The 57,671-nt window shown below is 58.0% G+C and carries 50 protein-coding genes and 5 pseudogenes (2 of these 55 cut by a window edge); 36 read left to right on the top strand and 19 right to left on the bottom strand.

Features of this window, described 5'->3' with window-relative positions; genetic code table 11:
* Positions 1-109: 109 nt before the first annotated feature.
* From IVA95_RS28450 to IVA95_RS28415, 9 genes are all read left to right on the top strand, one after another.
* Positions 110-1,705: an ABC transporter substrate-binding protein gene (locus IVA95_RS28450; protein WP_247513498.1), complete on the top strand. Its 1,596-nt coding sequence runs from the start codon at positions 110-112 to the stop codon at positions 1,703-1,705.
* On the top strand, positions 1,705-2,646 hold the full coding sequence (locus IVA95_RS28445; protein WP_247513497.1) for an ABC transporter permease: 942 nt from the start codon (positions 1,705-1,707) through the stop codon (positions 2,644-2,646). Before IVA95_RS28450 ends, IVA95_RS28445 begins: the two co-directional genes overlap by 1 nt.
* 1 nt (position 2,647) lies before the next feature.
* Positions 2,648-3,529, top strand: coding sequence for an ABC transporter permease (locus tag IVA95_RS28440; protein WP_247513496.1), 882 nt, complete (start codon positions 2,648-2,650; stop codon positions 3,527-3,529).
* A 1-nt stretch (position 3,530) separates the two neighbouring features.
* Entirely contained in the window at positions 3,531-4,538 is a 1,008-nt protein-coding gene (locus IVA95_RS28435; protein WP_247513495.1) for an ABC transporter ATP-binding protein, read from the top strand.
* Positions 4,535-5,509, top strand: a complete 975-nt coding sequence (locus IVA95_RS28430) for a dipeptide ABC transporter ATP-binding protein (protein WP_247513494.1) — start codon at positions 4,535-4,537, stop codon at positions 5,507-5,509. Before IVA95_RS28435 ends, IVA95_RS28430 begins: the two co-directional genes overlap by 4 nt.
* A gap of 177 nt (positions 5,510-5,686) precedes the next feature.
* On the top strand, positions 5,687-6,241 hold the full coding sequence (locus IVA95_RS28425; RefSeq protein ID WP_253075376.1) for an amidase family protein: 555 nt from the start codon (positions 5,687-5,689) through the stop codon (positions 6,239-6,241).
* The gene (locus IVA95_RS38685) at positions 6,130-6,489 is read left to right on the top strand and encodes an amidase family protein (protein WP_346658073.1); all 360 of its coding nucleotides are present in this window, start codon (positions 6,130-6,132) and stop codon (positions 6,487-6,489) included. Before IVA95_RS28425 ends, IVA95_RS38685 begins: the two co-directional genes overlap by 112 nt.
* Complete coding sequence (locus IVA95_RS28420) at positions 6,471-6,890, top strand: amidase family protein (RefSeq protein WP_247513693.1); 420 nt, start codon at positions 6,471-6,473, stop codon at positions 6,888-6,890. Before IVA95_RS38685 ends, IVA95_RS28420 begins: the two co-directional genes overlap by 19 nt.
* Positions 6,891-6,898: 8 nt before the next feature.
* Positions 6,899-7,123 (top strand): amidase family protein, encoded by a 225-nt coding sequence (locus tag IVA95_RS28415; protein WP_346658072.1) that lies wholly within the window; start codon positions 6,899-6,901, stop codon positions 7,121-7,123.
* A 258-nt stretch (positions 7,124-7,381) separates the two neighbouring features.
* Here the strand turns inward: IVA95_RS28415 and IVA95_RS28410 are convergent, their stop codons facing one another.
* Complete coding sequence (locus IVA95_RS28410; RefSeq protein ID WP_247513677.1) at positions 7,382-8,953, bottom strand: IS66 family transposase; 1,572 nt, start codon at positions 8,951-8,953, stop codon at positions 7,382-7,384.
* 73 nt (positions 8,954-9,026) lie between these two features.
* The gene (gene tnpB, locus IVA95_RS28405) at positions 9,027-9,164 is read right to left on the bottom strand and encodes a transposase (protein WP_249810482.1); all 138 of its coding nucleotides are present in this window, start codon (positions 9,162-9,164) and stop codon (positions 9,027-9,029) included.
* 156 nt (positions 9,165-9,320) lie between these two features.
* On the opposite strand from tnpB (IVA95_RS28405), the gene IVA95_RS28400 reads away from it, so the two are divergent.
* From IVA95_RS28400 to IVA95_RS28385, 4 genes are all read left to right on the top strand, one after another.
* A complete protein-coding gene (locus IVA95_RS28400; protein ID WP_247513492.1) occupies positions 9,321-9,728 on the top strand; it encodes a transposase in 408 nt (135 codons plus the stop codon).
* Positions 9,725-10,072 (top strand): IS66 family insertion sequence element accessory protein TnpB, encoded by a 348-nt coding sequence (gene tnpB, locus IVA95_RS28395; protein ID WP_040425361.1) that lies wholly within the window; start codon positions 9,725-9,727, stop codon positions 10,070-10,072. Before IVA95_RS28400 ends, tnpB (IVA95_RS28395) begins: the two co-directional genes overlap by 4 nt.
* 96 nt (positions 10,073-10,168) lie before the next feature.
* Positions 10,169-11,769, top strand: a protein-coding gene (locus IVA95_RS28390) for an IS66 family transposase (protein WP_247513676.1) whose coding sequence is annotated in 2 segments (ribosomal slippage) — positions 10,169-11,102 and positions 11,102-11,769 — 1,602 coding nt in all. Because the reading frame shifts where the segments join, the coding sequence is not laid out codon by codon here.
* Between the two features lie 2 nt (positions 11,770-11,771).
* The gene (locus tag IVA95_RS28385; RefSeq protein ID WP_019200259.1) at positions 11,772-12,005 is read left to right on the top strand and encodes a hypothetical protein; all 234 of its coding nucleotides are present in this window, start codon (positions 11,772-11,774) and stop codon (positions 12,003-12,005) included.
* On the opposite strand, the gene IVA95_RS28380 is transcribed toward IVA95_RS28385, so the two are convergent.
* The 3 genes from IVA95_RS28380 to IVA95_RS28370 all read right to left on the bottom strand — a co-directional run bounded on the left by IVA95_RS28380 (position 11,995) and on the right by IVA95_RS28370 (position 14,400).
* Positions 11,995-12,396 (bottom strand): transposase, encoded by a 402-nt coding sequence (locus IVA95_RS28380; protein ID WP_247513491.1) that lies wholly within the window; start codon positions 12,394-12,396, stop codon positions 11,995-11,997. The genes IVA95_RS28385 and IVA95_RS28380 overlap by 11 nt on opposite strands.
* 347 nt (positions 12,397-12,743) lie before the next feature.
* Positions 12,744-13,358: a hypothetical protein gene (locus tag IVA95_RS28375; protein WP_346658061.1), complete on the bottom strand. Its 615-nt coding sequence runs from the start codon at positions 13,356-13,358 to the stop codon at positions 12,744-12,746.
* Between the two features lie 283 nt (positions 13,359-13,641).
* Positions 13,642-14,400, bottom strand: coding sequence for a hypothetical protein (locus tag IVA95_RS28370; protein ID WP_247513489.1), 759 nt, complete (start codon positions 14,398-14,400; stop codon positions 13,642-13,644).
* Between the two features lie 620 nt (positions 14,401-15,020).
* Between IVA95_RS28370 and IVA95_RS38860 the strand changes: the two genes are divergently transcribed.
* Positions 15,021-15,152: a hypothetical protein gene (locus IVA95_RS38860; RefSeq protein WP_256470303.1), complete on the top strand. Its 132-nt coding sequence runs from the start codon at positions 15,021-15,023 to the stop codon at positions 15,150-15,152.
* A 228-nt stretch (positions 15,153-15,380) separates the two neighbouring features.
* Here the strand turns inward: IVA95_RS38860 and IVA95_RS28365 are convergent, their stop codons facing one another.
* Entirely contained in the window at positions 15,381-16,334 is a 954-nt protein-coding gene (locus IVA95_RS28365; protein ID WP_247513488.1) for a serine hydrolase, read from the bottom strand.
* Positions 16,335-16,527: 193 nt separating this feature from the next.
* Here IVA95_RS28365 and IVA95_RS28360 point away from each other — a divergent pair, with 193 nt between their 5' ends.
* On the top strand, positions 16,528-16,941 hold the full coding sequence (locus IVA95_RS28360) for a hypothetical protein (RefSeq protein WP_247513487.1): 414 nt from the start codon (positions 16,528-16,530) through the stop codon (positions 16,939-16,941).
* 263 nt (positions 16,942-17,204) lie between these two features.
* Here IVA95_RS28360 and IVA95_RS28355 read toward each other — a convergent pair whose 3' ends face one another.
* The gene (locus IVA95_RS28355; protein ID WP_247513486.1) at positions 17,205-17,687 is read right to left on the bottom strand and encodes a MarR family transcriptional regulator; all 483 of its coding nucleotides are present in this window, start codon (positions 17,685-17,687) and stop codon (positions 17,205-17,207) included.
* A 504-nt stretch (positions 17,688-18,191) separates the two neighbouring features.
* Here IVA95_RS28355 and IVA95_RS28350 point away from each other — a divergent pair.
* From IVA95_RS28350 to IVA95_RS28335, 4 genes are all read left to right on the top strand, one after another.
* Positions 18,192-19,709 (top strand): porin, encoded by a 1,518-nt coding sequence (locus tag IVA95_RS28350; RefSeq protein ID WP_247513485.1) that lies wholly within the window; start codon positions 18,192-18,194, stop codon positions 19,707-19,709.
* 944 nt (positions 19,710-20,653) lie between these two features.
* Complete coding sequence (locus IVA95_RS28345; RefSeq protein ID WP_247513484.1) at positions 20,654-21,823, top strand: Xaa-Pro peptidase family protein; 1,170 nt, start codon at positions 20,654-20,656, stop codon at positions 21,821-21,823.
* A gap of 404 nt (positions 21,824-22,227) precedes the next feature.
* Entirely contained in the window at positions 22,228-23,094 is an 867-nt protein-coding gene (locus tag IVA95_RS28340) for a CmcJ/NvfI family oxidoreductase (protein ID WP_247513483.1), read from the top strand.
* A 90-nt stretch (positions 23,095-23,184) separates the two neighbouring features.
* Entirely contained in the window at positions 23,185-23,871 is a 687-nt protein-coding gene (locus IVA95_RS28335; protein WP_247513482.1) for an SDR family oxidoreductase, read from the top strand.
* An 856-nt stretch (positions 23,872-24,727) separates the two neighbouring features.
* Here IVA95_RS28335 and IVA95_RS28330 read toward each other — a convergent pair.
* Positions 24,728-25,486: an SDR family oxidoreductase gene (locus tag IVA95_RS28330; RefSeq protein WP_247513481.1), complete on the bottom strand. Its 759-nt coding sequence runs from the start codon at positions 25,484-25,486 to the stop codon at positions 24,728-24,730.
* Between the two features lie 194 nt (positions 25,487-25,680).
* Between IVA95_RS28330 and IVA95_RS28325 the strand changes: the two genes are divergently transcribed.
* The 7 genes and pseudogenes from IVA95_RS28325 to IVA95_RS28295 all read left to right on the top strand — a co-directional run bounded on the left by IVA95_RS28325 (position 25,681) and on the right by IVA95_RS28295 (position 30,447).
* Entirely contained in the window at positions 25,681-27,402 is a 1,722-nt protein-coding gene (locus tag IVA95_RS28325) for a thiamine pyrophosphate-binding protein (RefSeq protein ID WP_247513480.1), read from the top strand.
* Between the two features lie 143 nt (positions 27,403-27,545).
* Positions 27,546-28,331, top strand: a complete 786-nt coding sequence (locus IVA95_RS28320; protein WP_247513479.1) for a GntR family transcriptional regulator — start codon at positions 27,546-27,548, stop codon at positions 28,329-28,331.
* Between the two features lie 743 nt (positions 28,332-29,074).
* A complete protein-coding gene (locus IVA95_RS28315) occupies positions 29,075-29,398 on the top strand; it encodes a hypothetical protein (protein ID WP_256470302.1) in 324 nt (107 codons plus the stop codon).
* The gene (locus tag IVA95_RS28310) at positions 29,395-29,595 is read left to right on the top strand and encodes a hypothetical protein (protein WP_247513477.1); all 201 of its coding nucleotides are present in this window, start codon (positions 29,395-29,397) and stop codon (positions 29,593-29,595) included. Before IVA95_RS28315 ends, IVA95_RS28310 begins: the two co-directional genes overlap by 4 nt.
* Positions 29,595-30,065 (top strand): zinc-binding dehydrogenase, encoded by a 471-nt coding sequence (locus IVA95_RS28305; protein ID WP_346658071.1) that lies wholly within the window; start codon positions 29,595-29,597, stop codon positions 30,063-30,065. The genes IVA95_RS28310 and IVA95_RS28305 overlap by 1 nt, the downstream gene beginning before the upstream one ends.
* A gap of 17 nt (positions 30,066-30,082) precedes the next feature.
* A pseudogene (locus IVA95_RS28300) lies at positions 30,083-30,226 on the top strand (transposase domain-containing protein); the annotation flags it as partial.
* Positions 30,223-30,447: pseudogene (locus IVA95_RS28295) on the top strand (hypothetical protein). The pseudogenes IVA95_RS28300 and IVA95_RS28295, both read left to right, overlap by 4 nt.
* Before the next feature lie 469 nt (positions 30,448-30,916).
* Here the strand turns inward: IVA95_RS28295 and IVA95_RS28290 are convergent.
* Positions 30,917-31,864, bottom strand: coding sequence for an aldolase/citrate lyase family protein (locus tag IVA95_RS28290; protein ID WP_247513476.1), 948 nt, complete (start codon positions 31,862-31,864; stop codon positions 30,917-30,919).
* A gap of 210 nt (positions 31,865-32,074) precedes the next feature.
* Here IVA95_RS28290 and IVA95_RS28285 point away from each other — a divergent pair.
* A pseudogene (locus IVA95_RS28285) lies at positions 32,075-32,333 on the top strand (transposase); the annotation flags it as partial.
* A 704-nt stretch (positions 32,334-33,037) separates the two neighbouring features.
* A complete protein-coding gene (locus IVA95_RS28280; RefSeq protein ID WP_247513475.1) occupies positions 33,038-33,865 on the top strand; it encodes a 3-keto-5-aminohexanoate cleavage protein in 828 nt (275 codons plus the stop codon).
* A 2,030-nt stretch (positions 33,866-35,895) separates the two neighbouring features.
* Here IVA95_RS28280 and IVA95_RS28275 read toward each other — a convergent pair.
* From IVA95_RS28275 to IVA95_RS28235, 9 genes are all read right to left on the bottom strand, one after another.
* Entirely contained in the window at positions 35,896-36,387 is a 492-nt protein-coding gene (locus tag IVA95_RS28275; protein WP_247513474.1) for a lipocalin-like domain-containing protein, read from the bottom strand.
* A 1,060-nt stretch (positions 36,388-37,447) separates the two neighbouring features.
* Positions 37,448-37,630, bottom strand: a complete 183-nt coding sequence (locus IVA95_RS28270) for a hypothetical protein (protein WP_247513473.1) — start codon at positions 37,628-37,630, stop codon at positions 37,448-37,450.
* A gap of 1,111 nt (positions 37,631-38,741) precedes the next feature.
* Positions 38,742-38,966: a hypothetical protein gene (locus IVA95_RS28265; protein WP_247513472.1), complete on the bottom strand. Its 225-nt coding sequence runs from the start codon at positions 38,964-38,966 to the stop codon at positions 38,742-38,744.
* 389 nt (positions 38,967-39,355) lie between these two features.
* Positions 39,356-39,613 (bottom strand): hypothetical protein, encoded by a 258-nt coding sequence (locus IVA95_RS28260; protein ID WP_247513471.1) that lies wholly within the window; start codon positions 39,611-39,613, stop codon positions 39,356-39,358.
* A gap of 313 nt (positions 39,614-39,926) precedes the next feature.
* Positions 39,927-40,172 carry a hypothetical protein gene (locus IVA95_RS28255; protein ID WP_247513470.1) on the bottom strand — a complete coding sequence of 82 codons (246 nt, stop codon included), beginning with the start codon at positions 40,170-40,172 and terminating at the stop codon, positions 39,927-39,929.
* Positions 40,173-40,291: 119 nt separating this feature from the next.
* Positions 40,292-40,555 (bottom strand): hypothetical protein, encoded by a 264-nt coding sequence (locus IVA95_RS28250; protein WP_247513469.1) that lies wholly within the window; start codon positions 40,553-40,555, stop codon positions 40,292-40,294.
* Between the two features lie 584 nt (positions 40,556-41,139).
* Positions 41,140-42,249, bottom strand: a complete 1,110-nt coding sequence (locus IVA95_RS28245; protein ID WP_247513468.1) for a M14 family metallopeptidase — start codon at positions 42,247-42,249, stop codon at positions 41,140-41,142.
* Between the two features lie 92 nt (positions 42,250-42,341).
* Positions 42,342-43,499, bottom strand: coding sequence for a Xaa-Pro peptidase family protein (locus IVA95_RS28240; RefSeq protein WP_247513467.1), 1,158 nt, complete (start codon positions 43,497-43,499; stop codon positions 42,342-42,344).
* A gap of 117 nt (positions 43,500-43,616) precedes the next feature.
* Complete coding sequence (locus tag IVA95_RS28235) at positions 43,617-44,276, bottom strand: hypothetical protein (RefSeq protein ID WP_247513466.1); 660 nt, start codon at positions 44,274-44,276, stop codon at positions 43,617-43,619.
* Between the two features lie 2,670 nt (positions 44,277-46,946).
* Here IVA95_RS28235 and IVA95_RS28230 point away from each other — a divergent pair.
* The 4 genes from IVA95_RS28230 (at position 46,947) to IVA95_RS28215 (ending at position 53,853) form a co-directional block, all read left to right on the top strand.
* A complete protein-coding gene (locus IVA95_RS28230; RefSeq protein WP_346658060.1) occupies positions 46,947-49,397 on the top strand; it encodes a CoA transferase in 2,451 nt (816 codons plus the stop codon).
* A gap of 541 nt (positions 49,398-49,938) precedes the next feature.
* On the top strand, positions 49,939-51,201 hold the full coding sequence (ectB, locus tag IVA95_RS28225) for a diaminobutyrate--2-oxoglutarate transaminase (RefSeq protein ID WP_247513674.1): 1,263 nt from the start codon (positions 49,939-49,941) through the stop codon (positions 51,199-51,201).
* Positions 51,202-51,236: 35 nt separating this feature from the next.
* Positions 51,237-52,127, top strand: a complete 891-nt coding sequence (locus tag IVA95_RS28220) for a crotonase/enoyl-CoA hydratase family protein (protein WP_247513673.1) — start codon at positions 51,237-51,239, stop codon at positions 52,125-52,127.
* A 1,015-nt stretch (positions 52,128-53,142) separates the two neighbouring features.
* The gene (locus IVA95_RS28215; RefSeq protein ID WP_247513464.1) at positions 53,143-53,853 is read left to right on the top strand and encodes a hypothetical protein; all 711 of its coding nucleotides are present in this window, start codon (positions 53,143-53,145) and stop codon (positions 53,851-53,853) included.
* Between the two features lie 75 nt (positions 53,854-53,928).
* On the opposite strand, the gene IVA95_RS28210 is transcribed toward IVA95_RS28215, so the two are convergent.
* Positions 53,929-54,087, bottom strand: a complete 159-nt coding sequence (locus tag IVA95_RS28210; RefSeq protein ID WP_247513463.1) for a hypothetical protein — start codon at positions 54,085-54,087, stop codon at positions 53,929-53,931.
* Positions 54,088-55,188: 1,101 nt separating this feature from the next.
* Between IVA95_RS28210 and IVA95_RS28205 the strand changes: the two genes are divergently transcribed.
* Positions 55,189-56,547 carry an LLM class flavin-dependent oxidoreductase gene (locus IVA95_RS28205; protein ID WP_247513462.1) on the top strand — a complete coding sequence of 453 codons (1,359 nt, stop codon included), beginning with the start codon at positions 55,189-55,191 and terminating at the stop codon, positions 56,545-56,547.
* A 292-nt stretch (positions 56,548-56,839) separates the two neighbouring features.
* Positions 56,840-57,368, top strand: a pseudogene (locus tag IVA95_RS28200) (transposase); the annotation flags it as partial.
* A gap of 108 nt (positions 57,369-57,476) precedes the next feature.
* A protein-coding gene (locus tag IVA95_RS28195; RefSeq protein WP_346658059.1) for a hypothetical protein crosses the window boundary here: on the top strand, positions 57,477-57,671 show its 5' portion. 36 nt of this gene lie beyond the right edge of the window; 195 of the gene's 231 nt are visible here — the first part of the coding sequence; its start codon is at positions 57,477-57,479; the stop codon falls past the right edge of the window.
* Positions 57,595-57,671 (top strand): annotated as a pseudogene (locus IVA95_RS39135) (group II intron maturase-specific domain-containing protein) (its annotated part continues 160 nt past the right edge of the window); the annotation flags it as partial. The gene IVA95_RS28195 and the pseudogene IVA95_RS39135, both read left to right, overlap by 113 nt.

Raw genomic sequence — 57,671 nt, 5'->3', positions numbered from 1 at the left:
TTGTCGACATGCTACCGTCGTCCGACGTTCAACGTGGATATGCGCCTCTTGAACCTTCCACAAGGGCGTGGATGTGCCGGGCGCCTAATCCTTCGCGAGGGGGCGAAACATGACGATTTCTCGGCGCAGTCTTTTTAAAGCGGGCATGCTCACGGGAGCAGCCCTCTCAGTTCCGTCCATCCTGCGGGCGCAAACAGTGCCGTCTGCTGCGCGGACAGTAAAAATGCAGAATGGCCAGATTACCAACTTCGACCCATATTCCAACTCCACTTATAAAACTGTCGACCATGGCTTGGCAATTTACGACATGTTGTTTGCTCTCGACTCTAAATTCTCGCCTCAGCCGCAAATGGTCGGAAAGTGGGGCGTTTCCGACGACAAGAAGACCTATACGTTCGAGCTCCGGGATGGCTTGGGATTCCACGATGGAACTCCTGTCACTGCTGCGGATTGCGTGGCCTCGATTCGCCGCTGGGGTCAGACTGCCGGCGGAAGGTTGGTGATGGATCGCACGAAGGATGTCTCCAAAAAAGATGAGAAGACATTGGCGATAACCCTCAGAGAACCGCTGGAGCTATTGCTCGATCAAATGGCGCGTTCGACAGCTGCTGCGCTGTTCGTCATGCGCGAGAAGGATGCGGACAACCCCGCGACGCGGCCGGTGACTACCCATATCGGATCGGGGCCGTTCAAGTTCAACGAGGCGCTTTTCCGGCCGGGCGTGAGGTACGTCTACGATCGGAATGAAAAGTACGTCCCGCGTCAGGAGCCGCCCAGCGGATTGGCCGGCGGTAAGATCGTCAAGGTAGATCGCGCCAGCTGGGAATCTGTCGATGTCCAGACGGCCTTGGCCGCCTTGCAGGCGGGCGAGCTCGATTATGTGAGCGACCCGCTGGCCGATTTTTATCCCATGATCGAAAACGATCCCAATCTCGTGCTTGAAGATCTACACCGTTCAGGCGATAACTATTATCTCTACATAAACTTTTTGCAGAGGCCCTTCGACAACGTGAAGGCGCGCCAAGCGTTGCTTCATCTTGTCGATCAGGACGCGTACATGCGCGTTCTTAATCGAAATCCAAAGTACAATCGTCCCATAACATCGTTGTTTGGAACCGACACGCCGTATGTCAATGATGACAACACCGGATGGTACAAAAAAGGCGGTGATCCTGAAAAGGCCAAGCAGCTCCTCAAAGAGGCCGGATATGCTGGCGAGAAGGTGATAATTCTCCAACCGACAAACTGGGCTGCGGGTAGTAATACTGCGCAGCTTCTAGCGCTCACGCTGCGCAAAATTGGGGTTAATGCCGAGCTTGCGCCGAGTGACTGGGCTGCGCTTATACAGCGCGCGACGAACCAGGGGCCCGTCGAGAATGGCGGCTGGAACATCTACCCGACGAGCAGTATCGATTTCAGTTTCGGTGCTCCGCTCTCCTCGGCGCACATGCTTCTGGATGGCAAAGGCAATGGCTGGCGGAAGAATGACCAATACGAGGCTCTTCGGGTCCAGTGGGCTGATAGCACGCTCGAAGAGCGGAAGCTGCTGGCTCGCAAGATGCAGCAAATCTGGTGGGACGACGTCGGCTTCGTTTTCTTGGGGCAAACTATTACGCCCATTGCGCGCCGGAAGACGCTCACGGGCCTTATAAGCTATCCGGCACTTCTCCCGATGTGGAATATGCAGACAGGGTCTAAGGCGTGATGGGCGCTTATGTCCTGCGCAGATTGATCGCGGCCATCGCTGTCATGGCGATCGTCGGGATTTTCATCTTCTTGCTTCTGAGGTTGGTGCCCGGTGATGCCGCAGCCATGCTCGCTGGCGATCGTGCGACGCCAGACATGGTTGCCGGTATCCGCGAACAATTGGGACTGAACGCACCACTGTCGGTTCAGTTCATCTATTGGGCGCTGGGTATCCTTCGCGGCAATTTCGGCAATTCGACTTTTGCCGGGCTGCCAGTTCTCACCTTGATCTCGCAGCGCCTCGAACCAACTTTATCGCTCGCAATCCTGACGATGATCCTTTCAGCCACGGCGGGGGTGTCCTTCGGCATTTTCGCCGCGTGGCGCGCCGGCGGCTTTGTCGATCGGACGCTAACCGCGTTCTCCGCCTTTGGTTATTCTGTTCCGGTATTTGTCATTGGCTATTTCCTCTCATATGTTTTCGCCCTCAAAGCAAGCTGGCTGCCGGTCCAGGGATATGTGTCTATAGACCATGGGCTCGCGCCGTGGTTCATGCATTTGATTCTGCCGACTGCGGCCTTGAGTTTGTCCTACATTGCCTTTATCGCGCGGATTACTAGGACAAGCATGCTGGAAGTCCTGTCGGAAGACTACATGCGGACAGCGGCGGCCAAGGGCGCCTCAACTTATGCCATGCTTTTCCACCATGCTCTGAAGAATGCGGGCGCCCCGATCCTCACGGTTATCGGCCTAAGCTTCGCCTACCTGATCGGTGGCGTGGTGATTACAGAAACGGTGTTCAATTTGCCTGGTATTGGGCGTTTGGTCGTCGATGCAATCAATAACCGTGACTATCCAGTTATTCAGGGCGTGCTGATCCTTGCTTCTGGACTTTACGTCCTCATTAATCTCGCAGTCGATCTTGCTTACACACTGGTCGATCCTCGTATCCGGTATTGATATGACCTTGCTTTCTGTATCGATTGACGCTCCGCCGCAGGCTTGGCCGCGAGTATCCGATCTTCCCCGTTTCGCAAAGCGACACCCTTCTGTGCTTGCCGGCGGCGGCGTGTTGACATTGGTAATCATCATGGCGCTTTTTGCTCCGGTTTACGCCGGAAGCCCAATGAACATGGACCCGTTTGAAACGCTCAAACCTCCTTCGTCGGCAATGTGGTTCGGGACTGATGGTTTGGGCCGCGATGTCTTTGCCCGAACGGTGTTTGGCGCCAGAGTATCGCTCATGGTGGGATCGATGGTGGTGGCGTGCGCGGCTCTGAGCGGACTTTTGATCGGTGTGATCGCCGGCTACAGCCGCCGCTTCGATAGTATTATTATGCGGGTCATGGATGGCTTGATGTCGATCCCGACCATTCTCTTGGCCATGGCGCTCGTTTCTCTCGCAGGCTCCGGGCTTGGTATCCTCATCGTCGCTATCACGATTCCCCAGATCCCAAGCACTGCGCGGTTGGTTCGTTCCGTAGTCCTGAGTGTTCGGGAGCGTCCCTACGTGGAGGCAGCGCTCTGCGGCGGTGCGCGCGTACCGAAGGTGCTGTGGCGGCATGTGCTCCCGAGCACTATTCCGGCGCTCATGGTCCAAAGCGCCAATATCTGCGCGGCCGCGATCTTGACAGAGGCTGGGCTGAGCTTCCTCGGCGCAGGCGTGTCGCCGGAGATCCCTAGTTTGGGCAATATGATCTCAAGTTCCCGCTTGTATCTCGGCATTGCCCCATTGACGGTCTTCGCCCCTGGCATCTGGCTTGCAATCATGGTCCTTGCCGTCAATCTGCTCGGCGATGGCCTGCGCGACTTGTTCGACCCACGTTTGAAGCGCAGACGCTGACATGCAAATGCAAAACACCAGTGGCGATAACTTGCTTCTCGATGTTCGGGACCTCGAGACACATTTTTACGGCGAAGAAAGTGTTACTCGCGCCTTGGGTGGTATCAGCTTCCAAGTGAAGAGGGGCGAAACGTTGGGCGTTGTTGGCGAATCCGGATGCGGAAAGAGCGTCACTGCGCTCTCAATTCTTCGCCTCTTGCCGAAGCTGACAGCGAAGACCGTTGGCGGCGAGATACGCTTTCACGGACGTGACCTCCTAAAACTCTCCGAACGCGAGATACGAAAAATCCGCGGTGACCGAATCGCCATGATCTTCCAGGAACCTATGACGAGCCTGAGCCCGGTTCACACCGTCGGCCACCAAATCGCCGAGGCCGTGCAGATCCACACGAAGGCCTCCCGCTCCGATGCGATGGCAAAGTCGCTGAAGATGCTCCATCTCGTCCGCATCGCAGACCCCGAGCGGCGCCTTGATAGCTATCCCCATGAAATGTCAGGTGGCATGCGCCAGCGTGTCATGATCGCTATGGCTCTTGCCTGCTCACCCGAGCTGCTGATTGCAGACGAGCCAACGACAGCGCTTGACGTTACCATGCAAGCGCAGATCCTGCGGCTGATCATCGATCTGAAAAAGCGTATGGGAACGGCCGTGATGTTCATCACGCATGATTTGGGCGTTGTGGCGGAGACGTGCCAACGCGTGATTGTCATGTATGCTGGCCGGATTGTGGAGCAAGCGAGCGTATTGGACTTGTTCGCGCGCCCTGCGCATCCCTACACCCAGGGCCTGATGCGCTCGGTCCCTGACCCACGGCATGGCCGGCGGCAACGCCTTCCCGAGATTCCCGGAATTGTGCCAAGCCTGCGTGAGCCGATCATTGGCTGCAGCTTCGCTCCCCGCTGCCCCTTCGCCATGGACATTTGCCGCGAAAAGACGCCCACCATGCGTGACGTCAGACCGAGCCATGCCGCGGCCTGCTGGCGTTCCGAAGAGGTCCTGGGAGCATGAGCGGTCCGCTGTTGAAAGTCGAGAACCTGACCAAGCATTACGGGCGCGCTACAGGGATCCTAAAGAAGCGCGAGCCGGCAGTGCGGGCTGTGGAGGATGTCTCCTTTGCGGTGGACCAAGGAGAGACGCTCTGCGTCGTCGGTGAGTCCGGCTGCGGCAAGTCCACGGTCGCGCGCCTCTTGATGCGGATCGTCGAGCCGACAGCCGGGCGCGTGATCATCGACGGGGTTGACATTGCCGGCCTCAAGACGCACGCGCTTCGGTCATGGCGCCGCCGAATGCAAATGGTCTTTCAGGATCCTTACTCGTCACTAAACCCGCGCCTCACGGCCGGGCAGATCATCACCGAACCCGTAGAGAATTTCGAGCGACTCAGCCGGAGGCAACGGCAAGCACTTGCGGCGGAGCTTCTGCTAAAGGTGGGAATGGCGGCCGATATGATGCACAGGCTGCCATCCGAGTTCTCGGGCGGGCAGCGGCAGCGGCTCGGCATCGCGCGGGCGCTGGCCCTCCAGCCCTCACTCATCATCGCAGATGAGGCAGTGTCGGCGCTTGACGTTTCCGTGCAGGCACAGGTCTTGAACCTGCTCATGGACCTCCAGCGGCAGCTGGGTATCGCTTTCGTCTTCATCTCGCATGATCTGAGCGTCGTGCAGCATATCGGTCATCGCGTCGCCGTCATGTATCTCGGCCGGATCGTCGAACTCGCCTCGAGCGAGGCCCTCTTTGGCATGCCTATCCATCCCTACACCGAGTCACTAATCGCGGCAGCTCCAGTGCCGGATCCCACGCGGGTTCGACACGAGGTGCGGGTGGAGGGCGAGGTGCCAAGTGCTATCAATCCGCCAAGTGGGTGCGCGTTCCACCCGCGCTGCCCGCTCGCGATCGAGCGCTGCCGCATTGAGAGACCCCCTTTGGTGCCGATGGCAGACGGCCGCGAAGTGGCCTGTCATGTGCGCGCTCCGCGCTAGAAAAAAAGACCGATCGACCTGAGGCGGTAAATCCTGAATTGCCGCTTTCGGCCGGGCGGAGCGATTCACGGTTCGGCCATCCCCTGGCGAACTCGATCATTCCTTCGGTCGCCGATCTAATCAAGGCGAACAAGAGCTGTTTCGGCAAGAAAGCGGAAGCGTTAGAAAGGGGTTCTAATGAAATTAAGCGAATATATTGATTATGATGCGAGGGAGTTAGCCTCGCTTGTGCGGGTAGGAGACGTTACGCCCTTGGAATTGACGCAGCTAGCCCGCAGTGCGCATGATCAGGTCAGTTCTCGCATCAATGCCATCATCGAGTTCTACGAAGACGCCGAAACTTTGGTGGCCGTGAATGGCGGGGCCTTCCATGGCGTGCCTTTTCTTCGCAAGGATCTTGGCGCACCCGAAGCGGGTCGTCTCCAGGAATGCGGGAGCCGACTGTTCAAAGGCCATCGTCCTCAAACGGATAGCTACTTCATACGCCGGGCGCGTGAATCGGGACTTCGTATTGTTGGGAGAACAACCGTGCCGGAATTCGGCATGTCTGGGATGAGCGAGTCCATCATCCATGGAATTACCGGCAATCCATGGAATTTGGAGCGCTCCGCGCGCGGTTCATCTTCTGGAGCGGCGGCGGCCGCGGCTTCGGGCATTACTCCTATGGCGCATGGGATGATGGTGGCGGATCGATTCGCATTCCCGCCGCTTGGTGTGGTCTTGTCGGATTAAACCCATCGCGCGGGCGCGTCTCCGGTGGCCCAAACAAACAGGACAGATCGTTCGGCCTTTCGCGCGACTTTGTTCTATGTCGGATAGTGCGCGACATGGCCGCCGCGCTCGACACCTTTTCGGGCCCTCATCCGGGCGATCCTTTCATCATCATCCAGCCACATCGAACATACATGGAGGAACTTTCGCAGCCGACCGGAACTCTCAAGGTGGGAGTCGCCACGACTGGATGGGCGCGGCCAACTTAGAGCCTGAGGTGCAACAAGCGGTCGAGGCGACCGCTGCATTGCTTGAGGAAATGGGGCACACTCTGATCGAGATTCCAACCCCATACGATCTCAATGAATACTATAAAGGGTTTGCTGGCCGATCAAAATTCAGCGCCGACTCGCTTGAACACGAGGTTCGAGCACTGGGACGACCTATCGATTCGAGCACCTTAGAGCCGCTTAGCCTTAAGCTCTATGAATTTGGCAGGACCGCTCAATCGGCTTCCCTGGGAGACAAGTTTGAAGCTTGGCGGATTACGCGATTCCGCGTGGGTGAGGCGATCGATCCCTTCGATATTCTGCTGACTCCGACTATGCGCGTTGTGGCGCCGCCAAACGATTCTATATATTGCGCGCCACAAGCGAGACCCTCTCCATAGATGAATACATGGAAGGGGCGCGTGCCCTCTTTCCGTATATGGGTGTCTTCAATGTAACTGGTCATCCATCGGTTTCGCTGCCTTTAGCGCAGAGCGCTGGTGGGCTCCCGATAGGTATTCAGATCGTTGGTCGCTTTGGCGACGAGGCCACGTTGGTCCATGTCGCACGCGATTTGGAGCAAGCCAGGCCGTGGCGTCACCGGCGGCCACCGGTTAGAGCAGGAGCGATCTGAAATTGTTGGTGGCGCAGCCCCGGGGGCGGGAAGCAATGGAGAAGTCGCGAGGAAGCAAGGCAATGGAGAGATGACCCGGTTCGATACGGCCGACGATGGATTCACCGATCGCAGCGGTATCGCCTTTTCGTGACCATGCATCAGCGTTCGCAGCCAAACGGAAAAGGCGGTCAAATCTTACGGCGGATGCAACAGTCCTCAGTACGCATCCGGTGACGGCCCCTGGTCAGGTCATCTTGAGTGGATGGCTGACCGCGCTTATGCGGCGTGAGCAACGTTCTGAGGTCGCCAATTCCAGGGCAGGAGTTCGTGGATGCGCTTGGCGGGATGATCCGGCAGGCGGGCCAGCACGTCGGCGAGCCAAGGCTGTGGATCGATGTCGTTGAGCTTGGCGGTGGCGATGAGGGTGTAGATCGCAGCCGCACGCCGGCCGCCTTCATCGGAGCCGGCGAAGGTCCAGTTTCTTCTGCCCACGGCGACAGCCCGTAGCTCGCGCTCGGCTGCATTGTTCGACATGCACAGCCGCCCGTCATCAAGGAAGCGGGTAAATGCGTCCCAGCGGCTGAGGCAGTAGTTGATTGCCTTGGTTGTATCGTTGTTCCTGGAGAGCTTGGCGCGCTGTTCGCGCAACCACGCCTGCAGCTCGACGATCAGAGGATAGCTACGCTCCTGGCGCACGCGCCGGCGCTCCTGTGGAGCAAGACCGTTGATCTCACGTTCGATGGCGAACAGGACATCGATGCGCTTGACGCCCTCGGCCGCGATCGGCGCCTTGCTGAGCCGTGCCAGATCAAAGAACTTGCTCCTGCCGTGCGCCCAGCATGCGGCCTCGATGATTGGACCTCCTTTGCGGTTGGCCTCGTAGAGCTTGCCGAACCCGGCGTAGGCGTCGGCCTGCATCAGTCCGGCATAGCCTGCCAGATGCTGCTCCGGATGCTCACCACCACGATCCGGCGAATAGTAGAACACGGCCGCTGGCGGATCTGGCCCGGCAAACGGGCGGTCGTCGCGCACATAGGTCCAGAGCCGGCCGGTCCGGGTCTTGCCCTTGGCCAGGACCGGTACCGTGGTGTCGTCCGCGTGGATGCGTTCGGCCGCAAAGACATGGCTTCGGATCGCCTCGACCAGCGGCATCAGGGTTGCAGCGGAGGCTCCCACCCAGTCTGCCAGGGTCGAGACATCGAGGTCGATGCCCTCGCGCCGGTAGACGTCGCTCTGACGATGGAGCGGCAGGTGCAGGCCGTATTTGGCGAACAGGACATGGGCCAGCAGCCTGGGCCCTAAACGCCCACGCGCGATCGGGTGCGAGGGGGCCGGCGGCTGGGTGATCGCCTCGCAGGCCCGACAGACGAACTTCTCGCGCACGTGCTGGATCACCTTCCACTGGCGCGGAACGAGCTCCAGCGTCTCGGTCACGTCCTCGCCGAGCTTGCGCAACCGGCTATCGCCGCAGCATGGGCAAGTCGCGGGCACCGGATAGACAAGGCGCTCCCGCGGCAAATGCTCCGGCAGCGGCCGGCGGGCTGGCTTGCGGCGCTCGAACGATGGCACCGCAATCTTCTCGGCTGCCATCTGCGCCGCGGTCTCGGCTTGCGCCGCGTTCTCCTCCAGGTCGGCGAGCTGTAGCTCGAGCTGGTCCAGCAATGCGCCTCGCTCGGAGGACTGTCCGAACTGCTCGTGCCGCAGCTTCTTGATCGTGAGCTTGAGCTTCTCGATCAGCAGTGTCCGTGCCTGAGCTTCCGCCTCCGCGGCCAAGCGGGCCGCTCGCTCGGCGTGCAGCATCGCCTTCAGCGTGGTCACATCGTCGGGGAGAGAATCATCGGCGCCCATCGCCGACCAGAGAATCACAAGACGCGGTCTCTGTCCGGACTGCCGATCGTGCCATCGACTCAAATCACAGCGATCAGCCGGCCGCCTGCGGCCGCCACGTGTGTTGCGGCATCCGCCAGTCAATGCCCTCCAGCAAGTAGCCGAGCTGGGCTGGGGTGATTGTCACCACGCCATCAGCCGACGATGGCCAGAGAAAGCGGCCGCGCTCCAATCCACACCCGTACGGCGGGCGGAATGGGGATCACCGCAGCCGTCCATCTGCCAGTGCCGCGACCGCGGCCTTCAGCGTCGCCGCGTCGACCGTGCCGTAAGCCTCCGAGGAGAGACGCCTTGCGCTGGGCTGGCCTGATAGTTGAGAACTGTACGTATGGACAGCCATACGATCAGTGCGCTGAATCGACTTGAGGTGGTGGATACGGGCCGGCGGCGGCGTTGGTCTGAGGAGGAGAAGGCGCGGATTGTTTTGGAAAGCATGTCCGAGCCGCGTCTGGTTGCGGCGACGGCGCGTCGATATGGCCTGTCGCGTTCTCTGCTGGTGACCTGGCGAAGGGCGTTCGCAGCGAACCGGGCCCAATCCGGGGCTGGCTTTGTCAGAGCGGTTGTGGCGGAGGATGGGCCGGTTAGGTCGGCGGCACTTTCGTCGCAGGGCGCTACATCGCATGCGACGGAGCGGCGAATTGAGATCGAGCTGACGGGTGGACGGCGCATCATTGTCGACGCGAGCGTCGACGTTGAGGCGCTTGGCAGGATCGTCGAGGTTCTGGATCGGCGATGATTCCAATCCCTACAGGAGTTCGGGTGTGGTTGGCGACGGGCCACACCGACATGCGCAAAGGCTTCGCCTCATTGTCGTTGCAGGTGCAAGAGGTGCTGCGCCGCGATCCGCTGAGTGGTCATCTGTTCTGCTTCCGCGGGCGCCGAGGCGATCTCTTGAAGGTGATCTGGCATGATGGCCAGGGGGCGTGCCTGTTTACGAAGAAACTGGAGAGAGGTCGTTTTATCTGGCCGTCGCTGGCGGACGGCGTGGTGTCGATCTCGCAGGCACAGATGAGCTATCTGTTGTCCGGCATCGATTGGCGCAACCCCCAGGATACCTGGCGTCCCACGAGCGTGGGCTGAGAGTTTGTCGTTTGAGTTTGGCGGCGAATATGATTCCATCTGGTTATGGACTCCACCGCCGACCAACTGCCGCCTGATCTTGCCGCCGCGCATGCGATGATCCTGGCGGAGCGCGCGGCCAGGCTAGCGGCGGAAGCCAAGCTCGCTGAAGCAGCCAATGCCCAGGCGAAGCAATCGAGCACCGAAGCGCTGATTGCCCACCTCAAGCTCGAGATCGAGAAGCTGCGGCGGACACTTTATGGAACGCGCTCGGAGCGATCGGCGCGACTGCTCGATCAGCTAGAGCTGGAACTTGAGGAACTCGAGGCGACCGCGACTGAAGATGAACTTGCGGCCGAGAGGGCGGCGGAAAAGACGCAGAGGGTGCGTTCGTTTGAGCGCAAGCGGCCGGTTCGCCAACCCTTCCCCGATGACATTGAGCGAGAGCGCGTGGTCCTTCCGGCTCCGACGCAATGTCCCTGCTGCGGGTCAGCGCGACTATCGAAGCTCGGCGAAAGCGTGACCTCGACACTGGAGGAGATCCCGCGCCGATTCAAGGTGATCGACACGGTGCGGGAGAAGTTCAGTTGCCGAGACTGCGAGGCGATCACGCAACCGCCGGCACCCTTCCATGCGACGCCACGGGGTTACATTGGACCCCAGCTTCTGGCGACGATCCTGTTCGACAAGTTCGGCCAACATCAGCCGTTAAACCGACAGAGCCAGCGCTTCAAATGCGAAGGGATCGACCTGTCGGTCTCGACGCTGGCGGACCAGGTGGGCGCCGGAGCCTTTGCGGTCAGGCCGATCTTTGAACTAATCGAAGCCTATGTACTCTCCGCTGACAGGCTTCACGGCGACGACACCAAGATCCCGATCCTAGCGAAGGGGAAGGCGGACACTGGCCGGATTTGGACCTATGTCCGCGACGATCGGCCATTTGGCGGGCAAGGTCCACCAGCGGCGCTGTTTTACGCCTCACGCGATCGGCGTGGTGAGCACCCGGCAAGGCATCTTCAGAGCTTCGCCGGAATCCTTCAGGCCGACGCCATAGCGGGTTCAATGCTCTCTTCGATCCCGGACGCAAGGCGTCGCCGGCCACGGCCGCCTTCTGTTGGGCACACGGCCGGAGGGCGTTCTTCGAACTGGCCGATATCGCCCAGAACGCGCGGCGCGGACGTTCCGCGACGGCGATCTCGCCCATTGCGCTGGAAGCGGTTCGTCGGATTGACCAGCTGTTCGAGATCGAGCGCGAGATCTATGGGCGTAGCGCTGAGGAGCGGCTGCGGCTTCGGCGGGAGAGAAGCGCGCCGCTGTTGACCGATCTTGAGGCTTGGCTGCGGGCAGAATCTGCCCGGCTCTCGCGTTCGTCCAATGTGATCAAGCCGATCAACTATCTGCTCAACCGATGGGATGGCTTTGCCCGCTTTGTCCATGACGGAAGGATCTGCCTGACCAACAATGCGGCCGAGCGAGCGCTGCGCGGTTTTGCGCTGGGAAGGAAAGCATGGTTGTTCGCGGGCTCCGATCGCGGCGCCGACCGGGCTGCCGTGATGGCGACGCTCATCATGACGGCGCGGCTCAACAACATCGACCCGAAAGCCTGGCTGGCCGACTTCCTCGCTCGCATTGCCGACGTGCCACAAAGCCGGCTACACGATTTATTGCCGTGGAACTGGACGCCTACCACATCGACGTCCTCCGCTCAGGCGGCATAGCCATGCACGTCAACAAAGTTCATGCCGTCTTCACAATCGGTCGCGTCGCAAACGACCTCGGCGAAGACGAGGACTGGCTCTGGGACGTGGCCAACGGAATGGACACAGAGGACGGCGTCATCTGGGTTTATGGCATGGGTGACGACGGCGTCATGGCGTTCACCGACTTCGGCATCGAAAACCTGATCGAGCTCATCAGAATACATAAGGAAAACCCCGAACCCCTCAAGCGGTGAAATCGGTGGTCCACTGTCCGCGGCTTAGCTCGGATGGATACACCGTGCCCGTGATCCGCATCCGAGCCCCGGCCGCAAACTCGATCTCGATCGCGCCGCCGCCGGCCGGCCCGACCGGACCAAGCGTCGGCGCCGATTCCGCGACCACCATCGCCGGTACGAAGCCTGTTTGATGGGCGGCATCCTTCGGCTCGGGGCGAAACGACCGTCGCCATCGGAGCAGCAATGAGCGCGAAACGCCATATCGCCGCGCCGTCGCCGCGACCTGACGCGGCGCCTGTAAGCTCTCCAGGACAATCTTGAGCTTCTCATCCTCGGACCAGCGCCGCCGCCGGCCTGTATCCACTACTTCGAGCCGTTCAACCTGGGCACTGCGCCTATCACTGTCCATAAGGACAGTTCTCAAAAACACGCATCACTCGGCAAGGCGGCCTTCACCGGACGGATACAGTCCTCAGATCGCAATCCGTAATTATCCGGTGGTACCGCCGCTGCGGCCCGGTAAGACTACGTCGATGTTTCCAGGCCGCGCGAACTTGGAAGGTCGCTATAAAATTGCAGATCTTTTTGGCAGGAGGCGGTTATGCCGAAGCCGCCGCCACTCCCGGCATCCAGTGCCTGCTCTTCTTGGAGCGAACGCGGCCGAAGGCGTGCCAGACGCGCAATCTCGGCATCGGCCCTTCTTCACGGCTGAGGCTCGGCGCGAAGCGTACATCATCCCTGCAGGCGAGAAAGATATCAGCTCGTCGATGCCATTGCCAGCCGGCAGAGGTCCGAGATGCAATAGACTGGGAGCTTCGCAATGCGGCGGATCGCCGGAGCGACAATCGGAAAGGCCGCGCATTCAAACAGGATGGTTGCGATCTCCGGATGCTTTGCGCGGAGACGCTCGATGCAGTTGGCGACATCTGCTTCAATTGCGGCAACATCCAAGGGCGGCGCCGGACGTTTCAGTTCGTCATGCCAGAACTTGCCCCCTTCGATGCCGCCGACTACGACCCTCACTCGTTCAGACCGATCATCGATTCCAAGCAGATCTTCGCTGCAATAGGTAGAGTCATATGTCAGGACAGCGATCTTTGCGCGCGTCGGCAATTGACGGAGCAATGTAGGTAAGAGCAGCAGGCTTGACATGACAACCGGCACGTCGACCGAAGCAGCCACTGCTGATTGATGCCGGACAGAGAAACCGCAGGTCGAACTTATCGCGACCGCGCCCCGATCGACTAGTCGTCGAGCCGCGGCGATGAAGGCTGGCTCGAGTGCCGGATCGCCACTAACGACGTTCTCGACCCAAGCTCCCGTGACGGTTTCCGAAATAGTCGGAAAATCGAATGTCGCCGGATTCAACATTGAGCCGGGCGCCGGAACAGGCGGAGTGGCGCCGGGTGCCAGCCCGCGTTCGAGGTGCAATATGCCGAGAGAGCGTGGTGCCAAGTGCGAGTTCATACCTTAAGCCTAACAGCAATCTAGAGCAGAATTCTGCAAAGAGAGCCTCTCATATAGCCGAATTTCTGCGTTTGTCCGACGAGCCGGTGCGCGAGCTCGAAAGATTACAGGCGCCAAAAGTCCAGATATCGTGCGGTAGTTGATTCGATTGGTCTTAGCGATGTCTTTCAAAGCGGCCCGCAATCGCCTATCCAGCCGAAGTGTGCGCCAGCTTCTGCTCTAGCCAGGAAAAAATGTCGTTGTCGCAGGCTGCAAAGTTCTCGAACTCTCCGGCTGGAGTCGGTGCCAGCGGCGGCATCAATAGCTTGAGATCGATCCGCGCCGCTGTGCAGTCAGATTCTAATTTGATGCCTTCCGGAACGCTGACGATGCTGCGTCCACCTGCAACGACCAGAATCGGGCATTTCAAGCGTCGCGCCAATCGCGAGCGATGTGCTGAAGCTAAGTGATCATCCAGCAGGTGAGAGGTTTCCGTCATCCACGAGACGGATGCCAGGGTACGAGTCCAATTCCACAAGCCGCCATCGCAAACCGCCGCAGCAATGCGGCGATCCGCCAGCGCCGATTCGGTTGCTAATGCGGCCGACAGGCCTTCACCGTAGACCCCGATTCGAGACGCATCGACTTCGTGGCGAGCAGTTAAATAATCCAAGCAAGAAGAAAGAATTTCTGATCGGCCATGCCGACTCGTCGAAACGTCATCGTAAGCGACAACAAGAGCAGCCATGCCTCGGCTTGCGATCACCGGCAGGAGTCGTCCAAGCAGCATCGCTCCCGTTTCGTCTTCCCTGCTTATGCAAATCACTGCTGGAGCACATTCGCCGGGCCGGCCGGCCGACACGTAGTAGGAAGGCAGCTTGCATTCATCCCAAGAGGCGATTTCGACGCGGCGCACCCTCTGCTCGAGAGATCCAAATTGGCTGATGCCAGCTTCCAGTTTGGCCAAAACGTCCCCCGTTTGTGGATCGTCTTTGTCGACCAGTCGCCTGGCGACTTCAAATGCGGTTAGTGCGCAAAGCCAGGATTCGGCCGCCGCATCGAAGGCGCCCCGTTCGACATTCAGGTCTCCGACAGTGAGCGTCTCCGATGTTCGTCCATCTTGCGACAAAGTGCCGCCGACTGGTCGCCTCGGCCAGTCACCGTTGATTGGCAGCCTTCAGCTTCTGCTGATGTTGACTCTAGATTCTAACGCTCATCAAAGCTGAGGCTCTTCGATCTATGGGCCCGCGCCGCCGAATTTCTGCTTTGTTTTATAAAATGCGCAGTATTTCTAATTGCGCGAGGGGCGTTGACCTCAGAAAGTCGGCCTAGTTTGCGCATGGAGCGATCTGAAGCAGAGCATTCCTGCTGCTAGTACTAAGCGGTGGTGCCTGTTTCAGGGCTAGCCATCAATTGAGTCAATCTTCCACTTTTCAAGACGCGGCTGCGCAAGCGTCGCGACGCATCTTCACTGCCGAGAAGTACGTCTCCAACATATCCCCGTCCGAATGTGATCGGTCATCAGTGCCCGGCCCAACGGGGCCGCACGGGCGAGTGGTAAAATGGAGAGCTCGAGAGCGGCAAGGCATGCTCGACGATCCCAATCCGACGACGCGCGATGGCATCCGCGATCGCGCAATGCTGCACGTGGCCATCTGCGCAGGGCTGCGTGTCTCCAAGCTGACGGGCCTCAAGGTCGATGACTATATCTGCCTTTGATGAGCAGCCGCGTACTCGGCAAGGGACGCCGGGAGCGGACGCTGCCGTTGTGGAAGCTGGCCGCCGCTGCACTGCGTTCCCGGTTGGCCATCCGCGGGCAGGTCGCGATACCCGCGGTGTTGGTCGGAGCCGCAATGCGTAGACGATCTGGTTCAGCACCTCGAGTTGGTGGTTGCTAGGGGATGTGCTGGCCGGCGGCCGGGAGAACGACCGAAATACCGGATCACGCTACGGCTGTTGCGCAACTGCCTCCGCACGCAATGCTTCGACGAATGCACCTCGCTTCTTTCGGTTATCCTCAATTTGCGCCTCCGGCCAGACCGAATTGATCGCGACAACCACTCTGTCCTGGGGGTACACGAAAATCGCCTGACCGGCATGGCCCAGCGCCGCATAGCCGTTCTTGAGAACCCACCAAGAGTAACCATAACCCGCGAGTCCGCTCTCAGCCTCCTCAGATTCCGGCTCAAAGGTCACGCGGACGTTCGTCGCATCTGCCACCCAGCCAGGCGGCAGGACCTGACGATCGCCTGCCATGCCGCCCTCCAACATGAATTGGCCAATGCGTGCATAGTCGCGAAGTGACATGCAGATCCCGAGACCGCCAAATTCGTGGCCGGCCGAATTGACCCTCCAGAACGCGTCGTTCTCCATTCCGTATGGTTGCCAGAGCTTCTCTGACAAATACTCTGACAGGGACCTGTCGATCGCGTTGGAAAGCAGGACCCCGGCCAGATTGGTTTCCGCGGTCTTGTAGACGAATTTGGCGCCTGCCTGATCAGCCCTAGACACGCCGCGCATGTAGGCGACGGTCGGATCGACCCCATCCACAAAGCCTCCGGAGAATAATTCGACACAGGCGTCCGAATTTGGATCGTTCCAATCCTCATTCCACTTCACGCCGGATGTCATCGTCAGAAGATGGCGGATCGTCACGCCATCGTAGGCGCTGCCTTTCAGCTCATGAACGTAGTCGGTCACCAGCGAATCCAGGCTCTTGATGTACCCATCCTGGATCGCTGCACCGACCAGAATCGAGGTGACGGACTTCGTAACCGACTGTGAATCCCACTTATCGTTTACGGTGCGGCAGAGCCCATAACGCTCGAGAACCACAAAGCCATCTTTCAGCACAAGAAAGCCGGAGACGCGCTGCGCTTCCATATAGCGATCCACATCCATGGCCTCTCCCATGCAGGTCCAATGGGGTGAGATCTGACGGATGGAGAAGGGAAGTTGCCGGACAATCTCCCCACGGCTAACTATACGTCCCGGAAACAACCTGGGAATCTCCCGATACCCAACGATCTGTTCGTTCGAAGTCCACTTGCTTTTCCTACGACTACTCGGGAGCGATGCGATCTGACGACATGTCTTGGCGGTAGGCGACTGTGCTTCCGCCGCGCTTGTTCGTAAAATCAGCGCAGGCTTCTGGTCGCTGCCAGCAGCAGAGCACATTGATGGTTTCGGGTCCGACATTCGCTGCTCCATTATTTCTTCGGCTCATAATTGCCGAGCAAGGGCAATGACTATTCGTACGCTTCAGGGGCCGAAGTTTTTCTTTGTTTTCCAGGTGAGGCGACGCAGAATTTATGCGCGAAAAGTGCCAAGTATGACTGTAAACCCAAGCCCGCGTGTGGTGGATGGCGAGAGATGCTACAAGGCTCTGTTGCAGACCGGCGGCAAAGGCCAGACGATCGCTTTTTCGTCAAGTCCCTGTGCAGCCACAACGGAAAAGAAATTCGCCGAACAGTTCGTGCCAATACGAGGGCTGTTTCGCATCTTGTGACAGTGACAGCTCTCTTGGCGAACGCGCGCGGCCGGACGCGCGGCTGGCTAAAGTGGATCCGGCAAGTCAACGACGGGGCGCGTTATCCTGCGTCTTTACGACCCCAGCAGCCGCCGCATCGTGTTTGATATGCTGGACATCACCCATTGGCAGGGCAACAGGCTGCGCCGGATTCGCCCGCGCATGCAGATGATCGTGCAGGGCCCACAGGCGTGTCTCAATCCTCATCAAGAATGCGTCCCTGGCATCGATCGAAAGCACCGCTATAATAGCCCCAGATTCAGTTTTTGGTGTGCAAGCCGGCTATTCTTGGCAATCGAGGTTAGACGTTTGTTGAGGTAGTCCAAAGACTCTACGTCCAGACCAGCAAGCATCGTTGAATTTAGCGCTTGTCTCTTTTCTGACAGCTTCGCCATTTCCGTTCGAGCCTTTTGAGTCAGCGAGATCTGCAGGAACCTCGCATCATCGGGCGATATCACGCGGGCGAGGAGCTCCATCTGTTCGAGTTTCTTTGTTTGGTTTGTTACGAAGGCGGCATGGATCCGCAATTTGCTTGCAACTGCAATCCCGGAGACGCCACGACCATCGTCGAGTTCGTCAATGGCCATAAGGATTAGCCATTGCGGTTCGGTTATTCCTAACAGCTCCGCCCAGCTCTTGTGTATTTCCTCGAGTTGAGAGTGGATCTCGACGATGTTCCAGATCAGGTCTCTAACGGCTCGATCGAATTGTTCTTTTTCGGCCATGTTTGCTTTCGCGCTTGCTCATTGTCGCGAGGGAAGAGCCGTCGTGAACGACTCAGGGGGAGGCGGTAGCAGATCCTATCCATCGCAAGTTGCCCGAAACAGGTGCATACAACATAGGCACCATGTAAGATAGCAATTGACCTATACAATTAACTATGTATATTGTTTCTCGATCGTTTAGGGCCAAACCCGGCGGTCGCTGCTCTAATTCCTCCAGTCAAACCCCCGAGATGCCCCTCGGGGGTTTCGTTTTTTGGGCCTGTGGCTGCTGTTTCGATGCACTTTTACGCGCAATTAGCGGTATGTTGCTCAAATGCAACATGAGTCATCAATTCAGTAGCAACACAAATTAATTAATTGCACCAATTGATGATAGAAACTAAACGTGGTTGCGACAGCGAGGGGTCCTCGAAGTCGTTCCGTCGAGCACCCGCCTTGGGGCGAGGGTGACAGAGCGGATCTTTGAAGGACGGAAACGCGGTTTTCCAACTTGGAGGGTCATCGATGAAAGTGGTGAAGGGTATTATCCTTGGGTCTGCGGCAATGTTCGCAGGGGCTGGAGCGCAGGCTGCCGATCTCCCCGTCAAGGCCAAGGCGATCGAATACGTAAAGATCTGCTCGCTGTATGGCGCCGGCTTCTACTACGTCCCGGGTACTGACACGTGCATCAAGCTGGGTGGTTATCTGCGTGCCGATACCGTATTCGCCACCAGCATTGATTTTGACGCTGCCGGCAATGGTGTGGCTGGTGCGCGGAACCGCCTCAGCAACTACTACACGACCAGGGCCCGTCAAGCTCTGCGAATCGATACGCGCACTGCGACCGAGTACGGTGTCGTCCGGACCTTCTTCGAGGGGGTGTTCACCTGGACCAGCGGTACCTATACAGGCGCTGGCACAACTGGTGTGAATGGCTCGACATCCTATACTTCTTCGCCCGGTTCTCAGATCGCTGGTGGTTCGCTCGGTGTTTACTACGCCTTCATCCAGTTCGCGGGATTCACCTTCGGTAAGGCAGAGTCGCAGTTTAGAACACCCTGGGCCCAGTATCCGGCGAACAACTTCGAGCTGCCGGGCAGCGGTGGCTGGGACCCCGTGAACCAGATCACGTATACAGCCGATTTCGGTCAGGGCATTACGGCTTCGTTCTCAGCCCAAGATCAAGCCGCCAATTATACGACCAATATCTGGAACGTAAGCGGCGCGACGGCTGCAGGTCTTGCCGCCGGTGCGTACGGCGCCAATGACATCGGCGGTTCACGAGCACCCGATCTCGTCGCGATGGTTCGTGTTGACCAGGCTTGGGGCCTGTTCCAGGCGTCGGTCGCGGCCCATAACAGTCATGCTGGCTACTATGGCGCGTCCGAAGTCACTGGCCATCCGAGCGACAAGTGGGGCTGGGCTGGACAGTTAGCATTGTCGATCAAGAATATTCCGACTGGCCCGGGTGACACAATCAACTTGACAGGCGTGTACACCAACGGTGCGAGCCGGTACAACTTCCAGGACTATATGTCGACCACTTACGCTATGTATGGTAGTACGAGCGTTGCTGGTGCGTACCAGAGCTTGGGCATTGCTGGTGTATCTGACTCCGTCTTCGTCACCGGTGCCGGCCAGGAGTTGACCACGACGTATGGCTTCAACGGCGGCTATACCCACAACTGGGATCCGTATTGGAATACGTCCGTCTTCGGTGCGTGGGCTGCTGTGCGGTATAACAACACGGCCAAGGGCTATATCTGCGGGGCCTTCGTCGCAAATCTAGCGCTCTCGAGCGGCGTTGGCGGGTGTAACCCCGACTTCAACTACGCGGTGGTTGGCACGAAAACGTCCTGGACTCCGGTCAGGGGCCTGACTTTTACGGGTGAGCTTGCGTATATGATGCTCGACCAAAAGTATGCGAGCGGAAGCACCGTGACCCTTCCGCTTCAGTCGGGTGTCGCAAAGCCTGGTGCGGTGTATGAGCTGAAGGACCAGAACAGCTTGGTGCTGCTGCTCCGCGCTCAGCGCAATTTCTAAGTCGTTACTTTAGCGAAAGGAGCAAGGAACAGGCTCTCAACTGACCTCCAAGAAGGCCTCCGGCATGCCCGCTGGGGGCCTTTCTCGTTAAATTTTGACTTCCCCCTATGCGACTCGATTGGTCAGCTTCGAAAAGTCGTTCACGTCTTCGCGTGGGTCGGGCTGGTTCCGAAGCAGAAGTCCAGTGTGGTGGCAGGGACAGGCTTGGCGGCATCAGCAAGCAAGCCGCCGCTTATTTGCGTATCCTGTTTACCGTTGGCGTACTCGCCGTAGTCCGCTACGCAAAATCGATCGCGCCAGGCATCGGCCTTGGCTTAGGGACTGCTGGGGCGGCGACCGACCACGGTCGTCGCGTCCCGCTCGCCAACAGGCTCGCCAGGATGGCTTGGGCGATGGCGGCCAGGAAACAGCGCTACCGGGAACCGGCCACTCTGGCGGCCTAAACGAGATCGCGCCGCTGATTCCGGCGTCACGTAACCGTTGGAAGGACGAATAGTACTTGATGCAGTGCCGTCGATCCGGCGAAGCTTCTTTGTCAACCCGGAGCCGTCCACACATGGCGCCATGACCACCTCAAATGTGAGGCTCAGGTGCAAGTCGAAGGGCTTATGCGAACGGAGGAAAATCGGAAGAGGTTGGGTACCTGCTTCGATGCGCGAGCACGCATAGATCAGGGAGGCAAGCTAATATGTAGTTCGCTTCGCCCCGCGGGGCTTCGAGTGTGGCAGCCGGCGCTTACCCAATGACAAACGCAGGATTTCGACGGATATATCTCTTATTTAGAGGAATTCACCTTTCTCAGGTTCTCTATAGTCCTGCTCTTAAGACATTTAAGGTCTTCGAGGACATGTGCGGCAAGCGTCCCCTAAAGTTCGAGCGGAATGGAGATCTGCTTTGCAGATGAAGTGACGCGATGGTCGGTTAAGACCCAAGGAGCTAAGATAATGTCCATCAACAAAGGACCTCAGGTGTTTCCGCGCGCGGAGTACTTGCGAAGGCTTGCCGCAGTAAAAGCAGAAATGGTCAAGCGGGAGGTGGAAGCCCTCGTCGTCACCTTCGATCGAAGCATCAATTACCTGACCGGCTACACCGCGCGATCTGCCTATGTCCCGCAAGCCCTTGTGATCTCGCTTCACGAAGAGGAGCCGACGCTCATCCTGCGTCTTATGGATGTGCCAGCGGGCATACATCTGACATTTCTGGAGCGAAACAAGATCATTGGATATCCCGAATCGCTCGTTGGCAATCCCGAGAAGGATGGTTACGACGCCGTCATCGATTTTCTTCAGGAAGCCAACCTTGTGAACCGCGGGGTCGGACTCGAAATGGGGCAGCTTCCAGCGCGAGCGGCAGAAAATTTCAAGAAGCGACTGCCGGCTGCCAGATTCGTGGATTGTACGCACGTCGTCACATGGATTCGCGTCATCAAGTCTGATCTTGAAATAGCTCTCATGAAAGAGGCCGCCGCGATTGCCGATGCGGGTATGATGCGGGCTGCCGATGTCATACGTCCAGGAGTGCATGAGGCTGACGCCGTCGCCGAGATCCTTTCAACGTTAGCGCGCGGTGCAAATCGCAAGCACGGAACGGGGATTGCGAATATCTTCATGTGCTCCTCGCCGCGTACGGGTACTTGCCATATCACCTGGAGCGACGACATCTTTCGCCAAGGCTCGCAGGTCAACCTGGAACTGGGAGGCGTGCGGCACACCTATACTGCGGCAGTCATGCGAACGTTTTCGATTGGCAAGCCCTCCGACCGCTTGTGCCGACTCCATGACGCGGAAGTGGCTGGTTTGGAAGCCGCGTTGGACAAGGTCCGCCCGGGAGCAACATGCCACGATGTTGCTCAGGCATTCAATCGTACGATCGGTAAGCAGGGTTTTCAGAAGGAATCCCGCTGTGGTTATGGCATCGGCATCGATTGGAACGAGGCCGTTACGAGCCTCAAGGAAGGCGACATGACCGTGCTAAAGCCAAACATGACGTTCCATCTCATGCTGGGCAACTGGATCGACGAAGATTTTGGCTATGTCATCAGCGAAACCTTCCGGGTCACAGAATCCGGCGCCGACGTATTGACCCGTGTGCCACGCAAAATTTTCCAGATCTAACCCGACTGCGGGGACTTCCGATCACGAGCCCGCCGCTGGCAGGCCCTTTACCTTGACTCCTTCTGGACGTTGCTGCTTGCTGATGCGTGGGCCTCATAGTTTCAGTTTGTGGTTGCCGCTCTGATCCGGCTCAAGGCACTCACTTTTGCGATCCCTTGTCCCATCGGGATGGTCGCGGACTCTTGCGATGTGGTTTTCGCGCGCAAGCTGGTCTTCTCGATTTTGGACCCGCCCCCGATCTTGAACATCCGTAAGACCAACCGGGGCGGCTTCGAGCCGGGGAAGACAATAGCCGCGCGCTCACCGGCATCCTGCAGAATTTCCACAACGTCGGCTCAATTTTCGCAGCTATCCGGCCCAAACCCGCGTTAAGATTTGTGCCTCTGGAGCGGAGAAAAACAGACATGGGCGAGGAGATGCAAGGTTCTTCGAGGGTGCACATCAACCGTGATCAGTTGAAATCGGTGCAAGGTCAAATCGCCTTTGCTCGACGTTCGCCGAGCGAGAAGGCTCCAGCAATTGTCGTGCGGGGATCCGATGGGCCCTTGGTGAGCTATGACGTCACCATACGGGACGCGCGTCCGATCGTGGACGAACTCTCCCTCGACAGGGAAGGGTTTACTCTCGTTCAGCACAAGATTTCCTGTGCAAGCGAACGTGATCCGGAAGTCATGCGCGACAGGTATCTCGAAGAAATGGTCCCGTTCATCAAGGACTATTTCAAAGCGTCCTGGGTTGTACCCAAGCGAGACGCCGCTATCATTCGCTCTGCTGGCGGGAATTCTGTTCCGCCGGCAGAGAAGGGAACTGGTCTCGTCAGGCCGTATGTGGCCAGCTTTGCTCATATCGATTATGCGCCGATCGCCGGCCCGGTGATGGCCGCGCGGGAAGACCAACTCCAGGGCATTCCGATCCGGGCCTATTCTCGATTGATGATCATTCAAACCTGGCATGCTCTCTCGGAGCCTCCGCAGGATTTTCCCTTGGCGTTCTGCGATGGCAACTCGGTGGTGGATACCGACCTGGTCGATACCGTTTACGAGGACTATGACGTCAAGCATAAGACGTGGCTTGTTCACTACAGTCCAGTTCACCGCTGGTATTACTTCCCTGAGATGACCTCGGACGAGTTCGCTCTCTTCAAGGGATATGATTCCGAAGACGATCACAATCCGCGGTCCGCTCACGCGGCGTTCGACAATCGTCGCGCTTACCCAAATGCGAAACCCCGCAAGAGTGTCGAGGCTCGCTTCTTCGTATACTACGACTGAAGCAGTGAGGGCGGTTTCTCGGACTCGAAATCGATACGCAAGTTCATAGGAAACTTGCCGCAGTCCAGATGGAGGGGAGACGTTCCTTCGATGAGCACAGTTCTGATCACGGGCGCGAACCGAGGAATCGGCCTTGCACTTGCGCGGGAATACGCGACCGACAGTGCTGATGTTTTTGCCTGCTGCCGCGATCCAGCAAAGGCCAACGACCTCAAAGAACTCGCCGCCTCATCCAGTGGTCGCGTGCGGGTCATCCCACTCGATGTAGCTGAAGAGTCCTCGATCGCCTCCCTTAAGCGCACCGTCGGCGAACAGCCAGTCGACATTCTCATCAACAATGCCGGAATCAGCGGTCTATCCGCCGACCGAATCGAGGCCGATGGCTATATGACCACGATGCGCGTCAACGCCCTGGCGCCAATGCTGATCGCGCAGATCCTGCACGACAACTTGAGAAGCAGCACCCAGAAGAAGCTGGTGGCAATCACCAGCATTATGGGCTCGACCAGCAGCGCCAGCGGCGGCAAGTACGCCTATCGGGCTTCGAAGGCGGCACTCAACAATGGCATGCGTGGTTTGTCGCGCGGCTGGGCTCGCGATGGGATCCTGGTGGCGTTACTGAATCCCGGTTATGTGCAAACAGAAATGGTGAAGGGTCAGGTTGCTTTCATATCGGCTGAGGAGTGTGCGCGCGGCCTCATCGCTCGGATCGCGGAGCTCACGCCAGCGACTAGTGGTGTTTTTCAGGATTACCGCGGCGTGAAGATTCGCTGGTGAACGTTTCACTTCAGGCCAATCCATCGATACCCAACCCAACTAGCATGGCCGCCTAACTATGGGAGGTCGGGATTGCCAGCCGCGGACGCCCTCGGAAACAAGATCGTGTGGACGCATTCTCTCCTGCACCACAGGACGTCGTCGATAACAGTCCTCTATTCGGACTAAGGGGCGGGCGTCCGCCGAGCGGTCCGGGATTCTTTCTTTTGGAGCTTGATGAGCTCGAGCTTGAGCCGCCGATATCTGCCCCTGCCAGCGGCGCTGCGCCGTGATCTGGCAACCTCGGCACGGTCGCGGATCGCAGGTGCGGTCAACCAGCGGAGGATGACGGCATTGGTTGCGGCCTTGTCCGAGGGACGACGGCTGCGGCGACCTCGCTTTCCGGTGGAGGCGCGTATCCCCGCCAACAGGCTAGACCGAGATGCGTAAAAGGCTTTCCCTGAGCTCGCGCTTCAGGTCCAGGAGATAATGCTGCCATTCCTCAAGTGATCATGTTTGGCGGGACGCGACGATACTTGCTGAAGATGATTTGGCCCCGCACCATGCCGCCGAAACGTGCCTAGAGCGCGCCCTTATTGGCGCGCGGATCTGGTTGAGAAGGTCTTCGCCGCTTCATCAGCCGAACATGCTAGCTATTCGTGGGCAAGCATTGGATGAGATCTCCTTCAGAACAAAGCTCGAATTTGGGACGACAAAGTCGCGCTTGGCGCGGCTTTGTCACCATGTCCTGCGGCTTGTCCGAGGGCTCTGTACGCGAGTGCACGATCCAGCTTTTCGCTCTTGCAGCCGGGGAATTCGAACGCGATCCAGATGAGTCTAGGCGTTTGAAACCCCTTAGGGTCGAATTGAGCCGTGGCTAAAGCGTCAGACCACCATCTATGACGATCGTCTGTCCTGTGATCATGGGCGCTGCGAAGCCCAGATAGACGATCGTTTCGGCAATATCCTCGGGAACGCATCTGCGCCGCAGGGGGGTACGCTCAATAGAGCTTTGCCTTTGCGCTTCCGTCCACTCGATCTGCCAGGTGCTATCAACCGCGCCCGGCGCCACCGCGTTAATCCGGATCTCTGGTGCGAGACCTTGAGCAAGATGGCGCGTGATCGCAATGATGCCGGCCTTGCTTGCCGCATAAGCCAAACTGGATCCTCTCGAGGTCAATGCTGACACTGAGGCCAAGCTTACGACCGCGCCTTTGGATTGTCTCAACGACGGTGCAGCGGCGCGCGTGCATCGGAAAAGCCCGATGAGGTTCGTGTCCAACACAGCCGACCACAGCTCGTCAGTAATGAGGTCGAGCTCGGAAGACGAAATGGATTTGCGTGCTCCCGGCGTGCCGGCATTGTTAACGAGAAGGTCGAGCCCACCCATCTTGTCGACGGCAGAATTTACGATTTCTGCCTCTTTCCCACTACCTATGGCGCCTGCGACGCCGAATACGTCGTAACCGTCCGCGCGGAGCTTGCTCACCTCCTCAGGCCCCCTTGGATCGTCGGGAAGGTGATTCAGCGAAACGGTGCACCCTGCCTGTGCCAGCCGCTTCAAAGTCGCCAAGCCGATGCCTGACGCTGCACCGCTGACGAGCGCTCTTTTTCCCGACAGTTCGTAGCGGATCATGGTCTCTCCTTTTTTGCGTTCTCTCACAAGTGAACTCGTCAGGCGCGCCGCGACGGCGGCCGAGGGTTGACGCGACTTTTTATATCATATAAAAAGCTCGTGCAACGCGAGATACCCGTCGCGACAGCTATCGTGGACAGATGGGTGCCGCTCGCTGTTTTCCAGGCGTAATCGACCAAACCGACAGGGTAGAAATGGACGATTTGAAGTTGCCTTCTAATCCCGCGCTCGCCCCAGCCCGCCGCATGACCGGCGGGCGCTTCATTGCCGAAACCATCAAGGCCAAGGGTATCTCTCACGTCTTCTTCATGGATGCCGTTCTGCGGCGGGCGCTAACCGAGATGGAAGATCTCGGTATCAAGCGGATTCTCGGGCACTCCGAAAAGGGAATCGCATACATGGCTGACGGCTATGCACGCGCATTGCGTCGCCCGGCCGTCTGCATGGCACAGTCCGTCGGCGCCGCCAATCTTGCCGCGGCTCTCCAGGAGTCCTGGTTTGCCTACTCGCCCGTTGTCGCGTTGACGGGTCGCCACGCAGCCAACTACCAGTACCGAAACGCCTATCAAGAACTTCCACACGAGTCGCTTTACGCCTCCGTCACGAAGTTCAGAGGTCGAGTGGATGAGGTGGCGCAATTGCCCCATCTCCTTCGTCAAGCATTCAGAGAGGCGACCACCGGTGCCTCCCGCCCTGTCCATCTCGACATCGCCGGCTATACGGGCGACATCGTTGGCGCCGCCGAATTCACGGCCGCCATCTTCCCCGAAGAAACCTTCGCAAAGGTGCCGGCTTTCCGTCTCTCTCCGGATCCCGAATCGCTCAGTCGTGCTGCGGCCGCGATCGCGGCTTCGGAGCGCCCTGTGATTCTTGCAGGCGCGGGCTTAATGATGTCGGGAGCCGAAGGGGCGCTGAAGGCGTTCGTCGAACACCACGGAATTCCCGTCGTGATGTCCCTTGACGCGAAGTACGCCCTTCCGGAGTTTCATCCGCAAAATGGAGGAGTAGCCGGGACCTACTCGCGGAGCTGTGCAAACAAGATCCTGCATGATGCGGACCTTGTCATGTTCGTCGGCAGCGATACGGGTGACATGATCACGAACCACTGGAAGCTGCCGAGGCCAGAGACGCAGATCGTACAGATCGACATCGATCCAGCGGAGCTTGGTCGCAACTTTCCCGAAGCGATTGGTGTAAACGGTGACCCGAAAGCGGTTCTCGAGCGCCTTGACTCGGAACTGCCATTCCGTGCGCCAGCAAGTTGGCAGCGAAAGGTTGCTGATTTCGTCGCCGAATGGCGGGCCGAAGCGGATATCGCGCGATCGTCTGACGCGACGCCGATCAGGCCGGAGCGTCTGTGCCGGGAGATCTCGGACTGGCTTCCGAAAAACGCAATGCTGGTGGCCGATACCGGGTACGCATCGCACTGGAGCGGAACGCTCGTCTATCTCACCGACCCCGCTCAGGGGTATCTGCGAGCCGCCGGCTCGTTGGGATGGGCCTTTCCCGCTTCGCTCGGCGTCCAGTGCGCTATGCCAGACCGCCCCGTCGTCTGCTTAACCGGTGATGGCGGCTTTATGTATCATCTTCCCGAGCTGGAAACGGCTAGGCGATATGGCCTTAACGTGATCACGATCGTGAACAACAATCATTGCCTTGGACAGGGCAGAAGAAACATCGACATCGCCTACGAAGGAAGGAAAGGCAATAAAGAGGAGATCTTTGCCTACCGAGACACGGATTTCGCGCAAATCGCGCGCGATTTCGACTGCTTCGGTGTGCGCGTGGAGAAGCCCGGTGACTTGGCCAAGGCTTTCGACGATGCGCGCCGGTCCGGTAAGCCCGCAGTTATTGACGTGGTGACGGACTTTGAGGCGCTCGCTCCCTTGCCCTGGACCCCGCCCTCCGGAAGCTAGGCCGGCGTGGACCGTTCAGACATAGAGGGGGCCGTGCGGTCCCTTCATGCTTTTGTAGCGCATTGCACCCGTGGTACACGGTCGTGCCTACAGGGGCAGGCCCATCACGAGTCGCGCGGCGCCGAGACAGGAACGGGTGGAAAATGAGAAAGGAAGGATCTTTAGACGCAAATACCTCTGCTTCCTCATCCACCTTCCTCATGCCGACCGAGGCCGATCGGCTGCACGTGGGGCGTGACAACTTACACGCGCGAGCATATTTGATGCTTCGGAAAGCTCTGATGGCGGGCCGATTCCGGCCGGGTCAGCGGCTTCTCCTGAAGCCATTGGCCGAGGAACTTGGAGTCAGTGTTACACCTGTCAGGGAGGCGCTTCTCCGGTTGGCTTCTGAGCACGGGCTTGTTTCACATCAGTCACGGACGATGATGGTTCCGGTCTTGAGTGTGGCGCGGTTCAGGGAAATTCGCGACATTCGAATCGAGCTTGAAGGACGCGCGGCACAAGCTGCGGCGAACATTATCTCATCGCAGGATGTCTCCGCGTTGGAGAAGATGCATGAGCAGTTGATGCTCGCAAGACGGCAGCGCGATGTGCAGACCGTGCTCTCGATCAACGAGGAATTTCATTTCAGGATCTACAGATCATCAGATTTGCCTGTGGTTTGCGGACTGATCGAAAGCCTATGGGTTCAGATCGGCCCGCTTCTTACGCTCAACGACTTCAGTGAATCCGCAACCGCGAAAGATCATCCTCACCGGTCGATATTGGCGAGCTTGGCGGCAAGAGATGGTGCAGGCGCACGCCTTGCTCTCGCAAACGACATCCTCTGGGCCAGCAAGTACCTGGAGAAGGCCGTCGTCAGGCTGAATGAGCCCGCCGAAGATAAGAAGAAAAAGCGAAATTCGACGTCAACTGTCGGCGCAAACTGACGGTCAACTCCATCAACTGGACCGCTCTTCAAGGGCACTGTGGCCGGGACGTGAACAAACATGCGCGTGAAGAATGCTCAGCACGACCGATCTGGATCGGCCCGCGCGCGTGCACCGCATCGTTCTCATTTTCTGAAGCATGTTTCCGATAACTGAAGAGCTTCCGTGAGTTGGGCGTTTCGTCAGAGAGGCTCATGATGTGCAATGAAAATTGGCACGTGCAGTTCATGTCTATTCTTTGCGTCTCTTTTCCTCTCGCGCGCTGATCGAGACATCTCGCTGTAGCATTGCTCGCGGAGCGGCTGCTGATCGTTGAGGCACTCCCGTAATAGATGCGGGACTGGCCGGCCGTGCTCGTTAATCCTCAGAGATCCATCAATGCTTCCCAAGATCTCGCGGGCGCGCTCGATAAGCTCAAGGAAGCCGGCGAGTAACTCAGTAGCAAGCGAAGAGATTTTCGCCGGAAATCCGCACGCTGCCATCGAATATCGCCGAAATTAATGTCGAGCTCGCTATTATGAGGTCAGGTGTGCTGATTTTGGCAATTTCTCTGATTAGCGCCCAAGGCGTTGCTTTTGGTTCGAAGACCTGATCGCAAAACTGGAGGAGTTGAGTCGTGGCTGATCATAAAGCGACTGCTACCTGAGACAACGAGCCTTTGTGCTCGGCTGGCTGCATTCAACCGAGCTGGTTGAGGATTGACGCTCAACACACTAGGCGGTGCCGGGGAAGAGTGAGGAGTTATGAGAAATCGATACTGGACGTTGCCAGAACAGCCGGTGACTGGGTGGCCACAGGAGAACACGTTCGTGCTGAAGCAGGGCGCGATCCCGGTGCCCGCTTCGAGGCAGGCACTGACCCGGACCATCTATGTGTCTCTCGATCCTTATCAATTGTACTACCAGCGGGAGCGCACCGGTCCGGCCGGCGCGCCGTGCCACGCGCGCACCGTCTCTCAGGTTATCGAGAGCCGGATGAGCGAATTTGCTCCCGGCGATTTCGTCTTCAACACCAACGGCTGGGCCGAATATGCGCTGATTTGGGTGTCTGGCGGCCAAGCTACATGAACCCGCGCAAGCTCGATGCCTCGCTGGGACGCATCTCGCAGTCGGTTGGCGTGCTTGGCATACTGGGGCTGAGCGCCTATGCCGGCAAGGAGCTGATGGCCTCGCCTCGGCCAAGCGAGACCGTGGTGGTCTCGGCGGCTTCGGGCGGGGTCGGCCAGATTGCCGGCAGCTCGCCAAGCAGCGGGGCGCGCGGGTAATTGGGATCGCTGGCCGTGATGCCAAATGCAAGTTCGTGACCGAGGAATTGGGCTTCGACGCCTGCGTCTCCCACCTTTCGCCCACTCTGTCAGCGGATCTCGCCGCCGTTTGCCAAGCCGGCGTTGACGTCTACTTCGAAAATGTCGGGGCCAAGGTGTTCGAGGCGGTGCTCCCGCTGTTCAATCAGGCCGCGCGGATGATCATCTGCGGTCTCATCGCGCACTATGGCGATGCGGACGGAGGTATCGACAGGCGCGCAGCACTGATGAAATTGGGCGAACCGATCTTCAAGGCGAGGCACGTGAGGGTGGGGAACCTCTCGGTGAGCGAGTTCGCGGCACAGCACGACGAGATGTTGGCCTATGTCGCACCCCTGGTGAATGCTGGCAAGATCAAGTACCGCGAGGATATCCGCCAGGGATTGGAGAACATCCCGACCGCTTTCGCCGAACGACCCGACTCGGCATAGTTCGGCGGGCGGCATAAACGGCGAAAATGAACGCCATCGACCCGCAGGCGTGGCTTACGGATATCCTCGCCCGGATCGCCGCCCATCCGGCTCATCGGCTGGACGAACTTCTGCCCTGGAATTGGACGCCAGCATCAGCGCTCTCCGCTCGAGCGGCATGACCACCCACGTCAACAAGGTCCATCACGTCACCACCATCACGCAGGTCGCGAGGGACCTCGGCGAAGACGAAGACTGGCTGCGAGACCTCGCCAATAAAATGGAGATCGAGGACGGCGCCATATAGGTCTATGGCGTTGGCGAAGACGGTGTCCAGGCGTTCACCGACTTGGGCATCGAGCGCCTCATCGAGCTCATCCAAATTTATAAAGAAAATCCCTAGTTGCTTAAGCGCTGGCCGTCAAAATAATCCAACCGAGCTTGTGGTCTACGCCGGATGCGTACTCGCAATCGTCCGGAAACGCAATATCATCTGCAAGTGAGCCATTGCATGAGACACCATCGCCCGGAGGCGCACGGCAAGGAGCTGCGCGCGTTTTGCGCAGTTTCGTGACCGTAGCGGTGCGGTTGGGTTAAGTTTGCGAACTGATGACTCCCACGCAAGCAAGCGGTAGTATAGGTCGGACGTAAACGGCGCCGGGGGTTTAGTTCAGGAAGGCAAATCACCAATTGATGTTTGGCTTGTGACGTAGTTCACCCTCGCGTGTGTGAAGCCGAAGTAGCGAAGTCGCCCATCCCGAAGGTGAGCCGACTCGGCCAACGGCAGCCAAACGATCTACTTGATTGAGGATGCTTCCCGATGTTGCGATCGTAAACGCCAGTTCAACGCGGCCGGCCCTCATACGGCGTTCTTAAAGTGGCGGTAGCTCGATTTTTGGAACGTTGCCAACATCGATTCCGACCGCCTGAGCATTCTTAAGAACGTCCATGGCAGTCCGAACGATCGCATAGTCCAGCATCGTTGACTTGTACCGAACAGCGCCCTCGCCGCGGGCAGTTGCCTCCGCCAGGACGGAGATGATGTTACGCGCCTCATTGATCTCATCCTGCGATGGCGAATAGATCTCATTGATGATGGGGATATGGCTAGGGTGGATCGCCGACGCCCAAGACGCGCCCATGCGCTTCGATCTTTCGCCGATTCGCCTCACCAACTCGAGGTCGTCCAATATCGCGGTCATGGCGCCTTCAACGTGTATAATCCCGGCAGCACGAGCCTGTAGCGCGGAATGGGCTCCAAAGTGAATTCCGTCATCGATCGAGTCATTAAACTGCAGGCCCAGGGAGCGAGCCCCGTCTCCACCTGGGGTTGGGCCACCAGAATTGCCGGCCCGTTTGACTCTCTGGGATGCCATGCAGAGATGGTACATGTTGTACCTCCCCAATGCAGATTCCGCATGCGGACAAATCTCGATTCGGCCGATCGGCAGCCCCCGCGACCTCTCCAACTCCTCAAGCACGAGGTCCAATGCGGCAATTTCTTCCGGATCTTCAGTCTTAGCCAGCGCCACCCCGTCAAGGCCATCGATTGTAACCGCATTAAGGTCTTCTAGCACAAAGCCTGTTCGCCACCCATTGAGTCTAACGAAGCGCCCGAAGGGCCCGGTGCATAGCTCCTTGATAGCTGCCGCGACTGCCTTGCGAGCTTCAGCTTTCTGCGTAACCTCGACCGAGTCTTCGAGGTCGAACACTAGAGCATCCGCTCCATATTTGGGCGCCTTCAACATCCAGTCGAGTTTGTCTCCAGGAACGTAGAGCATCGAGCGATACCAGCGAGCTTCTCGAACAGTTTGGGGCATAGAGTCTTTCTCCTTTTGACTCACATGTCTAACGCCGCCTCACCGTGAGTGCCTTTTGATAGCTCAACCGACCGCGGCTTGGCTGTTGGTTACATATCTGAATTGCCCGTACACCTACCTTTCTTTGGGGCTTGATCCGAGGCCGGCAAGCTAGTCAATTTTTGACTAGAGTTTTCGCATAGAGCCCCGCGGCTGGGAGGAGTGAAAAAGATGAAAGCGTCGCAGTTTTCAGAGGCCCCGAAGGCGTTTATTCTCGAGCAGGGTGCCGATGGCATGCCGGTTGCGAAGTTCTGCCGCAAGGCCGGACTCAGTCAGGCGAGGTTTACAACTGGAAGAAGCTATGACGGGGCTGCTGCCGACCAGATGCCGGCAGCTGAAGCAGCTCAAGGAAGAGAACACCAAGCTGAAGAAATTGGTCGCGGAGCTGTCGCTCGACAAGGAGATGCTGCAGAACGTGATACGCCGACGGCGGGCTTGAATTGGTAAGCGATAGTTCGAGCGCATCGAGGTGACACGCTCGCGTCCAGCGATTACCGTTACCTGTCTTGAAGCTGTTGCGGTTGAGGAAGCCGGAAATCAGATTATCGCTAGCGATCAACACCAGTTGCGCACAGCTTCGATGATATCACCAGAGCTGCTGAGACGTTGCCCGCGCCGGCGCTTGGGCAGGCATATCTCGCGGGGAACGTCGCCGGCCACCAACTCGTGGATCAGCGTGCGTACAATGCGTTTCTTGGGCGTGCATCTGTCGCCGGCGCAACCCAGACCGCTTTGTGCTTCGAACCTAAAACGCCAAGGGCAACTCGATAGGCAAGGCGGGGCGGGTCGCTGCATATGCGTGGGCAGCCATGTACTTCGGAAGAAGGCGCGTAGGTCGACTGAAATTCGGCCTTGCAAACAGAAATGGGCTAAGGCTGACAAGCAGGGCTAAAGGAAACATTTTACATCTTTCAGAAGTACGACGCTCACATAGAAGGGGCAGGGACCAGGTGTCGCTCCAAACGGCCTAAGCTGTCGTGCGATCTGGGCATTTGGTGTTCTTTCTTGCGTTCGACGGATCCGAGTGATGGCGCGGAGAGTAGCCGGTCTACTTCTCTCTTTATCTAGTCTAGAGCAGGAGCTTCGATCTCGGATGCTGAATGAAGTACCCTTCGAAGAACTCAAAGGAAACGCATGACGGTACCTTGTGTAATCACGGTTGCGCCTACTGGATCGCTACCGACGAAGGCCGACAATCCTGCGGTGCCAATCACGATTGCGGAGCAGATCGAGTCGACCCAGGAGGCATTTGAAGCCGGCGCAACGGTTGCCCACTGTCATGTGCGAGACGATGCCGGGCGTCCGACATCGGACCCACAAAGGTTTGGTCGTCTGCTGGAAGGTCTAAGACGGCATTGTCCCGGCATGATCGTGCAAGTTTCGACTGGCGGTCGGTCAGGGACCGGTCGCGAGCGTGGTGGCATGTTATCACTCAGGCCCGATATGGCGTCGTTGTCAACAGGTTCATGCAATTTTCCGACGCGCGTGTACGAGAACGCTCCCGAGCTCGTCGAATGGCTGGCCTCTGAGATGCTGGCTTATGACGTAAAACCTGAGATCGAAGCATTCGACCTCTCGATGATTTTCCAGGCCGTCTCGATGCAGAAAGTAGGCAAAATTAAGGGACCGCTCCATGTACAATTTGTAATGGGCGTGAGGAACGCGATGCCTGTCGATCGAGAAGCCTTTGAGTTCTACATAAAAACTCTCGGTCGGCTAGCGCCTGACGCAACCTGGACTGGTGCCGGTATTGGGAAGGATCAGATCACGCTTAACGAGTGGTCGCTTGAGCTTGGCGGCCACTGCCGGACCGGACTCGAGGATAATATCCGACTGAATCGTATGACGCTTGCTCCGTCAAATGCGGCACTCGTCAAACGTCTAGTGAAAGCCTGCAGCCGGTACGGGCGGCGTCCGGCCACCGTGCAAGAGGCGCGTGCGTTGCTCAGGCTCGTTAGGTGAGCTGATTATGTGAAGCGCTGTCTTGATCCGACACCTCGAAACGGGCAGACATGATTAGGAACGAAAGGGCTTGGCAGCTGAGCAGGAATGACGCAATCGCGAGCGCGGCTTTCCCTTGAACGCTCAGGTGGTTTCCTTCTGCCGGTGTACAGTTCCGAGAATCTACTCGGGTTATCAAACCGTCTCCACATCAACAAGACCGAAGCTGATCAGCGGCTATCACAGCGATATCGCTCGAGAGCAGCCTGCAAGTGAAGCATCCGAAAAGACGTTTGGAATATGCTGCTCCGTTCACGACCCGGTGCATCCCCTGAACAGATCTGCGAGCGCAACAAGGTGAGGCCGGCGCAGATCGCATTCGCTAGCACGAGCCAGGCAAGCAACAAATCGTGGTGTTGGCGGCCTCCAGGCGCTACGCCCTACTATGAACCAGTTCGCTCATTTCTCTGTGCTCGTGTCGAGGCTGCGCTCCTTTCGTCATCTTCTTAGCCGTCACGTTGAAGGCTCTGGCAAAATCTCATCTGCAGTTGCCGATCCTGTTCAGCTTCAAGCGACGATAATCTCCTCTTCGAGGAAAGCACAGTCTATGTGGTTTTCGTCGGTTCGTGGTGGCTCCATGTAAAACTAGCCTCATAGCGCATCCTGCAGATCGTGAAGAATGCACCGCCAAGGCTCGAGGCCAAAACAAGTTAGACCTTGAAAGGCCTTACGAATAGATTTGCAAATGCTGGAATTCCGGCCAGAACAATGCAAACTCAACCCGGTCCAAAAAATGCCATGGCTAAGCACCTAGCGTCCTCTCGCTGCACAGATTGAGGAGTGGTCTTTGGCTGAGCTACAAGACATGGCCTCGGCGGGAGAATCGAAAGTTGTGGCCCAGAGATCAAGAGCATGCTCGGTGCTCCCCAACCCGAGAAATCGAATGCATCATTATCTAGTCAGCAATCTATCCGAATATGTAAGGATGTAGCCACCTCTCACAAGTTGGTCCGAGAATAAGCAGGGAACGGGGCTATGATTGCGTCGAACGGAACGGAGCGGCGCCACGTGCTCACCGGCACCAGTTCATTAAATAGTTTGAAGGCCAAGCAACCAAGATGAGAGGTGATCTCCTCGCTATGATTTGCTAAGCCACTAACGCCACGAGCATACGACTAGAACGGCCCATCCCTGCCAATCAAGGCTATAACCGGGCACGCCGCGGCCGCCGAGAATCCCTGTTTGCTCTTGCTCTAAGCAAGAGCCGGAGGCTCATGTCGAACACGCGCTTACCGTGCTTCCGAGAATACATTTAAAAACTTCGTTGAGGCGCGGATCAGGCTGTCCTTGTCCAAAAAAAACGCACTCGGTAGTAATCCCGAACTCTGGAACGCTCCAAAGAATGCCCCCGTCTTGAGTGAGATCTTGAAAAGTTTGTTAGTTGGAATTCGAACCGCTCCCAACCTTCCTTGTCACGCCGCCAACGTTTGCACTTGCTGGGCATGATGGGCAACGCGGGAGCCGCGCCAGCGGCGGGAGCATTGTCCATCATTTCCACAGCGTTGATCTCGGCCCTGCCTTCGCCAGAGCGAAATTTGGCGTTCGATGCGCTTGGTGAAGACGGTGAGAGTTAGAATTCAATCTGCGCGGCGATGCCATTGAAGATGAACGAGGTCACGGCCCTAGCTGGACCTCATCAACAGGTGAAACACGTAGCAAAGGCGCTCAGGGTCAAAGGCAATGTCTTGTGTTCGCGTCAACGGCCAACTTTAGCATGGAGACGAGGAACGCGTGGTAATCGTGGGTCGGCTAATCCGAGACAGATATCACAGGGAGGCGGGATGCAACATAATCTGGCTGCGCTAACAGACCCGATGGATATATCGCCTCATCTTCCAGAGTTACGACATCAACTCCGACTGCGATTTCTCACTCCCTTTTTGAATCCATGATAGACATTCTGACGCGACCGCCTAGCCCACTTGCTCCGTCCACAAAGACGTGCTTTCCATTAAGTGCGACAGATCGGCTATCGGTCGCTCTGTGCGATGTCAACGAATCCTGTGCCAGACCAGGATGGACCGCCCCATGGTGCCGTCCCGGTAGCTTTTGTAGGGCACCGTAGTGACCGTGAGGGTGTCGCCATGAAGCGCGTAGTAACGAGCCTGGTCGGTCCCCGTCCAGGCCTGGTTCCAGGACGTGTCGATGTGATGGACGACGACGTTATCGCCGATTGAGAACGTGCCGGCGTAGGCAACCATGGTGGCGAGAAGTTCGACGCTTTCCTCGTCAGTTGGCACCACGTCGCGCGGTTTTAGGCGGTCGCAACAGGTGAAGATCGCATACATACGACCGTCAGCGGCATAGCCAATATAGCCTTCCGGGGCGTCGCCAAACTGATTGTGCCGGTACCCGTCAGAGAGGCGCTCGCGCACATACGATTGCAGCTTCCAGGTTCCTATCACGGCGCAGTCCGCAGGGGGCTTGCCCGCTTTCACTTTTTTCAGAACGTTCTCGTCTTTCGCCACGAATTCAGTCGCCACTTGTCTCTCCTTTCTGTTGCTATCGCTAACTCCCCTTACGGCTTTCACGACCCCACGAATGTAGACATCGAAGAACCGTTTCTCATGATTTTCAGCGCAGAGCCTTCTTCTTTCGTGGGTCCGCGAACGAAGATGATCTTGTGGTCGAAAGCAGCCTTCGTATCGCAACGAGTACCTAGTCCGGCAAAGCACCCGCGGATTGTTGTTCCTGATTTCGGCGTCATGCGTGCTTGGCAGGTCGTATGGCGTCGTTGGCCAAAACCGTTTAACTTATCGCGGTATTATCCAGCTTCGACATAACTGGTAAACTCCAGGAAGCATGAAGGTGTTCATCAAGACCCGCGGCGATCGACAGCACCACACTTGACGCAATGTCGTCCCGGTAACGTGTGATATGAGCCATCTACATTAGGCTATGAGTGCCACGAGTCTGCCACCTCGATCAATTGCTAACACTGGTAGTTGGTCGGGCCGGTGTCTGCATCTTGGTACCATGGTCAAGTCCAAGCTGCAGGATGATCGCCGGCCGGCGACGCGATCGAATGAGACCTGGGGATAGATCTTGTTCACGATCCGTTGACGACGGTAGTAAACTGCGCGTGCTCACGATCGTCGATACCTTCGCCAGAGTCTCGCGTCGCTGCAGCCCCGATTCACCTTCCGCGACAGAGACGTCGTGGCGGTACCGGAAAGAGCCCGCAAGGAAGTGAGATTCCCGGCGACGATCCGGGTCGATCAGGGCAGCGAGATTGTGTCGCGCGATCTCGACAGGTCGACCTACCAGCGCCGCGTCCCGCTGGACTTCTCGCGGCCCGGCAAGTCGACCAACAATCGTTCCTCGAGGCCTTGTGCTTCCGGGCCGGATGCCTCAACGCACTGATTCCTCAGCCGTGCGGACCCGCGCGAAATTGGAGAATTGGCGCAGATACTAAATCTGCGTATCAGAACACCTATCTGTCTATGTTGTTAAGGAGAAGAGAATTTGCCTACTTGGGATGCGATGCTGGGCGGTATCTTGGGTTCTGTCGCGCTCGCTTCGGCGACAGTTGAGCAGTGGCTATCAGCTCGCTGCGGGCGAAGATGCACGGGCCGCCCAATAGCGGATGGATACCGCGATCTCGCCGGCTTCAGCGGCGAACCGGAGCGTTCTGGGCGCTGTCTTGAGGAGCTTCGCCGCGTTGCTCAGGTGCAGCCAGGGCTCGATCCCGTCCTCGGCAGCTGGGAAGCGATAGTTCGAGCTCATCGAGGTGACACGCTCGCGTTCAAGATTGCCGCTACCATGTCTTGAAGCCGTTACGGGTTGAGGCGGCCGGCGATGAGATCATCGCTGGCGATCAGCACCAGTCGGCGGACAGCTTTGATGATACTGTCAGAGGTGCTGTTACGCTGCCGCGTCGGCGCTTGGGCCGTATCTCGCAGGGAACGCCGCTGACCCAGTGGACGATCAGGACGACCTCGGAGACCGATCATGGATATCGGCCACGACCTCATGGATCAGGGTGCGCACAATGCGCTTCTTGAGCGCGCATCTGTGTCGGCGCATCCCCGCCATTCTGAGGTTCGAGCCCATAACGCTGAGCGAAGCTGATCGGCAAGGGGGCGCGGGCGTTCACATGCATCATGCATGGCGATCTCGCCCTCGACCCCGCTGCGTGGACGAGCGGCCTGTTCCAGCGCGCGTCAAGCTCGCCCGCCACCAGCCGGGCAGCGGCATCGTATTGCGGAAGGCCCGGTCGGCGGCATAGTGCGCCGGCTCGAGGTCACGACTGAGAACCCTCGCGTACCTAATCTCGCCGTTCCCTGGCTTGCTTGGCGGCAGCGGTTGCCGCGGCGATAGCGCCCGGACCGATGACTCCAAGCATTGCCTCCTCGATTGCATCATCGACGCGCAGTACGCTGAAGGCGGTGTGGTGGGGACCGCCAGAGTCCATCCATGCGCGGTTGCAGCTGCAGCGCGAGGGCGCGCGACCCGTGACATTCGAAAGGTCTCACTTTGGCTTGAACACGGGAGCCTGCAAAGCACGAAGGTCTATCTGCGAGCCGATCCGACAAAGAAACTGGAAGAGCTGGCCGCGTTGCCGCCGCGCATGCGGAAACCGGGCGGCTTCCGTGCCTCGGACAAACTCTTGGCGACCCACGCAGGGGACCAGCGTGTCCTCCACAATTCGGGCTTTGTCGTCCGTAGAACCAACGACGTCGCCGTCTCCGTGATCACTTCCAGCAGGCGCGTTGTCATGTCCGAATGAAGCGCGGAAACATACCGTTCACGATCTGCCGAAATGCTGAGCGGGCTCGACAATATTTACAGAAGCGAAAGCTCGTAGGCACCTCTGCTGCAGCTGAGTCCTCAAAGCTTACGAGCCTGCACAGCTGTCGCTACGCTGGAGCGCGGCTTCGAAATCAACCTCTTTGCGGTCCGTAACGTGGCTGCCGACATTGCGCAGGGTTAGACTGAGATAAGCATAGGCTAGCAAGCCAGCGAGCACGACGCACTCTAGAAAAAAAGGGCCGGAAGCGAAGATCCCGTAGAGGCTCACCGTGAACGGCGCAAGGAGCGTGTCCACGCCATTGACCGCCACCGATAGCACCGGCCGCGCGGGCCTGCTCGTTCATCGGTAGGGAAAACGATGCGCCGCGCCGACCGTGAACCCTGGGCGGGCGAAGGAGAAGCCGAGGCAAGAAAGTCATAGCCGACGATTGCGGCGACATTATTTGGCGAGAGAGCGGTCAAGATGTTGCCCAGTGCAGCCAGTCCCGCACCCCATTCGCAAGAGGGCCTTTGGCGTTATGCGAAACATGGGGATGAAGCCCCACAGCGCAAGTAAACTCGCGGCCGCCCCGCCGACCATCGCCACCTCGATATAGCCCTGGGCGAGGCGTGGCAGGGCCGGCGCAGACAGGGCTTTATGCGTCTCGTCGATGATCAGGAAGCCCAAGGTTTGTGCCTGCGCATTCTGACAGAACGAGATCAGGGAGCCGTACCGATTAAAGGAGTGAGGTTGGAGCTGCGCCACAGCGGCGTACGCGCCTTATGGGTCTGCGGCATTGGCTTCGGCGGTAAGATCGGCGGATCTAGATAGCGCGCGAGGACGATCAGCATTGCCGTCGCGATCAGGGCAAACGCATAGAGCGGTCCTGCGAATCCAAAGATGCCGACGATGGAGACCGGCGGCACCACGGACCGATCACAGTGCCAAGGCTGAAGAACGAAGGCGATGCCCGACATCCACAGCGTGTGCTCAGCTAGACAGGTGCGCTCGGCAACATAGGCCTGGGTGGCCGGGGTGGAGGCCCGAAAAGGCCGAAGACTGCACGACGATCAGGAATGCCGATAACTGCAGCCCGCCGCAGATACTCGCCAACCGGCGATTGGCTGATGCCACCGGTGACGGCGATCTGGCGCTCGCTCACGCCAACGGCGTGCCGCAGTCTCAAAACTTCTCAAACCTTCATCGGCGCTCTCTCGGAACCGTCAGACCTCCACTTGCTTGGCCGCAAAGGGGGACCCGGCCGCGGTTCGGTCGGCGTTCTCGAGAGCGTCAGGCCGATCTCAACAGGGTGGCCGACTTAACCTCCAGAGGCGGGGCTGCGAGCATGAAGCTGTAACGGCCGTCGGCGGCGCAGTCGTTGCCGAGCGCCTCCAAATTGAACATCTTGCCCAGCGGCATGCCCGTGTCTCGCAACGCAAGCATGTGGAAGGCGAGCGGCATCTCCGAGCCGAGCCCCTCTGCGTCCAGGATCCACAGCCATGTTATCGACGGCCACGGCGGCATCAATCTTGTCATGAGCCCACTCGGCACATGTGTAACTAAGACCGGGCTGCATCCCCATAAAGCCTCGCGGTCCCTGTCCGCGATGAACCACAGCATGTGGTCGGTGTGCACCAAGAGGACGTCGCCCGCGCCTAGCTCACGCCCTCCTTCTCGCATGCGGCGTTCAGACCATCTAGCGTGATCGCGTAGTCGAGCGGCAGCCGCTCGACTACCTTTACCGCGCAATGTTTAAGAGCACCCCGGCGAAACCATGCCGGGGATGCTAGATGGTTGATGCCCATCTTGTGCGCACCCTTTTCAGTGAGGCATTCGCGCGCCTTGAAGCCATTGTAGGGTGGATCGTCATAGTAGACGTGGCCGAGCGCGTCCCATTGCGTCGCGCACTGCAAGGGCATGTGGATGACGTCATCGGAGTAGCAGACACGCGGTGGGGTTCATCGGTGTGAAAAGCTCGGTTGCGACGCCGCGTTCTTCAGCGGCTCGGGCCCGATGTGGTTAAGCGCACCCCGGAGGTCCAGTTTCGAAGAATTGGCGAAGTGCTTATTTGCTGCGTCGATAAGCGCGCCGGTGATCACCGCAGCCTTGCGTTGAGACTGCCGGTGGCTTTTCCCGGTTGCACTAAGTCTTCTCGCTCGTGCTCTGATGCGCGGTCCGGCCGACCAGTCCAAACCCGAGCACCGGACATAGCTCGCAATGAAGTACGTGTCCGAGATGCCACCGCCCCGTTAGAAGCTCGGGGGGGGCCAATTCCTGATCGCTGAAACTGCAAGATCGGCCAAGACTCCGGGCTTGGTGACCAAGACGTTGGAGTCTCAGGCGATTGGGCGCGGATGCGGTTGCCGCAGACTTTGCTAGTGATCTTCGACCCTGACTAGCTTTGGATCACGATCCGTAAAACACCCTCTGCCAACTCGTTTGCGTGCCTGGCTTTTTGCTTGCTGAGGCGCGCTGAGCGCTACTGTTGTGAGTAGTCGAGCTCTCATACTTGCAAACCTTCGAGCATCTGTCGCTGAACCTGACGACTGCGATATAGTACCATTTCCTTCCAATCGGTGCTCTCCGGATAGAAGCGCTGCCGCACGCGTCGTCGAATTTCATACCCAACATCTGTTTCAATGTCGCCTTGACGATATGTGTAGAGCCAATGGTCAGCACGTAATGCAGATCTGACTGCCTCCGGAGGGTAGGTTCCGAACTCGAGACAAACGTAGACGTGCCGATCTCCGAGGAGGCGCTGCCAGTACTCATCCTGTGTGCCATTGAGCACAACAGCCGATGAGGTGCCAAGATCCGGCGATGTGACTGAAAGGCCGAAGATGTCACGTGCATGCTGATATCCTGATATACCTGATGCCTGCTCGCATTGCAGCTCACCATAACCGTAAGACCCGAGGCCCGTGTGATAGTCAATAATCAAGACACGCTGACGAGATTCCAAACGGTAATCCGAGACGATCCGTTCAAGCGTTTGCCGTGCGACGGTAGGGGCAAACCCGCCGAAAAAAATTCCGGTGGGATGTCGGTACTGCCCGCTAGTCCGAGCCTTTCGCAAAGCAATCTCGCCGTGTGTTCTGCGGAACTCCTCTATTGTTGCCTCGGCAGCAACAAAAAGTGGACCGTCGAGCTCACATGGCACAAGACAATCAGCAAGCAGGTCGTAAGCGGCATTATGAGGTAACGGAGCCGTGAAATCGACAAAATTTCGATTGAGGTCGCAGCCTTCTTGCGTGACGCGCCGATCCCAGGCAAACCCATAAGGATTGAGAGCATGGATCAGCAACATCGCTTCATCAGATTTGAGCCTCTCGTAACCACGTTCAGCCAACCAGTCGAGCTGTGCCGCGGACCCGCAATATCCTTCGACGCCATGTGTAGCCGATACCAAAATTCCTACCTTTGGGGCGCGTCGGTCGCCAAACCACGCAACATCCGTTGAGAGTTCTCTTCCACGAGGCCCACGAGCTGGCGACGGATAGATTGCGGCTTCACCGACTGCGGCCTTCCTAACGTAGTCACGGAATCTTTGACGTGCTTCGAAGTAATCCGATGCGAAGTGCTTATTCGCCGCGTCGACAATGGCATCGTTCATTCGGAGTCCAGTCAAGGCTGCACGAGTGAAGTAGTCCCTGGAGCATCTTCATCGGACGTCGCTGACGTCGACGGACTTGCACGACTGTTGTCTCAGCGGTTGACCAGCAGGTCGCGCGACATGCTGCTCAGCGATTTTCCGCCGTTGTGAGCCACGCGCACTGTCTCGCTGAAGACATAGCCGTCGTCCTTCTCCCAGATGCCAATGATCAAGTGGAAAGTCATGTTGGGTTGGAGTACAGTCTCATCGTCATCCTGTAGGCTCGCGCCACCGTCAGGCCAATCATTCCCGAGGGAGTAGCCGATTCGAGATTCTTTGCGTACGCCCCGAGAGCTAAAGGTGCGCCGGAACGCTCGGTCGACATCTCCGCATGTTACTCCAGGCCGCATCGTTTCGAAGGCAGCCAAAAAGCCGTCAAGCGCGGCCTGGTGCAGGTGCCGTGACCGAGCGGACGGCTCACCTAAGAACACGGTCCGGGACAATGCGCAGCAATAGCGGTGGCGAAAGGCTCCTAATTCAAAATTGGTCTGACAATTCATCGCATAGCTCGCGTCGGTCCACTTGAGATGCGGAGCAGTCGCCGGGCGTCCGGTCGGCATGGTCGGATAAATGCGAGAAGCATGGCCCGGGAATTCCGGTGTGCCCGTACACAACGCGTGCATAACGGATGCGGCTACGTCGCATTCTCGCGCGCCGGGAGCGACGCCTAATCGGGCGACCCTCATGGCCTTATCGACGATCTTTCCAGCCTGCTCCATGTAGGCGATCTCAGCAGGAGATTTCAGCAGCTTCAGCTTGGAAATGACGCCATCGGCATCGATGCTCTTTGAAAGGTCCAGGGTCTTGGCCAGGGTAGCTTGGGCCTTCACCCCGAAATTTTTTGCCGTCAGTTCGGCCCCGATGTTCCTTGATTTGGTGCGTTCGCGGATCATATCTCCAATCGGCTGCCATGGTGTCCGCTGGCTCGAACCGATGTATTTCTCGGAATAACTGAGTAGGCGCGACCGCGGCAGGTAGGATGTGACCGTTGCGCATGCAACGTCCATCTCGCGCAAGATCAGCCACGGATCCTCCTCGTCTTGACTCACTAGCGCGAGTTGCGGGACGTAATCTGAGTATCCATCGTAGCCAGTGAGATAATTCATGTTCGCCTCGTTGAAGACGAGCATTGCGTCCATGCCCCGCTCCGCCATTCGCTGGCGCAGCCGAGCCGTACGTTCGCGATATTCCTGTTGATCAAATGCGGGCATCACGGCTTCTCCTGATCTCATTGCACGGCGGCGATGCTCGGCATGGAAGCGACGCAGCCGCGAAAAGGTGCTTTTGGCGGACCTGTCGTTGCGAAGTATCCGTCTAATCTGCCGCCGTTACCATGCGATGGACGCCATCGTCAGTCTGCAAAGGTCTGTGATGTCGTAGACAGGCAACTTCGTGATACGACGGATCGCCGGCGACACGAGGGGGAACGCCGCACATTCGAACAGGATGATCGCGATATCTGGATGCGCGATGCAAAGTCGCTCGGTGCAGGCAGCGACATCCTTCTCGATCGCTGCAACGTCGATCGGTGGTGGCGGACGCTTCAGCTCGTCATGCCAGAACTTGCCGCCTTCGATCCCGCCGATCACGATTCTCGCCCGCTCTGCTGGGTCATCAACCCCGAGCAGGTCTTCGGCTACATGCGTCGAGTCGTAGGTCAAGACTGCGATCTTGGCTGATGCCGGCAGCTGCCGAAGCAACGCCGGCAGCAGGAGCAGACTTGACATCACCACGGGCACATTCGTCGACTTGGCCACCGCCGGCTGATGCCGGATGGAGAAGCCGCAGGTCGAGCTTATCGCGACGGCACCTCGCTCGACGAGCCGCCGGGCGGCAGCGATAAATGACGGCTCAAGAGCTGGATCGCCGCGCACGACATTCTCTACCCAAGCTCCCGCGACTGTTTCGAAGATGATCGGGAAATCGAAAGTGGCCGAATTTAGCATCGAGCCGGGCGCGGGCTTCGGTGGCGCGGCGCCGGACGGCACCCCACGTTCGAGGTGCAGGACTCCGAGAGAGCGTGATAGTTGCGGGGTCATTGACGAAGCATTCCGGACTAGAACCGAATTCCCTAGTTTGGGGTGGAGCGGTCTTAGACGCAGGTGTAGGTCGTGGGTTTGGCAAGCGGTCTCGAGCATGGTGGTAGCGGCAGGTGAGCCTCTTCTGCGGCGCATATGGCGGCGATTTGGTCAATTCCCATCGTGGCCGGCCCTGCTTCATTTCCTTCAGCTAGCGCACCGCGCAAAGGGCACATTTTCCGCTGTCGCAATTGCAAGCCAAGCGCCTGCTTGTCCACTACAGCGTCATTTGGTTCGACAGGATAGCTTAGCTCATATCGTATCGCACTCTGACGAGTTGGTATGGCGGAAATCATGGCTGGTCCCCCTCGTTGTCTTTCCAACCAGGCTTTTTGCAATCCGCATGCCACGCGAGAATCGCTGAAAGCAGGCGATCTTCAGTGAATACAATTTGTCGCAAGCGCGACAGCGTCGGAAAGCCAACGCGTCGGCCATGATGCACTTGGCGCTTCGGATCAGCTCGACTTGCCGCGCAAATGAATGGTCGGGACAGACAGACTGGGTGACCGGCATCATCTCCGGATTATCAAGGAGAGCACCTTGCGGTATTTGCGCTGGTGGGAGTTTGCGAAGGCGCAGCCCCGGCGAGCCTGGACCGGCGCAGCAGCCAGACCTGGTTAGACACTTCACACGCTACAGAGTGTGGCATCAGCACGGGAATTCCAGGTTACGGAAACCTCTGAACAGCATCTGCGGGGTGGAATGACGGCGTGGCAAACGGAGAGTCACAGGCCGCATGAATGAATTCGGCCAAGCTTCCGTCGGATTTGTTTGCCTTGGAAGCCTTGCAGCATTCCTCGCTTGTGTCCACTTCCTCGGGAGAAATCACAGTAGCATGGTCCGCCTGAGGTGAGGCGACTAGCCGCTGCAGAGCGCAAGCGATGCCAATGTCGCTCGGCATTCCAGGACTGAAGAGTGCCCTGTTCTCGCGCCCCTTCTCGACCAAAAGCTTGCATGAAGGGGCGAGAACGTAACGAGATACGCTAGCATGAAATCGAAGGAGATGAGATATGCGTACCGACACTTCCAAGGAATGGGAGATCCGCTGCGATCTGGCTGCTGCCTAAGTTGATGGCATTCTGCGGAGGCATTGTATTTCAACAACATGAATGTGCCGCGGTCAATCTCGAGGACGCGAGCGGCTGGTATGGTCGGGGTCGGGGGTACCGTCGCCGAGGCGTACGATTCAGATATAATGGCTACAATAAGAGGCCGCGTCCTAGGCGAGCTCGATCGCCTCGATCGCATCAGCCCGGCCTGCACGACCTAAGTCAGGCGGTGGGAACGTGAGAGTACCCCGGCCGAGATACACGGGACGGCCGCTGAGGCGCGATGCTTAATATCACGAGGGCCTGTTGTAGCTTGGTAGCCATTCTACCCCAGCCGTAACATCGAAGCAGACTACTGCCCTGATTTCCCTGCGCTAGGCCTGGAACTTCTCCAGAGCTGGCCGGGGAGCATGCCGCTGGGGAGTGGAAGATAATCATCATGACTTCGGAAGCTCAGATCATCGCCTTCTTCCTCGTCCAGATCATGGCGCCAGCGCTCGTTCTGGCGGTTTTGGACATGCAACTGACCTGAGTGCCGAAGTAGATAACAGAGTTGCGCTTCAGCATTGCAGCAGCAACGATATACCAATCATTATCAATTGACCCTTTCTGCCGCTAAACGGGCGGGCGCAGCGGAATGTGGCCGCATGCGTGATGATCGTGTCCCGAGCGGCCCGGCGCGCAATGCTAAGCTGACGCGCGCTCGTAGAACAACATCGGTGCGCTTTGTGGTACCGACTATCCAATTTGGTAGCTGCCAAAGCGAAGCAGCTAGTGGTTTATTCCGCTTCAATGACGGCCGCAGCAGGACCGACACCAGCTAAGCCGCGCTGTCGTACCGACTCATCCTAGTGGTGGGAGCGTATGACTGTTTGGCAGATGAGAGATTGGAATGCGACAGTGGATCGCCCTCCCGCACCGTGCGTACCCGACCGAACACATTGGATTGCTGAACTCGATCTCGATTACACTCGTCCGGATCTGGCGGAGATCATCACGCCGCAGGGCGATATGCTTGACAAAACCTGGGCAAGCCCAACCAGTGTACGGATCGCGAAGTTTCGCGCAGCCTGTCAAGCAAGGGCTGTTCATCGAATACAGCAGACTTGCTGTCGCTTAACGTTGCGGCAAGCACGCCAGTTCTGTCACTGTTCGGCGTCGTGCCTATAGCCCGGACATACAGTCGAAATGATCGCGTTTCCTCTACGTCTCCTTGTTGACGGCTGCGTGGCCGACCGCCGAATTTCGTCGGCATAGGGCGGCGCATGCGACTTTGCTTCCATCGGGACAAAGAGCCACTCGCCGATCGCTTAAGCTAGAAGAGAAAAGCAAAGTTGCGGAGCTCCATCAGAACGACACGGCCATATTTGGTTTGTTGTTTCCAATGCAATGTCAGGGTTGCCTCGGGGAGGACTTGGATCAAAGCTATGCGCTCTATCCCGCTGTCGCCGCCTCGCATCGCCACACAAACTTCTGTGTATCGGTACTGCAGCAGAGCCGCGCTTAGGGTGCGACAAGCTTGCGTCGGCTGATGGGTGACTTCCTGAGCATCGGTGTGGAAAAGGAGCTGTCGATGGGAGTGTTATCGCATCTACGCGTCATCGAGATCGGTAGCTCGGCCGCGACCAGCTATTGCGCGCGCATGTTTGCGGATTTCGGTGCCGATGTTCAAAAGGTCGAGCCGAGAGCCGGCGATCCACTTCGCCGCAGCGCGCCGCTCACGCCCGGCGACAACAGCGCGTGGTTTGCATTCCTGAACTTAAACAAGTCAAGCATCATCATCGATGCCACCGCCCCGAACGCGACCACGCGGCTGACGGAACTGATCGAGAATTGCGACATTCTGGTCGATGGGCGCGATGTTGATCCGGCGGATTGCCCGCCCATCGATATCGCCTCGATCCGGCAGCGACACCCTGGGTTGATCTATCTCGAAGCGAGCTGGTTCGGCCGCGAGGGCCCCTATGCAGGATTCGCTGCCACCGACTCGACAGTGCGCTCTCTCGCCGGTCTCATCAAGCTGGTTGGACCGGCCGAAGGCCCGCCCTTGCACGCACCGGATTTCCAGACGGGTATCCTCGCTGGCTTATGGGGCTTCATCGCCACGGCATCGTCGGTTGTTGGGCGACTGCAGGGTGGGGCAGGGCGCTCGTGGTCGCTCAGCATTTTCGAATCGAGTCTCGCTCTGTCTGAGTATCTCATGTTCGAGGCATTTGCGTGCGGCGACGTGATGCGCCGGATCGGTATTAACCGCTTCTGGCCGAACTTTCCCGTCGGCATTTACCCAACCAAAAAAGGTTGGCTCGGCCTTTCGACCGTCACGCCGGGACAATGGCGCGCATTCTGCGACATGCTCGATTTATCCGAATTGCGTGATGATCCGGCTCTGGCCTTCAACGAAGGTCGCTTGAAACACATGGACCAGATCGAACGACAGTTTGTGCCGAGGCTGAAGGCGCGGACAGCGCAACAGTGGTTTGCGGAGGGACTGAAGCGCAAAATCCCGATCGTGCCGGTGCCCGAAATATCCGATCTGCTCCAAGACGCGGAGAAGAAGGCGCGCGGCGCAATCGTGCCGGTTGTGATTGGTAAAGAGGAGGGCCTGACGGTTGGTTCGATGCAGCGGCTGACGTTGACGCCACCACGCCGGGGTGGCAGAGTTCCGGCTCCCGGCGAGCAGCAACATTCCGCCCACATCCGTACTCACGGGTCGCTGACTGGGCCTGGATCGTCCGGCTGCATCGATGCGGACCGGCAGCCGTTGCATGGGACTCGCGTGATCGACTTCACGATGGGCTGGGCAGGCCCATTGTGTACCCGGACACTGGCCGATCTCGGTGCGGACGTCATCAAGATCGAAGCCATCCAGTATCCGGACTGGTGGCGCGGCGTTGACCGGCGCAGCGGCTACGTGGACCGGCAGATCTATGAGTTGGCGCAATGCTTCTGCATCATGAACCGCAACAAGCGCGGCATCACACTTGACCTGAAGCGGCCGCAGGGCCTCGCTCTTGCCAAGCGGCTGTTGGCGGAAGCCGATATTGTGGTCGGCAATTACTCGGCCGATGTGCTGCCAAGGCTCGGGCTTGGTTACGACGTACTCAAACTACTCAATCCACGCCTCGTCATGATGTCGATGTCAGCTTTTGGCGCGAGCAGTGTCCATCGCGATTGCCGGGCTTATGGCTCGACTCTCGAGCAGGGCTCAGGTCTGCCGAGCGTGGTCGGAAGCGCCGATAAGCCGCCCGTGATGAGCCACATCGCGTTCGGGGATCCCGTCGGCGGATTGAACGGCTGCGCTGCGGTTCTTCTCGCCCTGATTCACGCTCGCAACACCGGGCAGGGACAATTCATTGATCTCGCGCAAATCGAGTGCATGATCCCCTTCGCGGCGCCATGGATCACCGTTCACTCGATTGATGGGGCGCCACTCACAAAGTATGGTGCTCGACATCCGCAGTTGGTGCCGCATGGCTGCTTCCGGTGCGCGGGTGAGGACAACTGGATCGTGATAGCGGCAACCGATGCGGAGATGTGGCAGAGGCTTGCCATCCTTATTGGTAGGCCAGACTGGGCCTCGAACGCATCGCTTGAATCTGCGGAAGCTCGCCGCGGCATTGAGGATCTCATAGAGGCAGGCATCGAAGCTTGGACGCACACTCGTGATGCGGATCAGGCCATGTCCGAGCTGCAGGGCGCAAGGGTCGCGGCAGGGGTGGCCCGCCTGCCGATTGACCTGCTCAAGGATCGGCATCTCGGCTCGCGCGCATTTCTGCAGGAGGTCGAACGCGCTTTCATTGGCTCGCACCCGCAGCCCTCGATGCCGATTCGCGAAGGCGCAGCGCCGTATGCGATCCGCTCAGCGGCCCCGACACTGGGACAACATAACAGAGAGGTCCTAACAGAACTTCTCGGGCTCTCCGACGCCGAGATCGCGCAACTGGCAAGCGAGAACATCATCGGTACCGCGATGGTCTCCTGAGGGTAGCTCGCGAAGACCTAGAAGGTGGCGTCAGACTGCTGGATCTACGGCTCGATTGCACTCAGACTTGGCAGATCAGCCGCTCAGGAGCGCGTCCTTGGCCTCGGCCATCCATGCCTCACGGCAAAGCAGGGCGCGGCGTTTCTAAGTATCTCAGCAAACTGTGGAACTACATGGCATTGCGATCGCCTTCCGGTGACGACTGCCGTGATAGCTTAACCAGCTTCGCATCCCATTGCTAACCCAGAACGGAAGCCGCATTGCGAGACATTGAATGAGTACCGACCTTGAGGACATCATTGGCCCTCCGCCTGAATGGCAGGGATATGCGTGGCTCTCTGAGTCACAACCCACAAATCTTAGTAGGTCCGTCGTTCCCGGTTATCCGGTAAGTGAGTGAGCCTTCTGGAGAGCACGCGGGGAAGGCCGCGCCGAGACGCGCGGCACGTCCCGCTCGCTAAGCCACAGCTCGCACAATCTAATACGTCTGCGTTTGGTGGAGGAGACGATCGTGGATGAAGTCATTGGCGAGCCCCGTAAGATGCAAACCTTCGAAGTCCTCGAATCAAACGTCCGATCGTACTCACGTTCGTTTCCGGCTATTTTCAGTCGAGCGCGCGGCTCCGTTATGCTAACGGAGGAAGGTCGAAAGGTAATTGATTTCCTGTCCGGTGCTGGAGCATTGAACTACGGCCATAACAATCATCAAATCAAAGCTGACATTACTGAGTATTTAGCATCGGATGCCGTGGTCCACGGGCTTGACATGGCCACTCCGGCAAAGCTCGGCTTCATGGAGACGTTCAGCTCTGTCATACTTCGAGAGCGGAATCTGCGCTACCGATTCCAATTCACAGGGCCGACAGGTGCTAATGCTATTGAGGCAGCTCTGAAGCTTTCACGCAAAGTCACCGGGCGTCAGAACATAATTTCATTCACGCATGGATATCATGGCATGAGCTTAGGAGCGGTTGCCGCGAGCGGCAATCGGTTCTTTCGCACGGCCAGCGGCGTTTCTTTGTCGGGCGCTACGTTCATGCCCTATGATGGCTATCTTGGGCCAGCTGTTGATACGGCTGACTACTTGCAACAGGTGTTGATGGATGAGAGCAGTGGCATCGATCGTCCAGCTGCCATTCTCGTCGAAACTGTGCAGGGAGAGGGTGGTATAAATGTAGCCCGGAAGGAATGGTTACAATCAATTCAGGCCATAGCAAAGGACGCGGGCGCTCTTTTCATCGTTGACGACATCCAGATGGGCTGTGGTCGTACGGGCGAATTCTTTAGCTTTGAGTTCGCGGCGTTATCGCCAGATATTGTCGTACTTTCAAAATCACTAAGTGGGTACGGTCTGCCGCTATCAATGTTATTGATTAAAGAGGAGTGCGACGTATGGCAGCCAGGAGAGCACACTGGCACGTTCCGCGGTAACAACCTCGCACTGGTGTCTGCAACCGCGGCCATAAATCTCTATTGGCGGAGCGAGACTTTTGCGCAGGAAGTTCAGCGGATGGGAGAGCTTGTGAGGCGCCGACTTGAAGCCATTGCATCAGAGTATGGAAACAGTTTTGCCGTTCGAGGGCGAGGCATGGCGGTGGGCTTTGATTGCCGAAGGACTGAGGTTGCAGCAGCTACGGCACGCAAGGCCTTTGAGAAAGGACTGATCATCGAACGATGCGGGCCCATCGATCAGGTCATAAAGTTCTTGCCAGCACTCACGATTGATCATGACACCCTAAATCAGGGCCTTGAAATATTTGAGGAAGCCTTGGCCGGAACGCTGAAGCAGACTGGGATAGAGTGACCGCCAAATTCATTCAAGTATCTGAAAGGAACACCATGGCGTACCAGACCATCAAATATGACATCGTGGAGCAAATCCTCACGATAACCCTAAATCGGCCGGAGAAGCTCAACGCTTGTACCGCAACCATGGAGCGCGAAATCGTCGACGCTTTTGATCGAGCAGATAAGAACAATGACGTCTGCGCCATTATCGTGACTGGCGAAGGACGAGCCTTCTGTGCCGGCGCCGATCTATCTTCGGGCGCCGACACATTTGACCGCGACACGCGGCGTGGACCGGTTAAACGACTGCCCAATGGCGCAGTGGACTACAGCGATCCGAAGGTCAGCGACGGCGGTGGAAAGATCGCGATGCGGATCTTCAAGTGTCTGAAGCCCGTCATCGCGGCAGTGAATGGGCCGGCGGTCGGCATGGGCGCGACCATGCAGCTCGCGATGGACATCCGCATCGCTTCTGAAGCCGCGTGCTTTGGCTTCGTGTTCTCCCAGCGTGGCCTCGTTCCGGAGGGAGCTTCGAGCTGGTTCCTGCCGCGCGTCGTCGGCATCGCACAGGCGCTGGAGTGGTCTCTCAGCGGGCGGGTATTTCCGGCGCAGGAGGCGCTTGCCGGTCGGCTGATTAGCAAAGTTGTGCCGCCAGATCAACTGCTTCCCACCGCGCGTGAGCTCGCTCGCGAAATCGTCGACAAGACCTCACCCGTATCTGTTGCGCTAATCCGGCAGTTGATGTGGCGTATGCTGGGTGCAGATGACCCGATGGACGCCCACAAGATCGAAAGCCGCGGCATGTATACGCGCGGGCGTTCCGCCGACGCCAAAGAAGGCGTGATGGCATTCTTGGAGAAGCGGCCCGCAGTTTTCAGAGACAAGGTGCCGGTCGACATGCCGGATTTTTTTCCATGGTGGACGGAACGAGAATACAACTGATAGTTCCTTGCCCTACCTGCCGAGCCGATCCGCGCAGCTCAATGGCATTTCCGGGCCGTGCCGACCCGCTGATATCAGCTCGTCGACGAGTCGGTGAGTTTAGCGAGCGGCCGGGATTATCATTGTCGGCAGCGATGGCATTCTTAGTAACTCAACTCGACTAGTCTCGCCGGGCCCCCCTGCAAGAATGCAGATTGAAAGATAAGCAGAATTTGTCTGGATAAAGTATTCGACCGTGCGGGAAAGGCAGGTGTTGAGCCGAGCTTTTCTTCTTTTTTGGGAGTTGCTCTCGAGCAATTCGTGAGACTTGACTATGTGGGTCCCTCGGCATCGGGGAGTTGATGAGCAATCAAAGGGATGATCGCCATAAAGAGCTGTTGCTTTGGCACTCAATGAAATCATCGACATGGGCCACCCGCGGGGGAAGTCGGTGCCGCTGATCGGCGTTTCTGCACGAGACCACACGTCGGTGCTTGATCCCAACCGTGGGCAGCGGAGATAGCTCGGGCATAGCGGCACGCTGCTGCGCTTGGCGAGCCTGACAAATTTGACGACCGAGCGCTATATCCGCGCGTCTCTCGTATGCGCAACGACCTTGGGCTGGAGCGTGGTAGCGCCCACCATACACCTCCAGGACCCTGGTGCAGATGGCTACAGTCCTGTGCGCTACCGAGGGACCTTTTGCGCCGGCAAAGACTTTCTTACTTTCTCAATCAGCGCATGAGCTGCTCATCGCCAAATCCGCTCGCCTTAGCGCGCCATCGACGACTGCTAGCTCCTCGCATGGGCTTGGCCAATGTGCTGTGCCGCAGGCCGCAGCTCCTATTGACCCGGTGCCGCTCGAGAACGTTTTGCCGCCGCAAGACTAATCATTGCGAATGGCCTCATTAGTTGCGAACCACGCATTTCTCATCAGAATAGGTAGTACCGTTGGTTCATTGGTTATGCTGTACACGCGAGCTGGATGAGTTCTCGAGGCTACACACATTCATCAAATCAGAAACGAGGGGCAGCAATGAAATCCGTAGTTAATCCGTTGCAAGTCTCGCGATTCCTTCGGGTATATGACGATGCCGCCGCCCAAAAAGGCATCAAGCTTTCGATAGGATTTGATTTCAATGAGTACGTCTCGATCACACGGGTCCTTCCAACAAAGAAACCGACATATCCAAACTTTCGGCCAGATCGTTCGCCGATCAAATCGGGTGAGGGATATTGGATGGTGGGCGTCGACAAGGACAACCAGGTTGCGCTCGTACAGGCTGCTCGACTTTATGACCTTTCGCACAGTAACTTTGCAGAGCATCTTGAATCTCTGAGGGCGTTCTACGCCGATCCAGCCGTACATGCACATCCTCAGGACCGTTGTACTTGCGCTGCGCCAACCGCAAAGAAGATTACTGGGAAAGTAGCTTACCATGGAGATTTTTGGCTGCGCAGCGACTTTAGGCGACAAGGCATACCCACCATCATGGCTGCAATACTGCGCGGCGCTTCATTTGCCATGTGGTCTCCCGACTTCGTATGTGGACTTGCAGAGCGCTGGCTATTGGACAAGGGCGTTCTTGCGCAATACGGACATGCCCATTATGAACACGGCGGTTCGATACTACATCTGGTAGAGGAGAATATCGTTGATCACGATTTGCTTGTTTGGCTAACCGGCGAGGAGTTGAGGAGCCTTGTTGCCGATCACGACAGAAGCAAGTCGACATTAGCCTCCTGAAGTCTCGCTGACGGTGATCGTCATCAATCTGGTGAGGACGCGAGCAGGACCGAGTCCCCCGGCAGCCGGTCAAGCTCACGACAGGGGCGGTCGCCGCTCGCGCATCATTCGGCAACTGGTGAGCGGCCCGAACGGTGAAAAGATCAGCTCTGCGGCATAGGTGCGTGACACCGCCACGCTGTTGGCGGTCGCTTCCACCACCACCTCGTAGCTGGCTAAAAAGACGCGTTGCAAAATCTCTCCAGCACGTGTTGGTGCCGCAGTCTTCCCAAAGCAAAACTATCCCGAAAGCGCGGCGGACGCAGATGCCAATCATTCGTCGCATTTGGACCACCTGTCAGACACATGTGGGAGCCGCGGAATAAGGCAAGAGGAGTCCAGCGCTCGGCGTCGCGAAGTCACTTTTCTCGAGTTCTCGGCTCACCCTGAGATCGGCCTGCCCGCATGTTCATGCTCCGGTGCAGCTGTTCCGGCGGTCGCGCCACATGCCACGAACGCTGCAGCCGAACGTTGGCTCGAGAATTCTCATCCTGGTTATCAACCGAGCGAGCGTCTCAACGGCGAGACCAAGCAGCCGATCGAGCTTCCCATGGAAGCGTCATCGTTCACACCACCGCCATCCTGCTCGAACAGCACATGGGCCGCCAGCGTGCTTGCTACATGACCTGGAACCATCACAAGTCGAGCAATGATCCATCCTCAGCTTTCCGACTATCACCGACTGACGTTTGGCTCTTGCCGGTGAATGCGGTGATCTGCCGACAGTTACACCGCGGCCGAGGGGCGTGATCGTGATCGTGCATTTCCGCACGGTCCGGGCTCGAGCGAACCGAATGCGCCGTGCTCCTGTCCATTTGAGCGCGCGAACCAAGTCTCAGATGATTATCGCAGAAGCTGTCGGCAAATAGTCTAAGGCGCTAAGCGCGCGTCAGCTCAGCAGCTCCGACCAGCTATTCCGAAATCAGCATTTCTTTTAGTTTGTACTACCAAAGCTCGAATCAACTTCGAGCCGAGTTACAGGACCGCCCCCCGCAACGTGCAGTTCGATTAACTACCATTGCTAGTAATTGATCTACATAGCGCAAGCATGTCACCTATCGGTCGATGCACGTCGGCGCCGGCTAAGTGATCTGCGGCGACAGCCAGCGAGGGGCTCGGCGAGGCGGTTAGGCGGCCGAAAATCTTTTTGGAGACGCGTGGCAACCATTTGCGGCTCAATCGACGAGACCCGCCGGCCGTTAGGAAAAATCGAAGGAGTGAGGCATCTGTTTCAGCGACGAGAACTACCAACCGAACATGGTGCGCTAGTTAGTCCAATTCAACTGGAGACACGACATGCAGCGTCGCAAGGGTGAAATGACGCTTGGATTGTACCTGATTCAGGCGGGATATAACGAAGGTGCGTGGCGAGATCCGAGCGTGCCAGCCAATGGCGGAGTTGATGTCAACCATTATGCTCACCTAGCAGCACTTGCCGAAGCTGCGGCGTTTCACTTCGTGTTTCTCCCCGATAGTCCTAGTGTTGTAGAACAAGATAACGCAAATATAGCTCGTGTCAGCCGAAACGACACTTTCGAGCCAATCACGCTTTTGTCGGCACTTTCATCGAAAACGCGGGACATCGGCCTTGTGGCGACGGCGACAACGACTTACCACCAGCCATATCACCTTGCACGGATGCTCGCCTCACTGGATCACCTCTCGCTCGGACGGGCGGCCTGGAACATTGTCACCTCGGGAAATAAGTACGAGGCCCCGAATTTCGGCGAAGAAGAACTTCCAGATCACGACACGCGCTATACCCGAGCGAAAGAATTTGTAGAAGTTGTCAAGGGGCTTTGGGATACGTGGGAAGACGGCGCGTTTGTTCGTGACAAGGAAACAGGTATTTTTGTTGACACGACGAAGCTGCATCTGCTCAATCACCGAGGGGACTACCTATCAGTCAGAGGCCCGCTGAACGTCGCACGGCCGCCTCAAGGACATCCCGTGTTGGTTCAGGCAGGCGCATCGGAGTCCGGAATACGGTTCGCTGCAGCGCTGGCCGAGGTAGTGTTTACCGCTGAACCGTGTTTGGAAAGCGGTAAACGATACTACGCAACTCTCAAAGAGAAGGCACGAGCACTGGGGCGGACGGACGATCAGGTTCTAATCATGCCTGGCATTGTTCCGATTGTTGGGAGGACCAAGGAAGAAGCGTCCGCCAAGCTCCAAAGACTACGATCGTATACGCACATTGACGTTCAAATTGGGACCGCCGATCGTTGGCTGGGATTTGTCACTGATATCCGTTCGATGGACCTCGACTCATTAGTACCTGAATCATTACCGCGGACGAACTTTATCCAGAGTCGTCAGAAGACGCTCCTCGACCTGGCCGTACGCCAGAAATTCACTTGGAGACAACTGATCCGCTTCATATCGGACAGCCGGGGCCATCTCATGATTGTTGGAACGCCGGACGAAATCGCCAACGCCATGGTCGATAGATTTGACCAACGTGCTGCTGACGGATTCAACGTGCTACCAGCAACTGTTCCAGGCGAGCTCAAGGATTTTGTTGAACTCGTCATTCCGGAATTGCGCAGGCGAGGCAAATTCAGGTCCAGGTACTCTGGACAAACATTAAGAGAGAATCTCGGCCTCAAGCGGCCACTTAATCGGTTCGCGCAAGCGGGCATAAGCAGTCGATGACCGCCACTGCGAATTTCCTTGAGGTCGGGCTACGATTACTGAACCAGAGTTTCGTGGCCCTTATCTCTAGGAGTGATATATCTTAAAGGTTCAGTTTTCAACGAGGGGAGATTGAGATGGGGCTAACCGATCGGGGGACTCGCGGTTTCCGGTACGTCATGGGCACCTCGCGAGCGTGAGCGGGCATGCTGGATGAGCCTCACCGTGAGTCGGCTCCGCAAATCTGTACAGTGCGATAAGTGGAGTTTCTGCCTGACGGCGGGCAAGATCGGCCCGCGAATCAGGAGAGACGATGACGGGACGAGCACGCTGGAACCACTCACCGGCTTTCAAGGCGAAGGTGGCACTTGCCGCCGTCAAGGGCGATCGAACGCTGGCTCGTTGGCGGAGCAATTCGACGTTCACCCCAATCAGATCGCATCGTGGAAAGCGCAGCTTGAAGGCGGGGCCGCTGACGTGTTTGGCGCCCGGGGGCGGCCGGGCAGCGGAGCTGCCTGCCATCGACGTGAAGTTGCTGCACGCCAAGATCGGCGAGTTGACGCTGGAGAACGAGTTTTTAGAAGGACCGCTCACCAAGGGGCGGCATTGCTGAGCGCAAAGCGATGATCGACCGTGAACACGATCCGTCGATCACCAGGCAGGCGGAAGTTTTGAAGATCAGCCGTGGCAGTGTCTATTACCTGCCACGTCCGGTATCGCCCGACGAGCTCGCGATCATGCGACGGCTCGACCGGCTGCATCTGGAGTTTCCTTTCGCCGGTTCGCGAATGTTGCGAGGCCTGCTGGCTGCCGAGGGGTGCAAGATCGGCCGCCGGCATGTCAAACGCTGATCCGGCGAATCGGGTCAACAGGGGCGTCGGATCACGGTTCGAGAGAACCGCGAGTGGAAACCTGCTGTAGCCTATTGTCGCTATGCCGATGACTTCGTTGTGATCGTGAAAGGGACGAAGGCCCATGCTGAGGCCGTCCGGAGGAGTGCCGGGCCCTTTCTGGAAGGCAAGCTGAAGTTCACCTTGAATATGGAGAAAACCCATATCACTCACGTCGATGACGGCTTCGTCTTCCTGGGGCATCGGATCAATCGCAAGCGAGGGTCAAGCGGACGAATGGCGGTCGTCACGACC

Origin of the sequence: Bradyrhizobium sp. 157 (assembly GCF_023073815.1) — a bacterium.
GTDB lineage: Bacteria > Pseudomonadota > Alphaproteobacteria > Rhizobiales > Xanthobacteraceae > Bradyrhizobium.
Note: the sequence above shows the minus strand (reverse complement) of the source record. Positions and strands in the feature narration are given on the sequence as shown.

Bases quoted from the DNA above. Each gene is read 5' to 3' on its own strand.
- IVA95_RS28400 (WP_247513492.1), top strand. From the start codon at position 9,321: ATGGACAGCCATACGATCAGTGCGCTGAATCGACTTGAGGTGGTGGAT.
- IVA95_RS28445 (WP_247513497.1), top strand. From the start codon at position 1,705: ATGGGCGCTTATGTCCTGCGCAGATTGATCGCGGCCATCGCTGTCATG.
- IVA95_RS28320 (WP_247513479.1), top strand. From the start codon at position 27,546: ATGAGAAAGGAAGGATCTTTAGACGCAAATACCTCTGCTTCCTCATCC.
- IVA95_RS28315 (WP_256470302.1), top strand. From the start codon at position 29,075: ATGAGAAATCGATACTGGACGTTGCCAGAACAGCCGGTGACTGGGTGG.
- IVA95_RS28325 (WP_247513480.1), top strand. From the start codon at position 25,681: ATGGACGATTTGAAGTTGCCTTCTAATCCCGCGCTCGCCCCAGCCCGC.
- IVA95_RS28340 (WP_247513483.1), top strand. From the start codon at position 22,228: ATGGGCGAGGAGATGCAAGGTTCTTCGAGGGTGCACATCAACCGTGAT.
- IVA95_RS28375 (WP_346658061.1), bottom strand. From the start codon at position 13,358: ATGTTGAATCCGGCGACATTCGATTTTCCGACTATTTCGGAAACCGTC.
- IVA95_RS28425 (WP_253075376.1), top strand. From the start codon at position 5,687: ATGAAATTAAGCGAATATATTGATTATGATGCGAGGGAGTTAGCCTCG.
- IVA95_RS28240 (WP_247513467.1), bottom strand. From the start codon at position 43,499: ATGCCCGCATTTGATCAACAGGAATATCGCGAACGTACGGCTCGGCTG.
- IVA95_RS28270 (WP_247513473.1), bottom strand. From the start codon at position 37,630: ATGAGCTCGAACTATCGCTTCCCAGCTGCCGAGGACGGGATCGAGCCC.
- IVA95_RS28450 (WP_247513498.1), top strand. From the start codon at position 110: ATGACGATTTCTCGGCGCAGTCTTTTTAAAGCGGGCATGCTCACGGGA.
- IVA95_RS28260 (WP_247513471.1), bottom strand. From the start codon at position 39,613: ATGTCGGGCATCGCCTTCGTTCTTCAGCCTTGGCACTGTGATCGGTCC.
- IVA95_RS28345 (WP_247513484.1), top strand. From the start codon at position 20,654: ATGTCCATCAACAAAGGACCTCAGGTGTTTCCGCGCGCGGAGTACTTG.
- IVA95_RS28250 (WP_247513469.1), bottom strand. From the start codon at position 40,555: ATGCCCTTGCAGTGCGCGACGCAATGGGACGCGCTCGGCCACGTCTAC.
- IVA95_RS28310 (WP_247513477.1), top strand. From the start codon at position 29,395: ATGAACCCGCGCAAGCTCGATGCCTCGCTGGGACGCATCTCGCAGTCG.
- tnpB (WP_040425361.1), top strand. From the start codon at position 9,725: ATGATTCCAATCCCTACAGGAGTTCGGGTGTGGTTGGCGACGGGCCAC.
- IVA95_RS28255 (WP_247513470.1), bottom strand. From the start codon at position 40,172: ATGACAAGATTGATGCCGCCGTGGCCGTCGATAACATGGCTGTGGATC.
- IVA95_RS38860 (WP_256470303.1), top strand. From the start codon at position 15,021: ATGCTCGACGATCCCAATCCGACGACGCGCGATGGCATCCGCGATCGC.
- ectB (WP_247513674.1), top strand. From the start codon at position 49,939: ATGCAAACCTTCGAAGTCCTCGAATCAAACGTCCGATCGTACTCACGT.
- IVA95_RS28415 (WP_346658072.1), top strand. From the start codon at position 6,899: ATGGAAGGGGCGCGTGCCCTCTTTCCGTATATGGGTGTCTTCAATGTA.
- IVA95_RS28365 (WP_247513488.1), bottom strand. From the start codon at position 16,334: ATGGATGTGGATCGCTATATGGAAGCGCAGCGCGTCTCCGGCTTTCTT.
- IVA95_RS28435 (WP_247513495.1), top strand. From the start codon at position 3,531: ATGCAAATGCAAAACACCAGTGGCGATAACTTGCTTCTCGATGTTCGG.
- IVA95_RS28280 (WP_247513475.1), top strand. From the start codon at position 33,038: ATGACGGTACCTTGTGTAATCACGGTTGCGCCTACTGGATCGCTACCG.
- IVA95_RS28385 (WP_019200259.1), top strand. From the start codon at position 11,772: ATGCACGTCAACAAAGTTCATGCCGTCTTCACAATCGGTCGCGTCGCA.
- IVA95_RS28215 (WP_247513464.1), top strand. From the start codon at position 53,143: ATGAAATCCGTAGTTAATCCGTTGCAAGTCTCGCGATTCCTTCGGGTA.
- IVA95_RS28205 (WP_247513462.1), top strand. From the start codon at position 55,189: ATGCAGCGTCGCAAGGGTGAAATGACGCTTGGATTGTACCTGATTCAG.
- IVA95_RS28220 (WP_247513673.1), top strand. From the start codon at position 51,237: ATGGCGTACCAGACCATCAAATATGACATCGTGGAGCAAATCCTCACG.
- IVA95_RS28335 (WP_247513482.1), top strand. From the start codon at position 23,185: ATGAGCACAGTTCTGATCACGGGCGCGAACCGAGGAATCGGCCTTGCA.
- IVA95_RS28330 (WP_247513481.1), bottom strand. From the start codon at position 25,486: ATGATCCGCTACGAACTGTCGGGAAAAAGAGCGCTCGTCAGCGGTGCA.
- IVA95_RS28355 (WP_247513486.1), bottom strand. From the start codon at position 17,687: ATGGCCGAAAAAGAACAATTCGATCGAGCCGTTAGAGACCTGATCTGG.
- IVA95_RS28410 (WP_247513677.1), bottom strand. From the start codon at position 8,953: ATGGGCGCCGATGATTCTCTCCCCGACGATGTGACCACGCTGAAGGCG.
- IVA95_RS28230 (WP_346658060.1), top strand. From the start codon at position 46,947: ATGGGTGACTTCCTGAGCATCGGTGTGGAAAAGGAGCTGTCGATGGGA.
- IVA95_RS28245 (WP_247513468.1), bottom strand. From the start codon at position 42,249: ATGAACGATGCCATTGTCGACGCGGCGAATAAGCACTTCGCATCGGAT.
- IVA95_RS28420 (WP_247513693.1), top strand. From the start codon at position 6,471: ATGGGCGCGGCCAACTTAGAGCCTGAGGTGCAACAAGCGGTCGAGGCG.
- IVA95_RS28290 (WP_247513476.1), bottom strand. From the start codon at position 31,864: ATGCCCCAAACTGTTCGAGAAGCTCGCTGGTATCGCTCGATGCTCTAC.
- IVA95_RS28430 (WP_247513494.1), top strand. From the start codon at position 4,535: ATGAGCGGTCCGCTGTTGAAAGTCGAGAACCTGACCAAGCATTACGGG.
- IVA95_RS28350 (WP_247513485.1), top strand. From the start codon at position 18,192: ATGAAAGTGGTGAAGGGTATTATCCTTGGGTCTGCGGCAATGTTCGCA.
- IVA95_RS28440 (WP_247513496.1), top strand. From the start codon at position 2,648: ATGACCTTGCTTTCTGTATCGATTGACGCTCCGCCGCAGGCTTGGCCG.
- IVA95_RS28380 (WP_247513491.1), bottom strand. From the start codon at position 12,396: ATGGACAGTGATAGGCGCAGTGCCCAGGTTGAACGGCTCGAAGTAGTG.